The sequence below is a fragment of the Nocardia sp. CC227C genome (assembly GCF_030767025.1).
GTDB lineage: Bacteria > Actinomycetota > Actinomycetes > Mycobacteriales > Mycobacteriaceae > Nocardia.
On sequence record NZ_JASITE010000006.1, the window covers coordinates 342967 to 400637 of the forward strand.

The following is a 57671-nucleotide window of genomic DNA, read 5'->3' on the forward strand; positions in this document are numbered from 1 at the left end:
CGGAGAAGGCCGCCGTGTACGCGGAGGGGGTGCGCTGGTGGGGCATGTACGGCATGTCGACGCGCATCGTGCCCACCACCTACGACGACTTCCTCGACTACTGGAACCACACGGTCGAACACGTGCTGGAGCCCACCCCGGCGGCCCGCGCGCTCATCGACTACTTCGACAGCGCCGCCGATATGCCGCAGCCGTGGCTTCCCGGTTCCCTGTGGCGGATTCTCGCACCGAGCGCCAGCGAGGCGTGGCGGCACGTACTGGTCGGCACCCTGCCCCCGCATATCCGCGAGCTGTACGGCTACCGCTGGACCCGCGCCAACCAGCTGGCCTTCGACACCTTCCGGCACGCGGTGGCGCGCACCTGGCCGCTGCTGCCGGAGACACTGCGCATCATGCCGCGGGCGCGGGCGGCCTACCGTCGCGAGGGCCGCGCCGGTCTGCGCGTCGCACTGGAACGCGCGGCCGATCGGCCGCAGCCGCTGCGCGCGGCCGGGTAGTACGCGCACGCTCAGGAACGGTCCCGGGGCCGTCGTGGCCCCGGACCGGTCGGCTCACCGCGCCGTCGGTCAGGTCCAGAGCGTGGCGATGAGCACGTTCAGGACGGCCAGCCCACCGGAGGCGTGGGTCATCCACGGCACCGCCTTGCCGCGTTTGGCATCGGCGCGCCCGATCTCGGCGAAGGCCGCCACCGCGAGCGAGACCACCAGCTTGATGCCGATCTTGGTCATATCGGGATCCTTGCCGAGCGAATCGATCGATTCGGCCAGGCCGACCAGGATCACCCCGGTGACCAGCTGGAGGCGGGCTCCCCACACCATCAGCTCGGAAACACGCGGCTGTCCGGCCGCGTAGCCGCCGACCACCGCGGCCATGCCCAGCAGATGTGCCACGACCACGAGGTTGTAGACGAAATCCATGAATACACACGGTAGTTGATCGCCCGGTGTCAACTACAGTCGGTAGTACGCACGGGCGCGCCGACGGGAGTCCGGCGCTCGGAGTATCGCGTGGCCCACAACAACGTCGATCTCGCGTTTCGCGGCGGGCCACGCCGGGTAGTCCACTGCAAGTGGCTCACACCGGTCGTGTGCGGCGGGGGTGGGTCGGACCCAGGGGCACCAGCGCGGTCGGAGGAGTAGAGGGTGGCGGTTGTACTCGTGCTACGCGCACGCGGACTGGGTGATCTCCTCACCGCGGTCCCGGCGCTGCGCGCGCTGCGCCGGGCCAGGCCCGGCGACCACATCGCACTCGCGGCCCCGCACCGGTTGAAACCGATCGTGGATCTGATCGCCTCGGTGGACGAGATGGTGCCGATCACCGGTCCGACCGGCATTCGCTGGGACGGCCCCCCGCCCGCCCTGGCGGTCAATCTGCACGGCAACGGACCCGAGGGTCTGGTCGAACTGGTCCGCACCAAGCCCGAACGCATCCTCACCTACCGCAATCCCGCCTTCCCGGATCTGCCGGGACCGGAGTGGGAACCCGATATGCACGATGTGGACCGCTGGTGCCATCTGCTCGAGACCGACGGCATCACCGCCGACCGTCGCAATCTGGGCCTGGTGCCCCCGGTCGCCACCACCAGCCACCGCGACAGCGTGGTGGTGCACATCGGCGCGGGCGCGCCCGCCCGCCGCTGGCCGCCGGACCGTTTCGCCGCCGTGGTGCGGCATCTGCTGGTCCAGGGGCGCGAGGTGGTGCTCACCGGTGACGAGTTCGAGCGCGACATCGCCCTCGGCGTCGCCACCCGGGCGGGGCTGTCGACCTCGCGGGTGCTCGCCGGGGAACAGAACCTGATCGAATTGGCCGCCACGGTCGCCGAGGCGTCCCTGGTGGTGTGCGGGGATACCGGCGTCGCGCATCTGGCCACGGCCTTCGGCACCCGGACCGTCCTGCTGTTCGGCCCCAATCCGCCCTCGCGCAGCGGCCCGCCGCCGCACCTGCTCGGCCGGCACGTGGTGCTGTGGGCCGGACAGCTCGGCGACCCCTACGCCGCCAGCCCCGATCCCGGCCTGCTGAAGATCGGCACCACCGAGGTGATCAACGCCGTCGACAAGCAGTTGCACAAGCGCCCGTGGCCCACGACCGGGATGGAACGGCGCGGCCCGCAGGCCTACCGCCGGGTCGGCTGATCGGCGCGCCCGTCTAGCCGTCCCCCGCCATATCCGCACTGGCCGTGGACAGCGCCGCGGCATAGGCGGCGAGGGCACTGGGCCAGAACTGCTCGAGGTAATCGCGGGCATCGGCGAGCCCACGCGGGTCCAGTGAGTACAGGCGGCGGTTGCCCGCCGCCCGCACCATCACCAGGCGGGCCTCGCGCAGCACCTTGAGGTGCTGGGAGACCGCGGAACTGCTCACCCCGGAGATCGCCGAGAGTTCGCCGACCGAGCGCGGCCCCTGCGGCAGGGCCTCGAAGATGGCGCGACGGGTGGGGTCGGACAGTGCGACCAGCACCCGAACTCCATTAGCGGGCACTTACATAGTGTGCTACCCACCCGGCGTGTCGGTCAAGATCGCCCGATTCGCCATTTTCCAACGTCATTTCAAAATTACCGGCGTGTCGTTATCTAGTTGTGACATACCAACTGGGCTTTTGCGGCGCTGTGACGGTAACGACACGGTTTCGGTTCCGAGGTTTGCCTCCCGTACGTTCGAGCCATGCCCGTAACCGTTCCGTTATCAAAGGGCCGCGCACTGCGCCGGTACCGGGCCGCTGCAACTCGTGCCGTGGCCGTCACCGCGATTGCCGGGGCCTCGCTGTCCGTACTCGCCGCCGCCGACCAACGAGTCGACGGCGCCCCCGTCGGGAAGCTCACCGCCGCGCCGCAGCAGGAGTCGCCCGCCCACGAGATCCGTCCGGTCGCCAATGTCGGCGGTATCGAGATCCCGGATTTCATCCCCGTCCCCCCGCAGGTCGACGATCTGCTCAACGGGATGGCCCAGGACCACCGTCCGCGCACCGTGCGACCGGTCGCCGGCCCGCTCAGCTCCGGTTACGGCATGCGCTGGGGTGCCATGCACTCCGGTCTGGACTTCGCGGACGGCTTGGGCGCGCCGATCGCCGCCGTCACCGACGGCACCGTCATCGAGGCCGGTCCGGCCTCGGGCTTCGGCCTGTGGGTGCGGATCCAGCAGGACGACGGCACCGTCGGCGTCTACGGCCACATGCAGGACATCCTGGTGTCGGTCGGCCAGCACGTGCGCGCCGGTGACGTGATCGCCACCGTCGGCAGCCGCGGCTACTCGACCGGCCCGCACCTGCACTACGAGGTGCACACCGACGCCGGTCCGATCGACCCGCACCCGTGGCTGGCCGCCCGCGGCGTGAGCGTCGGCTGACCGCCCGCACCGAACCGCCGCGGATCGACAGCCGATGAGGGGCTGCCGAAACGATCCGGCGGACAGCTGAATCGACGACACCCCCGGTACCGCCGGGGGTGTCCTCATACCCGGGTACGAGAGGCGAACGGCTCCGCGGGGGGACCCGGCGCGCGGCAACCCGACCCTAGCGTCGGCCCCATGCTCAGCGCCCCACCCGCCGCTCCACCGCTCCTCGGCACCCACCGCCCACACGGGCCGCTGCTGGCGTGCACGGCCGTCATGGCCGTTCTCGTGGTCGCCACGCTGTGCGCCATGGTCGTCGACGACCGACAACTGCTCGGCGAATCGATCTGGTGCAAGCCCTTCAAGTTCGGACTCGCCTTCGTCCTCTACACCGCGACGCTGGCGTGGCTGCTGTCGTTCCCGCATCGGGGCAGTCGCGTCACGTGGTGGATGGGCACGGCCTTCGCCGTCACCGGCATCGTCGATGTCGGATTCATCGTGGTGCAGGCCGCGCGGGGCACCTTCAGCCACTTCAATACGCAGACCGATGCCGTCAACTCCATCGGGCAGACCGCGTTCATGTTCGGGGTGCTCGGCCTGTTCGGCGCGAATCTGGTTATCGCGGTGATGCTTTCGTGGCAGCGGGTCACCGACCGGCCCACCTCGCGGGCCATCTCCGCCGGACTGGGCATCGCGGTGCTCGGCATGGCGATGGCGTACCTGGTGGGCGGCAGCGGCCGACAGCGGGTCACCGACGCCTACGGCCGTCCGGTGGAACTGGGGGCCGGCCATACCGTCATGCCCGGCGATCCCCCGGTGCGCGACGGTGTCGGCGCCGGAGTGCCGGTGCTGCGCTGGAGCACCGAGGGCGGGGATCTGCGCATCCCGCACTTCCTCGGTATGCACGGCATCCAACTGCTCATCCTGGCCGCCGTCCTGCTCGCCCGGTACGCGCCGCGGGTGCCGTGGCTGCGCACCGAACGCACCCGCGCCGACATCGTGGGCGTGCTGGCGCTGTCCTACACCGGCTGCATGGCGGTGCTGCTGTGGCAGGCCCTGCGCGGACAGCCGGTGACCCGCCCCGATACCGCCACGCTGGCCGCGTTCGCCGTCCTGACGGGCTCGACCGTGGCCGCCCTCGCGCTGGTGCGCGCCCGGGCACGTCGCCCGCGGCCGGTGCTGCCCGAGATCGAGGCCGCGCCGACCGTGCCCATTCCGGTGGACCGGCTCAGCGCAGCCGTTCGGCGTCGCGGGCCAAGGCCACCAGTTGCGCGGTGAGCGCGGTCAGTTCGACGTGATCCGCGCCCTCGGCGACGGCGGTGGCCACATCCTCGGCGGCGCAGCGGGCGGCGAACCAGCGGTCGGACAGATCCGATACCTCCTGCGCCGACAGCACCACCGAGTCCTCGGGAATGCCGGTGCCCTTCACGCTGTTCCGATGTTCGTAGGCGCGCTGGCGGCAGGACTGGCGGCAGTATCGTCGGCGTCGCCCGACCTCGGATTCGCCGATCTCCCGACCACACCACAAACACGACGACCCTTGGCGGCGCGACATGAGTCGAGAGAGTAGCGCTCACCACCGCCCGGATGGGCGAGGGGCACGCCGATAACCCGGCCGAGGCCGCAGCGAGTAGAATAGTCGGGTTCTCCCCACGGGAACCGAATCGTCCACCGAAGCGTTGATGCTCCAGTAAGGCGTCGACACCGAGTTAACGTTGCCGACAGGCGAGAAGGGACCGCACCCATGGCAGATCGCGTACTCCGAGGCAGTCGGCTCGGAGCGGTGAGCTACGAGACCGACCGCGACCACGACCTGGCGCCGCGTCGGATGGCGCGGTACCGGACCGACAACGGTGAGGAATTCGACGTCCCCTTCGCGGACGACGCCGACATCCCGCCGACCTGGCTGTGCCGCAACGGCCAGGAGGGCGTGCTCCTCGAGGGCACCACGCAGGAGCCCAAGAAGGTCAAGCCGCCGCGCACCCACTGGGACATGCTGCTCGAGCGCCGCAGCAAGGAGGAGCTCGAGGAGCTGCTCCAGGAGCGGATGGACCTGCTCAAGAACCGTCGCCGCGGCTGACGCGTTCCGAACCGAAGGCCCCCTCGCGTACGCGAGGGGGCCTTCGTCGTACTCGTCGTCACCAGCGCGGAAGCGGCGGCCCGCATGCGAGCCGTCCGCCCGCGGTCGAACGAGCGCCGATGTGCGAGCGGTGCCCGCCCCCGTGCTCAGTGGCTGGGCTCAGTGGCTGGCGACCTTGCGGTACTGGATCAGGGCCAGCGGTACCGCGATGGCGAGGATGCCGAGCGAGCACAGCACCGCGTATTCGATGCAGTGGTCGGCGGGCCAGCCGTCGGCGGGTACGAAGGTCGGGGGCGCGCCGTTGTCGAAGAGTTTGCGCCCCGCCGCCGAGACGGCGGTGATGGGATTCCATTCCGCGATGGTGCGCAGCGGGCCGGGCAGCGTCTCGCCGGAGATGAAGGCGGAGGAGATGAAGGTGAGCGGGAAGAGCCAGATGAGTCCGGCGCTCTGGGCCACCTCCACGCTCGGGGACAGCAGTCCGGTGAGGGCTCCGACCCAGGACATGGCGAAGGCGAACAGCAGGATCACCGCGAAAGCCAGTACGGCATCGGCGATTCCGCCGTTGATGCGCCAGCCCACCGCGTAGCCGCAGCCGACCATGACGCTCAGCGCGAGGATGTTCACCACCGTATCCGACAGGGTGCGGCCCATGAGCACCGCCAGACGCGACATGGGCAGCGTCCGCATCCGGTCGATGATGCCCTTCTGCAGATCGTTCGCCAGCCCGACCGTGGTGAAGGCCGCGTTGAACGCCACCGTCTGCGTGAAGATTCCGGCCAGCAGGAATTCGCGATACTGGCTGCCGCCCAGGGACGCGCCGAAGATGTAGGCGAACAGGAAGACGAACATCAGCGGCTGGATGGTGGCGGTCACCAGCAGGGTCGGCACGCGCAGAATGGTGAGCAGGTTCCGGTGGGCCACGATCGCGCTGTCCCGGAAGACCCGTGGCAGCCAGCCGACGATGGGATGCTCCGGCTCGGTGCGCCCCTCCTTCCCCTTGGCCGCGTCCGCGCTGGGCGCGGGTTCGGTTGCCACATCGACACTCATATCCAGTCCTCCTCGGCCACGACGACTTCGAATCCCCACCCGGTCCCCCTGATATCCCCGCTGCTATCCCCCGCCGTCGGTCACGACAGCACTTCCTCCTGCACGCCCGTCGGGTGCGGCGCGGGCTTCTTCGCGGATGTGCCCGTGAGCGACAGGAATACGTCGTCGAGGCTGGGCCGGTGCACGGACGCGTCGACCACGTGCACGCCCGCGTCGTCGAGCCGCCGCAGCGCTTCGACCATGGTGCGGGTGCCGTCGCCGACCACCACCACGACCTGATCGGCCCCCTCCTCGTAGGTCGGTTCGCCGATGCCCACCTCGGCCAGCACCTTGCGCGCCGGGGCCGGATCCTGCCCGGCGGCCAGGGTGACGGTCAGCTTGTCACCGCCGATGGAGGTCTTGAGTTCGTCCGCGGAGCCGCGGGCGATGACCCGACCGCGGTCGATGACGGTGATCCGGTCGGCGAGCAGGTCGGCTTCCTCCAGGTACTGGGTGGTGAGCAGCACGGTGGTGCCGTCGTCCACCAGTTCGCCGATGACCCGCCACATATCGAGGCGGGCGCGCGGATCGAGTCCGGTGGTGGGTTCGTCGAGCACCACCACCGGCGGGCGGGAGACCAGCGCGCCGGCGAGGTCGAGCCGCCGCGCCATACCGCCGGAGTAGGTGCCCGCCCGCCGCCCGGCCGCGAACTCCAGGCCGAGCGCGCTCAGCAGTTCGCTGGCGCGCCCGGATGCCTGCCGGTGGTTCATGCCGTACAGCCGCGCCACCATGCGCAGATTCTCGAAGCCGGACAGGTTGGCGTCCACGGCCGCGTACTGCCCGGACAGCCCGAGCCGGGTGCGGACCCGGGCGGGCTCGGCGAGCGCGTCCACGCCCGCCACCTTCACCGTGCCCGCGCTGGGGCGCAGCAGGGTGGTGACGATGCGGACCGTGGTGGTCTTGCCCGCGCCGTTGGGTCCGAGCAGTCCCATGACGGTCCCGGACGGGATCTCCAGGTCGATCCCGTCCAGCACCCGCACCTTGCCGTAGTGCTTGACCAGTCCGGAGATCTCCACCGCGAGACTCATCGGGTCTCCTCCCCTTCGGTTGCGTTGCCGCCCAGTCGTTCTCGCAGCACCGGGCCGATCACGCTGAGTGATTCCGGTGTGGTCATCCCGGAGTGGCGGCACCGCACCAGGTGGTCGTGCACCGTGCCGGTGACGTACGGCTGCCAGGCGTCGGCGCAGCGGTCCGGGTGGGCGCGGTTGATCTCGTCGTCGGCGGCGGTGAAGAACAGCATGTCGCCGTCGAAGACGCGCGGCCGGAAGCCGTGCGCCAGCGTGACGCCGTTGGTGCAGCCGACGTAGAGCCGTTCCAGATGCTCGACGGTGAGCGCCGCGAACGGGCCGGGCCGGTTGCGCAGCAGTTCGGCGGCGTCCTGCAGGTTCATCCGCGGATCGATATCGGTGTCGCCGCCGAGCAGGTCGCTACCGAACTCGCCGATGATGTCGGCGATCGACGGGATGCCGCGTTCGAGCAGTTCGTCGGACAGCTGGAAGCTGTCCATGAGCCCGAGCAGCGCCACCTCGTCACCCGCCTCCTGCAACTGCACGGCCATCTCGTGGGCGATGAGACCGCCCAGCGACCAGCCGAGCAGATGGTAGGGGCCTTCGGCCTGCACCGTCTTCATCTGGGCCACATAGTGTTTCGCGGCCGCCGCCACCGAGCTGTGGCTGTCCGCGCCGTTCACGTGCGGCGCCTGCAGACCGTAGAGCGGCCGGTCGGCGGGCAGGTGCGCGAGCAGGCCCGCGAAACACCAGGACAGCCCGATGGCCGGGTGCACGCACCACAGCGGCGGTCGGGTCGCGGCGGCTCCGGCCCGGATGGGCAGCACCGGTTCCAGCGCGGCAGACAGCACCGAGTCCAGGTCGCCGTGCGCCTCCTGCAGCTTGTGCGCGATGGCGGCCGGACTGGATTCGCCGAACATGGCCTGCACCGGCAGCGCGATGCCGTCGGCGCGCAGGTGCGCCACCACCTTGGTGGCGAGCAGCGAGTTGCCGCCCAGTTCGAAGAAGCCGTCGTCCACGCCCACCTTGTCGAGGCCGAGCACATCGGCGAATGCCGCGCACAGCGCCGCTTCGGTGGGGTTGCTCGGGGCCCGGTAGCCCTCGCGGGCGGTGAACACCGGCTCCGGCAGCGCCTTGCGGTCGAGCTTGCCCACCGGCGACAGCGGCACCCGGTCCAGCAGCATGATCGACTGCGGGACCATGTAGTTCGGCACCAGGTCGGCCAGGAAGGTGGTCAGCTCCAGCACCGTCGGTGCGGTGCCGGTGCACGGTTTCACGTACGCGACCAGTGCGGTGACGCCCGCCGGGGTGCGATGGCCGATGGTGTGCGCGAACTCCACCGCCGGATGTTTGGCCAGCGCGGCGTCGATCTCGCCGAGTTCGATGCGGAAGCCGCGGATCTTGACCTGATGGTCGGTGCGGCCCACGTACTCGAGATCGCGCACCCGCCCCTCGCGGGCACACCAGCGCACCAGGTCGCCGGTGCGGTACATGCGCTCACCGGGCTTGCCGAACGGATTGGCCACGAACCGCTGTGCGGTCAGCCCCGGCCGGTGCAGGTAGCCGCGCGCCAATGCCGGTCCGGCCAACTGCAATTCGCCGGTGACGCCCGCGGGCGTGGGATGCAGCCGCCCGTCGAGCACGGTGGCGTGCACACCCCGGATGGGCTCGCCGATGGTGATGGGCACGCCCTCCCCCATCGGCTCCGACATGACGGTGACGATGGTGGTCTCGGTCGGCCCGTACACGTTGTAGAGCTTGCTGGTGCCGTTGGCCCACCGGGTGACCAGATCGGGCGGCAGCGCCTCGCCGCCGACCAGGATGTGCCGCATATCGGTGATCCCGGCCGGATCGACGGTGCCGAGCGCGGAGGTGGTGATGAAGGCGTGCGTGATGCGCTCGGACCGGAACACCTCGCCCAGTTCCGCGCCGCCCACCACACCGGGCGGCGTGATGACCAGTGTGGCCGCACCGCCCAGCGCGAAGAGGATGTCGAGCATGGCGGCGTCGAAACTCGGGGTGGCGAAGTGCAGGATGCGGCAGCCCGGCCGCACCTCGAACCGGGCGGCGGTCTCGGCGGCGAAGTTGGAGATGCCGCCGTGGGTGACCACCACGCCCTTGGGCGTGCCGGTGGAGCCGGACGTGTAGATCACGTACGCCGGATTGTCCATGCGCAGCGGCAGGATCCGGTCCCGGTCCGTGACGGGGGCGTCGGAGGTGGCCAGCACCCGCCGCCGGAACGACGGCGCGTCCAGCACGGTCCAGTTGGCCCCGTCGGGCATGCGCTGCCGGTGCGCGGCCAGGGTGATGCCGAAGGCCGCGCCGGAGTCGGCGAGCATATGGCTGATGCGGTGTTCGGGATAGTTCGGGTCGACGGGGACGAAGGCCGCGCCCGCCTTGGCGATGGCCAGCATGACCGCCACCGATTCGGCGGAGCGTGGAATGCCCATGGCGACCAGGGTTTCCGGTCCCACGCCCTGGCCGATGAGCACCCGGGCCAGCCGGTTGGTCCAGCGGTCGAGCGCGTCGTAGGAGATCTGGGTGCCCGCGGCGCGCACGGCCACCGCCTGCCGGTCGACAGCGGCGGCGGCCTCGAACACCTCCGGGAAGGTGACGGGCCGTCCGGGGGCGTTGCCCCGCACCGGCGCGAGCGCCGACCATTCGTCGGCGTCGAGCACTTCCAGATCACCCACCGCGGTGCCGGGATGGGCGGCGGCCGCGGTGACCAGCCGCACGAAGCGCTCGCCCAGCCGCCGCGCGGTCGCCTCGTCGAACAGGTCGGCGGCGTAGTTCACGTTCACCGTGATGCCGTCGGGTTCGCGTTCCGGATTCCATGCCTCGGTGAGGGTGAACTGCAGATCGAACTTGGCGATGCCGGGGTCGGCGTCGTCGGCCTCGATGCGCAGGCCGGGCAGTTCGAGCGCGCGCAGCGGCTGGTTCTGCACCGACAGCATGACCTGGAACATGGGGTGGTGCGCCTGGGAGCGCACCGGATTGAGCACCTCGACCAGCCGCTCGAACGGGACGTCGGCGTGGGCGAAGGCCTCCAGGTCGGTGTCGCGCACCTGGTGCAGCAGCTCGGCGAAGGTGGCCCCGCCGCGAACCCGGCTGCGCAGCACCAGGGTTCCGACGAACATGCCGACCATGCGGTCGAGCGCGGGGTGGCCGCGCCCGGCGATCGGCGTGCCGACGGTGATGTCGTCACCGCTGGTGAGCCGGTGCAGCAGGGTGACCAGCGCGGCGTGCAGCACCATGAACATGGTGACGCCGTGCTCGGCCGCCACCGCCTGCAGCTCCCGGTGGGTGAAGGCGTCGATATGGCAGTTCACGGTGCCGCCGCGGTAGCTCGGCACCGGCGGGCGCGGCCGGTCGGCGGGCACCTGGAGCAGTTCCGGAATGCCGTTCAGGGCGGTGCGCCAGTAGTCGAGCTGGCGGCTGATCACCGATTCCGGATCTTCCTCGCGGCCGAGGACGTCCTGCTGCCACAGCGTGTAGTCGGCGTACTGCACCGGCAGTTCCGGCCAGTCCGGCGTCTGCCCGGCGATGTGCGCCCGGTAGGCGGCGGCCACGTCGGCCGCGAGGGGGCCCAGCGACCAGCCGTCCATGGCGATGTGGTGCACCACCAGGACGAGCATGTGGTCGTCGGCGGCCAGGCGCAGCAGTTCCGCGCGCAGCGGGGCCTGGGTGCCGAGGTCGAATCCGGCCGCGGCGATGCGCTGGATCTCCGCGTGCACCCGCTCCGGGTCCGCGCCGCGTATGGGCAGCGGGATGGCGCAGGCGTCCGCGTCGAGCACCATCTGACTGGGTTCGCCGTCCAGCTCCGGGAAGACGGTGCGCAGCGTCTCGTGACGGCGCTGCACCGCGTGCACGGCGGCGCGCAGGGCCGCCACGTCCAGGTCGCCGTGCAGGCGCAGGGCGACCGGAATGTTGTACGCGCCCAGGGTTTCCGCGTCCCCGGAGGCATTGAAGCGTTCCAGGAACCACAGCCGCCGCTGCGCCGCGGACAGCGGAACCCGCTCGGGCCGTGGCTGTTTGCGCGGTTCCGGCCGCAGTTCGGCGGTACCGGCTCCGGCGTCGAGCCGGGCGGCGAGCCCGGCCACGGTCGGCGCCGCGAAGACGGTGCGCACCTCGAGCCGGATCCCGGTGGCGGCGGCCAGCCGTGCCACCAACTGGGTGGCCAGCAGCGAGTTGCCGCCGACCTCGAAGAACGAGTCGTCGGCGCCGATGTGCTCGGCTCCCACCAATTCGGCCATCACCGCGGCCACCAGTCGCTCGGTCTCGGTCTCCGCGGCGCGGGAGACCGCCGCCACCACCGCCTGCGGTGCGGGCAGGGCGTCGCGGTCGAGCTTGCCGACCGGGGTGAGCGGAATGCGGTCGAGCGGGGTGAGGCTGCTCGGCACCATATGGGCGGGCAGATGTTCGGCGGCGTGGGCGCGCAGGGCGTCCGGGTCGAATCCGCCATCGTCGGCGGGCAGCACGAAGGACACGATCCGCGGGGTGCCCGCGATCTCGCGAACCTCGGTGTGCGCGAACCGGATTCCCGGATGCGCGGTGAGCACGGCGTCGATCTCGCCGAGCTCGATGCGGAAGCCGCGCACCTTCACCTGGTGATCGCTGCGGCCCAGATAGGCGAGTTCGCCGGTGCCGGTCCAGCGCACCACGTCCCCGGTGCGGTACATGCGCCCGCCGTCGGGACCGTACGGGTCGGCCACGAACCGGGTCGCGGTGAGCCCGAAGCGGTCGAAGTAGCCGCGCGCCACGCCCATACCGCCGAGGTACAGCTCACCCGGCACGCCGACGGGCACCGGCCGCAGCCGTTCGTCGAGGACCAGCGCCCGCGCCCCGCGCACCAGGGTGCCGATGGTGACCGGATCACCCGGCACCATGGGTCCGGCGATACTGATGACGACGGTGGTCTCGGTGGGTCCGTACCCGTTGAACATCATCCGACCGGGCGCCCAGCGCGCCACCAGTTCCGGCCCGCACGCCTCACCGCCGACCATGACGGCCCGCAGGTGCGGCAGCTCCCACCGATCACGGTCGATGGTGGCGAGCGCGGCCGGGGTCATGAAGGTGTGGCTGACGCGTTCGCGGTCCATGAGCGCGGCCAGTTCGTCGCCGCCGTACACATCGGGCGGGCAGATGACCATGGTCGCGCCGGAGCCGACGGCCAGCAGCAGGTCGAAGACGGCCGCGTCGAAGCTGGGCGAGGCGAAATGCATGGTGCGCGAGTCGCGTTCGACGCGCATGCGCTCGCGGATCTCGTCGGCGAAGTTGGACAGTCCGCCGTGGGTGACGGCCACGCCCTTGGGTCGGCCGGTGGATCCGGAGGTGTAGATGACATAGGCCAGATCCCCGGTCCACAGCGTGGTGATCCGGTCCACGTCGGTGATGGGGCCGCCGTCCACGGCCTCGAATTCCTCGATCAGGCCGGGATCGTCGAGCAGCAGCCAGTCCATGGCGTGGCCGCTGGCGGCGGCCTCCAGCCGGGCGGCGTGATCGGACATGCTCACCCCCACCCGGCAGCCGGAGTCGGTGAGCATGTGCCGGATCCGGTCGGCCGGATAGTTGGGGTCCACCGGCATGAACGCCGCACCGGCCTTGGCCACCGCGAGCACGGTGAGCACCGATTCCAGCGAGCGGGTCAGGCCGAGCGCCACCCGGTCGCCGGGTCCGATACCGCGCCGGATGAAGGCGCGTCCCAGGCGGTTCGAGTAGGCATCGGCCTCGGCGTAGGTGAGCTCGGTGCCGTCGGCGCTGAGGAACACCCGGTCCGGGTTGAGGTGCGCGGTGGCGGCGAAGTAGGCCGCCAGACTGCACTGCGGTTCCGGCGCGGGACCCCACGCCGGGGCGAGCAGTTCGCATTCGGCGTCGGTGCGGGCGTCGATATCGCGGATGCGCACCCGCGGGTCGAGGCTCACCGCGTCCAGGACGCGCACCAGCCGCTCGGCCAGGGTCTCGACCGTATGCCGATCGAAAAGCTCCGTGGCGTAGACGAATTCGTAGGCCCGCTGCTCGGCGTCGGCGCCGGGCAGCACCCGCAGCTCCAGATCGAACTTGGCGCGGGCGATATCGAGTTCCTCGGCCTCGAGCGCCAGCCCCGGCAGTTGCAGCACCGGGCGCGGCGTGTCCTGCACCGTGAGCGCCACCTGCAGCAGCGGTCGCAGGCCGCCCGCGGTCGCGCCGAGCGCCTCCACCACCCGTTCGAAGGGCACCTCGGCATGGGCCATGGCGGCGAGTTCGGTATCGCGGTCGGCCTGCAGCAGTTCGCCGAAGCACCGGTCCGGGTCGACGTCCGAGCGCAGCACCAGGGTGTTGACGAACATGCCGACGAGATCGTCGAGCCGGGTGTCGGTGCGTCCGGCCACCGGGGTGCCGATGGCGACGTCCCGCCCGCCGGTGACGATGCGCAACAGCACCGCCAGCGCCGAGCGCATCATCATGAAGGTGGACACGCCGTGTGCGCGGGCGATATCGGCGAGGCGCTGCTGCAGCTCACCGGCCACCTCGAAGCGCACCGCCCCCGCGTGCTGGGTCGGCTCGCTCGGCCGCGGCCGGTCGTAGGGCAGCGGCAGCTCCTCCGGCAGCTCGGCCAGCGCCTGCCGCCAGTAGGCGAGCTGGGTGGCGGCGGCGCTGTCCGGATCGGATTCCGCGCCCAGGCAGTCGCGCTGCCACAGGCTGAAGTCCGCGTACTGCACCGGCAGCGGGGCCCAGACCGGGGCCGCGCCGCCACGCCGTGCGGTGTAGGCATTGGCCAGATCGCGGGTGAGCGGTCCCAGCGACCAGCCGTCGGCGGCGATGTGGTGCAGCACGATACCGAGCACGTGCCGCTGGGATCCGGTGCGCAGCAGGCTGATCCGCAGCGGGATCTCCCGGGACAGGTCGAAGCCGCGCTGGGCGAACCGGCCCAGTTCGGCCTCGACATCGGCCAGCTCGAGTTCGACGGCCGCCAGTTCGGGCAGGCAGCCTTCGGGGTCCAGGATCACCTGGTGCGCGCCGTCGCCGTCCTCCGGGAAGACGGTTCGCAGCACCTCGTGCCGCGCCAGCAGGTCGGCCAGGGCCGCCCGCAGCGCCGCCACATCCAGTTCGCCGCTGATTCGCAGCGCGAAAGCGATGTTGTAGGCGCTGGATTCGGGAGAATATCTATTGAGGAACCACAGTCGCTGCTGGGGCAGCGACAGCGGGATGCGTTCCGGACGCGGGGCATGCACAGCCAGCGCCGCCCGCCGCGTCCGGGGCGCTTCCGCCAAGCGCGCCGCCACCCCCGCCACCGTTGGCACCTCGAAGATGGCGCGCACCGGCAGTTCCACCCCGAATTCGGCGTGCAGGGCGGCGGTGAGCCGGGTGGCGAGCAGCGAGTTGCCACCCATATCGAAGAAGTTGTCGTCGGCGCCCTCCACCGGTATGCCGAGCACCGCGCCGAAAGTCTGCGCGACCCGCCGCTCCGTCTCGGTCTCCGGCGCACGCGACGGCGTCACGGCGGCGAAATCCGGTGCGGGCAGGGCCTTGCGGTCGAGTTTGCCGGACGGGGAGACCGGCATGGCATCGAGCACCACCACGGCCGCGGGCACCATGTACCCGGGCAGCCGGCCGCGCGCGGTCTCCAGCACCGCGGCGGTGTCGACCGCGTTCTCGGCGGTGAGGTAGCTGACCAGGCGCGGATTGCCGCGCTCGTCGGAATGCACCACGGTGAGCGCGAAGGTCACGCCCGGATGCGCACGCAGCACGTGGTCGATCTCGCGCAGTTCGATGCGGAAGCCGCGGATCTTGATCTGATCGTCGGCGCGGCCCAGGAAACGCAGCTGCCCGGTGCCGTCGGTGACCACCAGATCGCCGGTGCGGTACATGCGTTCGCCGCGGCGGCCGTGCGGATTGGCCGGGAAACGCTGAGCGGTCAGGCCGTGCCGGCCCAGGTAGCCGCGCGCCAGACCGGGTCCGGACAGGTACAGCTCCCCCGCCACGCCGGGCGGCACCGGATGCAGCCGCCCGTCGAGCACGAACAGCCGCATACCGCGCACGGGCAGGCCGATGGGCACCGGACGGCCCGCCGCCATGGGTCCGGTGGCGGTGGCGGCGACGGTGGCCTCGGACGGGCCGTACATATTGTGCATGCGGCGGCCCGCGCCCCCGCGCGCCCGCGGGTCGGTCCAGATCCGGACCAGTTCCTCCGGGCAGGCCTCACCGCCGACGATGACGGCCTCGAGGTCGTCCAGATCCTCCGACGGCACGGTGCCGAGAGCGGCGGGCGTGATGAAGGCGTGCGTCACCCGCTCCTCGCGCAGCAGGCGCGCCAGTTCCGCGCCGCCGTACATGCCCGCGGGCGCGACCACGATGGTGGCCCCGGCCGCGAAGCCGAGCAGCAGCTCCAGCACCGAGGCGTCGAAGCTCGGCGAGGAGAAGTGCAGGGTGCGCGCGCTGTCGGTGACCCGGAACAGATGCATCTGCTCGTGGGCCAGCGAGGCCAGGCCCGCGTGCGTCACCACCACGGCCTTCGGTGTGCCCGTGGATCCGGAGGTGTAGATGAGGTAGGCCGGATGCGCGATGCGCAGCGGGTGGTGCCGGTCGGCGTCGGTGAGCGGGGTATCGGGGAATTGGGCGCATTCGGCGGCCAGCTGCTCGGAGCCGATGAGCAGCCAGTCCACATACGACTTGCGGTGGCGGCCCCGGCTGCCCGGCCAGTCCGGCATGGCGTCGCGGTTCTCCGGGTCGGTGAGGCCGAGCATGGCCCCGGAGTCGGCCAGCATGTGCGCGATGCGGTCGGCCGGGTAGTCCGGGTCGATGGGCACGTACGCCGCACCGGTCTTGGCGACCGACCAGACCGCGAGCACGCAGTCCAGGGTGCGCGGCAGCGCGATGGCCACCACCACCTCCGGACCCGCGCCGTGTTCGATGAGCACGCGCGCCAACCGGTTCGAGCGCTCGTCGAGTTCCCGGTAGGTGGTGTCGACGCCGAGGTAGCGCACCGCCACCGCGTCGGGCACCCGCTCGGCGGTGTCGGTGAGCAGCCGGGCCAGGGTCACCGCCGGTTCGGCCGGAGAACCCATGATGGGCACCAGTTTCGCGGTCTCGCGGACATCCAGCAGCGGCAGGTCGCCCACGGCGACACTCGGATCGGCCACCCCGGCGGTGAGCACCGCGGTGAAGCGCCGGGCGATGGCCTCCACCGTGGCGTGGTCGAAGACGTCGGTGGCATAACCGAATTCGGCGGTGATCGGGCCGTCGGGCGCGCCGTCGCCGCCCGAGCCGGGCTCGTGCACGGTGAGCTGGAGGTCGAACTTCGCCACGTCCACGGCCATCGGCAGCACCCGCGACGACAGCCCGTCCAGGTCGATGCGCAGGTCCGGGGTGTTGTCGTAGGACAGCATGACCTGGAACAGCGGATGCCGGGCGGCGGAGCGCTCCGGATTCACCACTTCCACCAGGCGTTCGAACGGCACGTCGGCATTGGCGAAGGCATCGAGGTCGGTATCGCGGACCTCGGTGAGCATGCGGTCGAATCCGGCGGCCGGGTCCACCCGGGTGCGCAGCACCAGGGTGTTGACGAACATGCCGACGACATCCTCGAGCGCCGGATCGGTGCGGCCCGCGATGGGGGTGCCGATGGCGATATCGCCGGTATTGCACAGCCGCGCCAGCACCGCGGCCAGCGCCGCGTGCAGCACCATGAACACGCTGACGCCGCGTTCGGCCGCCAATTCGGCCATGGCGCGCCGGGTTTCGGCGGCGATGGTGAATTCGACGCGGCCGCCCGCGGTGGACCGCTGCCGCGGGCGCGGCCGGTCCAGGGGCAGATCCAGCTGGTCCGGCAGATCGGCCAGGGCCGACCGCCAGTAGGCCAGCTGCCGCGCCAGCGCCGAGGCGGGATCGGATTCGTCGCCGAGCAGTTCCCGCTGCCACAGCGCGAAATCCGCGTACTGCACCGGCAGCGGCGTCCAGTCCGGGGCGTGTCCGGCGGTGCGGGCGGCGACGGCGGTCATGATGTCGCGGGCCAGCGGTGCGATGGACCAGCCGTCCCCGCTGATGTGGTGCAGCACCACCAGGAAGACGTGCTTGTCCGAGCCGGTGGCGTACAGCGCCACCCGGATCGGGGCCTGGCTGCGCAGATCGAAACCGTAACCGGCGTACTCGGTGGCCAGGGCGACCACGTCGGCGTCGGTGGCGTCGACGGGGTCCAGGGTGAGCGGTATCTCCGAGGCCGGGTGCACCAGCTGGCAGGGACCCTCCGGCGTGTCCGGGAAGGTGGTGCGCAGCGTCTCGTGCCGCTCCAGCACGTCGAGCAGACCGGCGCGCAGCGCCGAGATATCCAGCGCCCCGGTCAGTTCCACGGCCAGCGGCATATTGTAGGCGGCCGCGTGCTCGTCGAAGCGGTTGAGAATCCACAGTCGCTGCTGGGCCTGCGACAGCGGGATGTGCCGCGGCCGCGGTCCGGCCACCAGCCGCGGCGAGGAATCGTCGGGGCCGTGGTCGTCGAAGTGCGCGGCCAGCGCCGCGACCGTGGGGTGCTCGAAGAGTTCGCGGATGGTGAGCGTGCCGCCCAGCGCGGCATTGATCCGGCCGATGGCGCGGGCGGCCGACAGCGAATTGCCGCCGAGGTCGAAGAAGCTCTCCCGCACACCGATCTCGTCGACGCCGAGCACCTCGGCGAAGATGGCGGTGAGCCGCTGCTCCACATCGGTGCGGGGCACGGCCGGGGCGGGCACGGGTCGCCGCGAGCCCGCACCCGGATCGGGCAGGGCCTTGCGGTCCACTTTGCCGTTGGCGCTCAGCGGTAGTTCGTCCAGCGGCACCAGCACCGACGGCACCATGTAGCTGGGCAGGGTGCGCTCGAGGGCGGCGGTCAGCTCGGCGGTGTCCAGATCGGTGACGCCGGGCGCGGCCACCACGTAGCCGACCAGGTCGTCACCGCCGCGGCCGCGGCGGGCCACGCAGACCGCGCGGGCGACCCGGGCGTCCGCCAGCAGCGCGGCCTCGATCTCGCCGAGCTCGATGCGCAGACCGCGGATCTTGACCTGGAAATCGCTGCGGCCCAGGTATTCCAGCACACCCACCCGGCCGACCCGCCAGCGCACCAGATCGCCGGTGCGGTACATGCGCGTGCCGGGGGTGAAGGGGTTGGCCACGAACCGGTCGGCGGTCAGCCCCGCCCGGCCCAGGTAGCCGCGGGCCAGCTGCACACCCGCCAGGTACAGCTCACCCACCACCCCGGGGGCGACCGGCTGCAACCGCGCGTCGAGCACATAGGTGCTGGTGTTCCAGATGGGCGAGCCGATGGGCACGTCCGTGGAGCCGGGTGCGCAGTGCCAGGCGGTGACGTCCACGGCGGCCTCGGTGGGGCCGTACAGGTTGTGCAGCTGCGGGGCGTCCGGCCCGGAACCGAGGGCGGCGTGGAATTCGGCGACGGTGGCGGCGGGCAGCCCCTCACCGCTGCAGAACACCCGCCGCAGCCCGGTGCAGCCGCGCACATCGGTGTCGGTGAGGAAGACCGACAGCATGGACGGCACGAAATGCGCGGTGGTGACGCCCTTCTCGGCGATGAGACGTGCCAGGTAGACGGGATCGCGGTGCCCGTCCGGGGCGGCGATGACCAGCCGTGAGCCGATCTGCAAGGGCCAGAAGAACTCCCACACCGAGACGTCGAAGGTGGCGGGGGTCTTCTGCAGCACCACATCGCCGCCGTCGAGCGGATAGGCGTGCTGCATCCAGCGCAGCCGGTTCACGATGGCGGCGTGACTCACGCCCACGCCCTTGGGTTTTCCGGTGGAGCCGGAGGTGAAGATGACATAGGCCAGGTGCTCGGCCCGCAGCGGGGCGCGCCGGTCGGCGTCGGTGATCGGGCGCGGGCTGTGCGCGGTCAGGTCGGCGGTGTCGATGTCGAAACGCTCGGCGGCGGGCAGATCCAGGGCGTCGCGGGTCGCCGTGAGCACGCACAGCGGATTCGCCTGCTCCAGCACCTGCCCGATGCGCTCGGCCGGGTGGTCCGGATCGATGGGCAGGTAGGCCGCGCCCGCCTTGACGATGGCGTACATGCCGGCCAGCAGGTCGATGCTGCGCCGAATGGCCAGGGCCACCACGGTGTCCGGACCCGCGCCGCGGGCGATGAGTTCGCGGGCGAGGCGGTTGCTGCGCTCGTCGAACTCCGCGTAGGTGAGCGTCTCGTCCTCGAATTCCAGGGCGACGCGGTGCGGGCCGGCGGCGGCCCGGTCGGCGAAGAGTCCGGCGAGGGTGCCCTCCTGCCGGGCCACCCGGGTGGAATTCCATTCGCGCAGTACGCGGTCGCGTTCGTCGTCGGTGAGCACCGGCAGGGTGGCGACGCCGGTATCGGGGGCGGCGGAGAGGAATCGGTCCAGGTAGTCGAGGAAGCGGCCGTGGTGGGTGGTGAGTTCGGCGGGGCCGTAGAGCCGCGGATTGGCCTCGAAGTCGATGTGGGTGCGTCCGCCCTCCCCGTTGTAGAGGTTGATGGACAGGTCCTCGACCGGGCCGGTGGAGATGATGTTGAGCGAGCCGACCAGGCTGCCGAAGCGCAATTCGCTGTGGAACAGCATGATGTTGACCATCGGCCCGAAGAAGCCGCGGGCGTCACGCGAGTAGCCGCAGTCGCGCCGGATGTCGTCGCTGCGGTAGCGCTGGTGCCGCAGCGCGCCGGTGATCTGGAGCTCGACCGCGCGCACGGTATCGGCGACGGTGCTCTCGTCGGTGAAGCGGATGCGCAGCGGCACCACATTGGACACCACACCGGCCGAGCGGCGCAGCGCCACGGTGGTGCGGGCGGAGACGGGCAGGCTGAGCACCACGTCCTGGGTGCCGGTGACACCGCGCACATAGCCGGCCAGCGCGGCCACGAACAGGGTGGAGGAGTTGGTGCCCAGGGTCGCGGCGGTGGCGGCCACGGTGTCCTCGAGCGCCGGGGCCAGCACCGCGGTCGCGAGCCGGCGGCCGGCGTCGGCGACGGTGGCGACCGCGCCCGCGGCGGACAGGGTGATGGGATCGCCCACGCCGTCGAGCTGTTCGCGCCAGTACTCCCCGTCCTTGAGGAAGCGGGTCGTCTCGCGATAGCGGGATTCGTCGGCGTAGATGCCGGCCAGCGGGGTCGCGCGGGAGACCGCCGGTTCGGTCCGGTCCTCCAGCGCGCTGTAGATCTCCGCGGTGCGGGTGACGGCGTTCATCGCGCCGTAGCCGTCGATGACGATGTGATGGGCACGCGAGTACCAGAAGTACTCCGCATCCGCGATCCGCAGCACCACATTGATGGTGAGCGGATCGTGTTCGATGTCGATGGCCGAGCTGGCGTGCTCGTTCATCCAGGTCAGCGCGGCCGCCCGCGGGTCGGGTTCGGCGCGCAGGTCGATGCGCGCCCAGCCGGGCCGCCAGCCGGGGTCGACGACCTGGTGCGGTACGCCGTCGATCTCCGCGAGTCGCACATGGCCCACCTGGGTTTCGGAGCCGAAGCGCTCGATGGCGTAGAGCAGGCGGCCGACATCGAGATCGCCGTGGATCTCCACGTATTGCGCGATGGTGAGCGGAATGTCGGGCCGGATGCGCTGGGCATACCAGAGGGCCGATTGCGCGGGCGACAGCGCGAAAGGTTGTGCCGAGAATTCACCAGAAGAGCATTGGTCGACGCGATCCGTGGCCAATGAACTCATCAATCACTCCGTTCTGCCGCTGTTGACGCAACTCCCCGAGCACCGCACCCGACACTGCGACTGCCACGCGCACGCGTGTAGTCGTAGGACGTGACCCACGCCCTATGATTCGGAGCATCCCGCCGACCGGACTGGTGGCGATCTCGAGTTGTCCGGCAACGAACCTCGTTGGCGGAGTGGATTATTGAATGGCTACTTCACCGCAAATGCAGTGAAAAGCACGCTCTAGCAGTATGAATACCGTTTCCAGCGAGAGAGATCAGCAGCCGTACTGTGAGCTAGCTAACAGCAGGTGACACTGCGATGGCGGGCTCGGCGGGCGTCCCTCATACGCACCGCCGCCGCGAACGTTCACGGTCGGCTCCGGCTCGGACCGATCGCATCCCGCGCCGGGCACGGGCCACCGCGGGGGTGGAGCCGGATGGTCATCCGGCTGCGTCCTGGTCGGCCGGCGGCGCGGGGGTGGACGTTCGCCGGCGGATCGCTGCCGCCACGAGTGCGGCCGCGGCCAGAATACACAAGACGTACTCCGGCGCGGGGCCGATCCGCGTGGCGAGTGTCGTCCCGGTGCGCAGCGGCATTTCGGCCACCAGCGCCGCCGGCACGAACTGGGCGGTCTGCTGCTGAATTCGGCCGTCCGCGCCGATCATCGCGCTCACCCCGGTGGTGGCCGAGACCACCAGTGCGCGACCGTGCTCCACCGCGCGCACCCGTGACATGGCGAGCTGCTGGTAGGTCATCTCGCTCTTGCCGAAAGTGGCGTTGTTGGTGGGCACAGTGAGGATTTCCGCGCCCGCGCGCAGCGACTGCTCGAAGGCGCGGTCGAAGGCGACCTCATAGCAGGTGGCGACGCCGATCCGCACCGCGCCGTCGGCCGCGGTCGGCACCGACACCACGCCGTCACCGGTACCCGGGACGAAATAACCGGCGCGGTCGGCGTATTCGGAGAAGTGCCGGAAGAACTCGCGGTAGGGCAGGTATTCGCCGAAGGGCTGGATGATCTTCTTGTCGTGGCGGTCGACCGGACCGTTCGCGCCGTCCCACACCATGACCGAATTCGTGGTGGTGCGATCGGAATTGACCAGCACCGCGCCGACCAGGATCGGAGCCCCGACGGCCGCGGACGCCCGGGTGATCAGGGCGGCGGCGTCGCCGTTGCGCAGCGGATCGATATCCGACGAATTCTCCGGCCAGATCACCACATCCGGGCGGGGGACGCGACCGGCGGCCACCTCGCGGGCCAATTCCTCGGTGCGCCTGACGTGATTGTCCAGAACCGCGCGACGCTGGGCATTGAAGTCCAGGCCGAGGCGGGGCACGCTGCCCTGGATCGCGGCGACCGTGATCGGCCGGTTGCCGTCCTCCGGGCCGGGCAGCGCGGTCCGGAGGATCACTCCGGTGAGTGGAATGATAGCCACAAGCATTGTCGCGGGAATAATCAAGTTCCAGGATATGGGACGCCGTGCTCCCCATCTGGAACGACGCGGAGGGTCGGCCGACGGGTCCGCACCCGCCCGCGGCCGCCGCACCGCGAGCGCCAGCGCGGCCAGTCCGGTGCCGGTGAGCGCCACCAGGAAACTGACCAGCGGCGCGCCGCCGAGCATGGCGAACGGCAGGTACCAGCCGTCCCCCTGCCCGAAAGCCAGCCGCCCCCAAGGAAATCCGCCGAACGGGAAACTCGACCGCAGCCACTCGGTGAGCGACCACCCGGCCGCCACCCACAGCGGCCACCCCGGCAGCCGCCCGACCCACCGCGCGAACACGCCGAACAGCCCCACGTACACCGCGCACACCGCCGACAGCGCCAGCCACGGCACCGGTCCCACATAGATCCCGGTCCACGGCAGCAGCGGCAGGAAGAACCCCAGCCCCGCCAGCATCCCGTACCCGAATCCCGCCCGCGCCCGGCCGCTGTCGCGCACCACCAGCGTCAGCACGGCGATGCCGACGGGTGCGAGGAACCACAGCGTCCGCGGCGGAAAACTCACGAACAGCAGCAGGCCCGCGATGACGGCGGCCGACGACCGCGCCGCCACCGGATACCGCCGCACCGGATTCCCGACACGGCCGACCACCCCACCGGAGCCCACCGCGTCCGTCACCATCCCGCCATCACCCACGGCCGCACCCTACCCACCGGACTCACCACCGGTGCCACGCACTCCGTCGCCGACGGCCCCGCATTCGCTTCCTCCGCAGCGTATTCGGCAGGTTCGGAAGACCGCGAGTGCTCGATCCACGGCAGCGACGGCATGTCCTCCATCCACTCGACACACCTCGGAGGCCAGGGCCGCCGCCGAGCCCGGCAATCCGGCAGGCCACAGCGCGGCGACACCGGGCGGGTGGCGGTGCTACGCGGCATGGATGGTGACCCCGCGGTGCACGGTGCGCAGGCAGCGTGGGAGGGAGGCGGTGGGGTCGAGGGGCGGGAGGCCGGGGACTCGGGAGCGGGGGTCGGTGGACCAGCGCTGCACGGAGTCGGTGGCGGCGGCGACCACCAGGTCGTCGGCCGCCCAGACCGCGTAGGAGGCGGGGGCGCCGGGGACCAGGGTGCCGCTGACGCCGTCGCGGACGCCGCCCGCGCGCCACGCGCCGCGGGTGGCGGCGGTGAAGGCGGCGCGCGGGGAGATGCCGTGGCCGGGGGTGCGGTGGTTGGCGGCGGCCCGCACGGCCTCCCACGGGTTGAGCGGCGTCACGGGTGCGTCCGATCCGATGGCGAGGGAGATGCCCGCGGCGGCCATGGCGGCGAACGGGTTGAGGGTGGCCGCACGGTCCGCGCCGAGGCGGGTGGCGTACATGCCGTCGGGGCCGCCCCAGGCGGCGTCGAATCCGGGTTGCACACTGGCGATCACGCCGCAGGCGGCGAGCTTGGCGATCTGCTCGGCGTCCACCATCTCGGCGTGTTCCACACGGTGGCCGCGGGTGGCGACGGCCGGGTCGCCGAGTTCGGCTGCGGCGCGGGCGAATCCGTCCACCACGATATCCATGGCGGCATCGCCGATGACGTGGAATCCCGCCTGGATGCCCGCTTCGGTGCAGGCGCTCAGGTGGGCGGCGACGGCGTCGGCGTCGAGGAAGGCGGCGCCGCGCGAGTCGCGGTCGGCGTAGGGGGCGCGCAGCCGGGCGGTGTGCGAGCCGAGCGAGCCGTCGACGAACAGATCTCCGCCGAGGGCGTGTACACCGAGGTCCTTCACCAGGGTGCGGGCCTCGTCGGCGGTGCGCACGGCCGCACCCCAGTACACGCGCACCTCGACACCGTGCTCGAACTCCAGCAGTTCGGCCACGTCCGCATGCCCGCTGATCTCGGGGCCGGCGCATTCGTGCACGGCGACGATGCCGTGGGCGGCGGCGTGGTCGAGGGCGGCCCGCCGGGCGCGGTCCCGCTGGGCGCGGTCCAGTCCGTCCAGCACGGCGGCCCGCACCCGGTGGTGGGCGTTCTCCCGCAACGGTTCTCCGCGCGTGAAGCCGGCGGCGGCGGTCACTCCGGGCACGGCGTCGAGCAGGGCGGTGGACACCACGGCCGAATGCGCGTCCACCCGGGTCAGGTAGACGAGGCGGCCGGGGGCGGCGGCATCGAGTTCGGCCGACGTCGGCGCTCGCCGCTCCGGCCAGCGCGTCTCGTCCCAGCCGTCGCCGAGGATCGCGCCGTCCGGCCGGGTGCGCGCGAATTCCCGCACCAGTTCCAGGCATTCGGCCAGCGATGCGGCCCGCGACAGGTCCAGTCCGGTGAGGTGCAGGCCCAGCGCGGTGGTGTGCACATGCGGATCCACGAAGGCCGGTGCCACGAACGCGCCGTCGAGTTCGACCACCTCCGCGTCCGGGTGCAGCGCCCGCCCCGGCTTGTCCTGGCCCACCCACACCACGGTCCCGTCGCTGACCGCCATGGCGGTCGCGTCGGGATTACTCGAACTGTAGATGCGGCCGCCGACAAGCAACTGGGTACTCACGAGTCACCAGTCTGCCGCACGCCGCACCCGTGCCCCCGACCAGCCTCCGGCCTCGACCGCCCCGTCTTCCGGCGCGGAACCGGACACGGACGCACACCCCGCCCGATGCCGCGCCGATCACGCACGCATCGCCTGCCGCGCCGGGCTCTGCCTCGCCCCGGCCACGCGGGGTGCCCCGCACCACAGTTCCATTCGGGAGAAATTTCGCGCATTCGGACGTTGTCCGGATAGATCGTCCGAAAGGATCGCCCCCATGCCCGCACTGTTGTTTCTCGTCTATCTGGTCGCCGAAGTCGCCACGCTGGTGGCATTCGGCCACCTCATCGGCGTTTTTCCCACGATCCTGCTGCTGATCGGCGGGTCGGCGGCCGGTCTGATCCTGGTGCGTTCGCAGGGTCGGCGTGTCTTCGAACGGTTCCGCCGGGCCGCGCGCGGCGAGGTCGACCCGGGTTCCGCGGTCGCCGACGGCGCGCTGGTCGCGGTGGGCGCGGTCCTCATGTTCGTCCCGGGCCTGCTCACCTCGCTGCTCGGCCTGCTGGCGCTGGCTCCGCCGACCCGCTTCCTGCTCCGCCCCGCGGTGGCCGCGTTCGCCGCGCGGCGTCTCGGCCGGGTGGCCAACACCGTCGGCCCGTTCGGCTACCGGAACGTGGTCATCGACCCGGACGGCGACATTGTCGACGCCACCGTGGTGACCGAGTGGTACGACGACGGCCAGGGCACCGCCCGCCGCATGATCGACCCGCGCTGACCCGCACCTGCCCGACTCGGCCCGGCGGCGATCCACTCGGATCGCCGCCGGGCCGTTCATCTGTCCGTCGGGAGCCGTGCCGTCACGCGCTGCCGGGGCGGACCAGACCGGTCTCGTAGGCCAGTACCACCGCCTGCACCCGGTCGCGCAGCCCGAGTTTGGTCAGCACCCGGCCCACATGGGTCTTCACCGTGGCCTCGGAGAGATAGAGCGCCGTGGCGATCTCGGCATTGGAGCGTCCGGCGGCGATGTGTCCGAGCACCTCGCGTTCCCGGGCGGTGAGGACGTCCAGCACGCCCGGATCGCGTCCGGCGGCCGGATCGTCGGCGATCAGCCGGTCCAGCAGGCGCTTGGTGACCTTCGGGGAGACCACCGCGTCACCCGCGGCGACGCTGCGGATCGCGGAGATGAGGTCCTCGGGCGGAGTGTCCTTGAGCAGGAAGCCGCTGGCTCCGGCGCGCAGCGCGCCGAGCGCGTGCTCGTCGAGGTCGAAGGTGGTCATGACCAGCACCCGGCTGCCGCAACCGGAGTCGATGATGTGCCCGGTGGCGGTGACCCCGTCGGTGACCGGCATGCGCACATCCATGAGCACCACGTCGGGTCGCAGTTCGGCGGCGCGGGAGATGGCGGCGGCCCCGTTGTCGGCCTCCCCCACCACCTCGATGTCGGGGTGCGCGCCGAGCACCATCTTCAATCCCGCGCGCATGAGTTCCTGGTCGTCGACTACGAGAACGGTGATCGGCACGTAGATCAATCTATCGGCCCGGGCCACCGATTATTCGTCCGGTGCGCGTTCCAGCGGGATGGTGGCGCGCACCCGCCACCCGCCCTCGGGACGGCGGCCCACGCTCAGGGTGCCGCCGAGCACCGCCATCCGCTCGCGCATGCCGACCAGCCCCAGACCGCTGCCGACGGTGGCCAGGCCGTTCCCGGGGGCGACGATGGCGACCCCGGCGGCGGTGGTGCCGACCGCGCCCGTGGCATCGCCGGGCGCGCCGCCGGAGTCGACGATCTCGATCAGGATGTCGCTGTCGCGGCGCACCACCCGCACCTTGGCGCGGGGGTCGGGTCCGGCATGGCGCAGGGTGTTGGTGAGCGACTCCTGCACGATGCGGTGCACGCCGAGGCTGATCTCGGGGCTGACATGGTCGAGTTCGCCGCTGAGTTCGAGTTCCACCGCCAGCCCCGCGCTGCGCATCATGGCGACCACCTTGGCGATTCCGGCGGTGCCGTGCTGCGGAAGTTGTTCGGGCGCATGCTCGGTGCGCAGCAGTTCCACGGTGCGGCGCAGTTCGCGCAGGGCTTCGCGTCCGGTCCCGGCGATGGTGGTCAGCGCCTGTTCTGCGGTGTCGGGGTCGTGGCGCAGGGCGTAGCGCGCGCCGTCGGCCTGGACGATGATGACGCTGACCGCGTGCGCCACCACATCGTGGAGTTCCCGGGCGATGCGGGTGCGTTCGGCGGCGACGGCATCGTGCGCACGGCGTTCGCGGTCGTAGTCGGCGACGGCCAGCCGCGCTTCCACCTCGGCGTCGTAAGCGTGTCGCGCGCCGATGAATTCGGCGAGTGTCCAGCACAGGGCGTAGTACACGGCGGTGAAGGCGGCGTCGGTGCCGTCGGGCGTGCCGACCAGGAAGTGGGCCAGCGCGCTGTCGACGATGAGCGCGCCCACGTACAGCAGGCCCTGGCGGCGGCCGACATAGGCGACCAGCGTGTAGAGCATGATGCCGAGTCCGAGCAGCGCCGGATGCAGCGCGCCCCGGGCGTCCTGGGTGCCCCAGTGGCTGAGGGAGGTGAAGTAGGACAGTCCGATCAGTACGATCGCCGATCCCACCGGGTGGGTGCGCCGGAAGATGATCGGCAGCGGCAGCAGCACGCTGAGGGCGAGGTAGACGGCCTTGTGATCGCTCTCGCCGACGCCGAGGACGTCGATGAGGAACAGTCCGAGCGCCAGCATCGAGTCGGCTACCTGGGGCCTGCCCCGCAACCACAGACTGAACCGACGCATGGGTCCACCCTAAGTCGTGCCGAGCACCGGCCGTTCCCACGCGCCGAGCACCAGCTCGAGAACCGACCGGTTCGGGCTTTCTGGTGATTTGCCCGAAGTGTGCGCGTTCTGATTGGGTCGGCGAATGAACGTTGCGGACTGGGCGATCCTGCTGACGGCGGCGACCGCGGCCGGATGGGTGGATGCGGTGGTCGGCGGCGGCGGACTGATCATCCTGCCGACGATGTTCGTGGTGGCGCCGGGCATCGCACCGCAAACCGCGCTGGGCACCAATAAACTCGCGGCCTTCTCCGGCACCAGCGCCGCGGTGCTCACCTTCGCCCGCAAGGTGCCCATGCGGTGGCGCAGCCTGCTGCCCGCCGCGCTCCTCGCCGGGCTGGCGGCGGCCTGCGGTTCGGCGGCGGTGGCGCTCATCGACCGGGACCTGTTCATCCCGATCGTCATGGTGGTGCTGGTGGGTGTCGCGGTTTTCGTCACGCTACGGCCGTCGATCGGCGTCACCATGGCCACCCATCGCCCGACCCGCCGCAAGACCATCCTGGTGATCGCCCTGGCCGCCGGTCTCATCGGCCTCTACGACGGCCTGCTCGGCCCCGGCACCGGCACCTTCCTCATCATCACCTTCGCCACCCTGCTCGGCACCGAGTTCGTGCGCGCCGCCGCCATGGCGAAGGTCATCAACTGCGGCTCCAACCTCGGCTCCCTGCTCTACCTGGGCGCCACCGGCCACGTCCTGTGGGCCCTCGGCCTGGCCATGGCCGTCGGCAACGTCCTCGGTGCGGTGATCGGCTCCCGCATGGCGCTGGCCCGCGGCGCGGGTTTCGTCCGCGCCGTCCTGCTGATCGTGGTGGTGGCCATGGTGATCCGCCTGGGCTGGCAGCAGTTCGCCTGAGCCCCAGCGACTCCTGAGCCCCAGCGACTCGAAGCCCCACCGGCTCAGACCAGAGCGTCCTCGGGCAGCGGGAGATCGTCGGCGCTCTCCCGGGTCGCTTCGGGTGCGTGCCACGGGGATTCCGGGTGGGGCGGATCGGGCTCGGGGGTGTTGAGGCGCGTGGTGCCGTCTTCGGCCCGGTAGACGGTGAACCGCTCGGTGGGCAGCGGGCGGGCCGATTCCAGGGCGCGCCGGAGCGGCTCGGGGCTCAGGCGGCGCACCGCGTGCCGGGGGCCGGTCGGTTCCGAGCGCACGGGGACGAGTGACCGGGGCGTCGCGGACTCCGGGGTTTCCGTCACCGGGGATTCCGTCACCGGGGATTCCGCTGCGTATTCCCGATATTCGGTGACGGACCCGCGGGCATCGGGATCGTCCTCCCGCGATTCGCTGCCGTGCTCGTCCGACTCGATACCGCCGTCGCCGGACTCGGCGACGCGGTTCGCGGAACCGACGGCGCGATCGTCGGATCGGGCGGTATGGTCCGACGGCTCCGCCCCGCGCGCCGACGGACCGGTCTCCTCCGCGGCGGCCGCGGATGACTCGGCGGGCGTCGGCGCGGTGCGCTCGGCGCGGTCGGCGAGCCAGGGGGCCAGCACCTTCGAGGTGGTCTCCTGGATCTTGCGGTGCAGCTGGTCGCCGTCCTCGAGGCCCGGTTGCTGGAAGAGGACCGTGAGCGCGCCGGAGACCGCGCCGACCACCGCGCCCACCAGGGCGGCGGCTCCGACATCGTCCAGTTCCTCCGGGAAGGCCGTCCGCAACTGTCCGGCGATCTCCTGTTGCGAGGCCAGCTGGGCGTAGGCCGCGCGGCCGCTCACGGCGGGCACGGTGCGCGAGATCCGGGCGCGCAGCACGGAGATGCGGGATGCCAGCGTGTCGCCGAGGTGGTCGCCGGGATTGTCGCCCGCCGCGCGCAGGGCGCGCAGCAGCACCTCCACCGGGCGTTCGCCGGGGCGGCGGGTGGCGATGGCACGGACGGCGGCCTGGACCCGTTCGTCGGGTTCCGGGAAGAGCAGTTCTTCCTTGCTCGCGAAGTAGTTGAAGAACGTTCTGGTGCCGACCTCGGCGGTGGCGGCGATATCGGCGACCGTGGTCGCCTCATAGCCTCGGGTCTCGAACAATTCGACGGCAGCCTCGAGCAGGGCTCGGCGGGTCCGTTCACGTTTGCGGTCACGAAGTGCGGATGGCGGCACGCGGGCAGACGCTACGGCATCCGAGCAGCAAAACGTGGCATGTCCACGGGTTTGTCGCGCGCGTTTCATGGTGTGCGACTTCGCAGTCCGTGCATTCTTGCAGCGTGTGCTGCTTCGCACGCTGTGTATTACGGTTCGCTCGCACGTGTGGTTGGCGCGTGTCGGACGTCCGGCTTAGCGTGGACCGGGTGAGCATCGCAACCAAGGCCGTGGACGACGAGTTCCGCGCACTGCCCCTGGCCGCGCTCGCCGATGCCGCCCTGTCGGCGGCGCTTTCGGCAGGCGCGAGCTACGCCGATCTGCGGGTGCACCGGCTGGTGTCCCAGTCCATTCGGCTGCGGGACGGCCGGGTCGAATCGGTCGGTGACAGCACCGATCTCGGCTTCGCGGTCCGGGTGATCGTGGACGGCACCTGGGGCTTCGCCTCGCACGCCGTGCTGAGTCCGGAGTCGGCGGCGGAGGTGGCGCGCCGCGCCGTCACGGTTGCCACGACACTGCGGGCGCTGAACCGCGAGCGTGTCGAGCTCGCCGCCGAGCCGGTGTACGACGGCGTGGAATGGGTGTCGGCCTACGACATCGACCCCTTCACCGTGCCCACCCCCGAGAAGACCGCACTGCTGCTGGACTATTCGCGCCGCCTGCACACCGCCGCCGGCGTGGATCACGTGACGGCGTCGCTGTACCAGGTCAAGGAGCAGACCCACTACGCCGACACCTTCGGCTCCCGCATCACCCAGCAGCGGGTGCGGCTGCAACCGCAGCTCGAGGCCATCGCCGTGGACACCGCGGCGGGGGTCTTCGACACCATGCGCACCCTCGCCGCCCCGGCGGGTCGCGGCTGGGAGTACGTGACCGGCGCGGACGGCGTCTGGGATTGGGACGGCGAACTCGCGCGCATCCCGGAGTGGCTGGCCGAGAAGGTGCAGGCCCCGACCGTCGTCCCCGGTCCCACCGATCTGGTGATCGATCCCAGCAATCTGTGGCTGACCATCCATGAGTCCATCGGCCACGCCACCGAGTACGACCGCGCCATCGGCTACGAATCCGCCTACGCGGGCACCTCCTTCGCCACCCCGGACACCCTCGGCACCCTGCGGTACGGCACCCCGATCATGCATGTCACCGGTGACCGCACCGAGGCGCACGGACTGGCCTCGGTCGGCTACGACGACGAGGGGGTGGCCGGGCAGCGCTGGGATCTGGTGCGCGACGGCATCCTGGTGGGCTATCAGCTCGATCGCGTCTTCGCCCCGCGCCTGGGTCTGGAGCGGTCCAACGGCTGCTCGTACGCCGACTCCCCGCACCATGTCCCGATCCAGCGCATGGCGAACGTGTCGCTGCAACCGGATCCGGAACGCGACACCAGCACCGCCGAGCTGATCTCGCGGGTGGCGGACGGCCTCTACATCGTCGGCGACAAGAGCTGGTCGATCGATATGCAGCGCTACAACTTCCAGTTCACCGGCCAGCGCTTCTTCCGCATCCGCGACGGCGAGCTGGCCGGGCAGGTGCGCGATGTCGCCTATCAGGCCACCACCACCGACTTCTGGGGCGCCATGGAAGCGGTCGGCGGCCCGTCCACCTGGACGCTGGGCGGTGCGTTCAACTGCGGGAAGGCGCAGCCCGGTCAGGTGGCGGCGGTCAGTCACGGCTGCCCGTCGGTACTGGTCCGCGCCGTCAATGTCCTCAATACGCGCACGGAGGCCGGGCAGTGAACAGCATGATCGCAGCACCCGAGGTGGTGGAGACCGCGCTGCGGCACTCCCGCGCGGACGAGGCCGTCGTCCTCGTCACCGACGCCCACGACGCGTCGCTGCGCTGGGCCGGGAACTCCATGACCACCAATGGTTCCTCGGTCTCGCGCGAATGGGCGGTCGTCTCGATCTTCCGGGAGGGCCCGCGGGTCGCACGGGTCGGCAGTGTCGGTTCCACCAGCGTCGATCCGGCCGAGATCGAATCCGTGGTGCGCGCCAGCGAGGCCGCGGCCCGCACCGCCGAACCGGCCCGCGACGCCGTGCCGCTGTTGACGCCGGAGACGGTCGGCCCCGCCGGACCGGACGCCGAGCTGCCCTGGGACGGCTCCCCCGCGAGTACCGACATCACCGTCTTCGAGGGCTTGGCCCGTGATCTCGCGGTCGGCTTCGACGGTGCGGACCGCCTCTACGGATTCGCCCACCACCAGATGCATTCCAGCTGGCTGGGCACCTCCACCGGAATCCGCCGCCGCTGGGTGCAGCCCACCGGATCGGTGGAGGTCAATGGCAAACGCGGTTCCGGCGCGGAGCTGGCCAGCGCCTGGGCCGGCGCGGGCACCGTCGATTTCACCGATGTCGACACCCCCGCCCTGCTGGCCGAACTCACCCGCCGCCTGGACTGGTCGAAGCGGCGGGTGGACCTGCCCGCCGGACGCTACGAGACCCTGCTGCCGCCGTCCGCGGTGGCCGATCTCATGATCTACATGGTGTGGAGTATGGAGGGCCGCGGCGCACAGGAGGGCCACACCGCCTTCTCCCGTCCGGGCGGCACCCGCATCGGTGAGCAGCTCACCGACATCCCGCTCACGCTGTACTCCGATCCGAGCGCCGCGGGTCTGGAGTACCGGCCGTTCGCGGCCACCCCGTCGTCCTCGGAGTCGCTGTCGGTCTTCGACAACGGCCTCACCGCGCGCCGGGTGGACTGGCTGCGCGACGGCGCGATCGCCTCCCTGGTGTATCCACGCGCCACCGCCGCCGAATTCGACGCCGCCGCCACGCTGCCCGGCGAGAATCTGCTCATGACCGGCGGCACCGACGCCTCGCTCGCGGATATGGTGGCCCGCACCGAACGCGGCCTGCTGCTCACCTGCCTGTGGTACATCCGCGAGGTGGACCCGGCCACCCTGTTGCTCACCGGACTCACCCGCGACGGCGTCTATCTGGTCGAGGACGGCGAGGTGACGGCCGCGGTCAACAACTTCCGCTTCAACGAGAGTCCGCTGGATCTGCTGCGCCGGGTCGGAGAGGCGGGCCGCACCGAGATCACCCTCCCCCGCGAATGGAAGGATTGGTTCACCCGCACCGCCATGCCCGCGCTGCGCATTCCGGACTTCCACATGTCGTCGGTGAGCCGGGCGACCTGATCCGCGTGATCGCGCCGGGGGCGAACAGGGTGCCGGAGCGGCCGGGACGCGGGCATGCTGGAAGCAACACGGTCATCACGCAATTCGGAACCGCGTGGCGGTCAGGATGCCGAGCGCCGCGGCGAGGCGGTGGGCTGGCAGCTCTCGGCGAGGTCGTCCAGCGGAATGCCGAGGGCGCGGCTGAGCGCCACGATGGTGCCGAAGGCCGGGGTGGGCACCCGACCCGATTCGATCTTGCGCAGGGTTTCCGGGGAGATGCCCGCCGTCGCGGCGACCTCGGCGAGATCACGTCCGGCGCGGGCGGTGCGCAGGGCGTGGCCCAGGCGGCGTCCGGCCTCGATCTGGGCGGGGGTCAGCGGTAGTCGGACCATGCGGGCCACTCTACTCGATTTGGTATTTGAATACCGACTCGGACTAGGCTGGTATTAAAATACCAATCGGAGGTTGCCATGGTGGAACTGAAATCGCCCGCGGAGATCGCCCGCATGCGGGTCACCGGCCGTTTCGTGGCCGAGGTACTCGGCGAACTGCGGGAGCGGGCCCAGGTCGGCGTCAATCTGCTGGACCTGGAAAGACATGTGCGGGAACGGATCCGCGAGCGCGGCGCGCAGTCCTGCTACTGGGACTACGCACCCTCCTTCGGCCGCGGCCCGTTCCGCAATACCGTCTGCCTGTCGGTGAACGACGCCGTCCTGCACGGACTGCCCTTCGACTACGCCCTGCGCGACGGCGATGTGCTCAGCATGGATCTGGCGGTCGGCATCGACGGCTGGGTGGCCGACGCCGCCACCACCGTCATCGTGGGCACCCCCGCCGCCGAGGATCGGCGGCTGGTCCGCGCCACCGAGGACGCCCTGGCCGCCGCCATCGACGTCGCCCGGCCGGGCAATCGGGTCGGCGACATCTCCGCCGCCATCGCGGCCGTGGCGCACGGCTACGGCTACCGCGTGAACACCGAATTCGGCGGGCACGGCCTGGGCCGCACCATGCACGAGGATCCGCATATCGCCAATGCGGGCCGGCCGGGGCGCGGCTATCGACTGCGCCCCGGCCTCACCATCGCCATCGAGCCCTGGTTCGCCCGCACCACCGATCACGTGGTCACCGATCCGGACGGCTGGACCATCCGCTCGGCCGACGGCTCGCGCACCGCGCATTCCGAGCACACCGTGTGGCGATCACGGCCGACGGTCCGGAAGTGCTGACCGCGGCCTGACCATCGGGCCGGGCGGTCAGTCCGTCGCGTCGAGCCACTCCTCCAACTCGCCGACCACCCGCAGCTCCGTCGCGACCACCGCCCGGTCGGCCTCGGAGAGCTCCAAGACCGCCAGTTGGGACCGCCATTCCTCAGCCTGTTCGGCATCGCCGGTGGCGACCGCGAGCTCCAGCAGTTGCGCCAGCGCCCGCCCCCGGTCGAGGGCGGGCGCGGTCGCACCGAACCGTTTGAGGCCGGTCACGATGGCGCGGGCGGCGGCCTTGTCGTCCAGCTTGGAGTCGCGCAGGATGCGAGCGTTGTCGAGGACCCGCGCCAATCCCTCGAGGCCGGGCGCGCCGCCGTACTCCGGGTCCGGCTCATCGGGGCGGATGTAGATGATGGCGTTGCCGATCGGGTCGACCACCGTGAACCGCGTCTGACCGGGCCGGAAGCGGGTGATGCGCGGATTCCCGCGCGCGGGCACCCTGCCGTAGCGGGCGCGCAGCGCGGCGGTGAACTCCGCGTGCAGCTTCTCCACATCCTCCACGAGGACCAGGCAGCCGACATGGGCGGCCTGCGCGTCGACACCGCCGTGCGGGGTCGGCCCGAAATGCACGTGCCACCCGTCGCGCTCGACGGTCCCGTAGGTGTACGGGCGCGTCTGCTCACTGGTGACCTCGTAGCCGAGCGTGCGATAGAAGTCCAAAGTTTCCGGCAGATTCCCGCCCCACAGCACCGGCACCGAGAGGTTGACCATCCCATCACCTCGATCTTGGTAATCAAATTTGACTACCCCAGGCTAGGGACGCGTCGAGCCGGAAGTCAAGTTTGATTACCAAGGGTGACTACCATGGACGGGCCCGCCACCGCCGCCGAAGGAGTTCCGCCATGTCGACCGTGCGCCTGCTCGTTCTCGGTGTGGTGCGCCTGCGTCCGGAGCCGAGCTACGGCTACGCCGTGCGTCGCGAACTGCTGTCCTGGCGGGCCGAGACCTGGACCAATGTGAAGCCCGGCTCGATCCACCACGCGCTCGGACAGCTGGCACAGCAGGGGTGCCTGCGATCGCTCGGCACCGAGGGCAGCAGCCGGGGCCCGGGACGCACCCTCTACGAGATCACCCCGGCCGGTGAACACGAGTTCCTGCGACTGCTGGAAACCGCCCTGGTCAGCGTGGATATGGAAGAACTGGGGGCGGGTATCGCCTTCATGGATGCCCTCCCCCGGGCGCGGGTGATCGAGCTGCTGCGTGAGCAGCGCGCCCGCAGCGAGCAGATCCGGGTCGAACTGCTCGACATGATCCCGGAGTTCCCGAGCCGCCATCAGGCCCCGTACTCGACCGACCTGCTGGAGCTGTGGAGCGGCGTCTTCGGCAATCTCACCGGCTGGACCGCCGGACTGCTGGCCCGACTGGAGGCGGGCGAATACCGCATGGCGGACGATCCGGACACGGCGAGCGGAGTGGGCGCGGGTTAGGCTGCGGGCGTGGACAATCCGTTCGGCCCGGTGGGCGAATCCAAATACGTGCTGCTGACCACCTACAAGAAGGACGGCACGCCGGTCGGCACCGCGGTCTGGGCGGTGCTCGACGCGGGTCGCCTCTACGTGTGGACCGTGACCGACAGCTGGAAGGTCAAGCGGCTGCGCCGCGACCCCAGGATCACCCTGCAACCCTGCGACGCCCTCGGCAAACCGCGCGGCGCGGTGGTCACCGGCACCGGCGTCGTCCTGGACGCCGCGGGCACCGACCGTGCCCGCGCACTCATCAAGCGCAAGTACGGCATCGCGGGCTGGCTCGGCGTGCAGGGCAGCCTGCTGCGCCGTGGCCGCGGCGGCACCATCGGACTGGAGATCACCGCCGACAGCTGAGCGAACCGGGGCGGACCATCCGACCGCGGGCGGCTACGACGCGCGCGGGGTGACGGCCAGCCCCGGCACCGCCGGAGCCGGGCTCCGACGGTGCCGAGTAGCGGCCGCCTCCCGTCTCGGTGTCAGCGCTGGCTCGCGATGATGGCACCGATCAGGCCGCCTACCCCACAGCCGACGACCGCGCCGACCACGAAGAAGAACACACCGATCACCGCGCCGACCACACAGCCGATGAGCGCACCGGCCACGATCGATCCGGCATCTGCGACATGCTGCAACGCAACGGTTTCGGCCGTGGCGGGCGCGAGGTCCGCGGCGCTGGCCGGGTGGACGGTCAGCATGGTGCCGCTGGCATCCAGTTGCGGCACAACGCTGATCGAGCGGTCCGCCACCTGGTAGGTGAGCGGAATGGCCGCGATGGTGGCGCCGCCGGGCGCGATGACGGCCACCGCGTCGTGGCCGAGTTCGAAGCGGCCGGAGGCCAGGGTGGTGGTGACGGCGCTGCGGTCGGGGGCGAGCGTGGTGGTGTACTCGACCCCTCGATCGACACCACTGATGCCCGGTGCGGCCGGAGCGCCCTGTGCCGTCGCCGTGGCAATGCCCAGCGCGGCGGCGGAAATGAATGCGGTAGCAGCGAATTTGGCAATACTCATGATCATTACTCGCAATCGAGAGCCGATTCACCCCGGGTTCGAGTTCGGCGAATTCGATCAATGCGGCGAATCGGGGGATCAGTTATGCCCGATGCCTCTCCGAGATGACATGTCTCCCCGAGATGACATGCCTCTCCGAGATGACATCGAACGATTCTTATGATCCTCTCAGAGTCGGAGCTGCGGAAGACCCCTGAACCAGGGTTGTCCGCCGATGTCCGCGGTACACGCCGCCGCACCCGCGCCGGTGCGCCTCCGTCGCCGGAGGCGCACCGCTCGCCGAATTATTCGAGTTCACCCTCGGTTTCGAGGTAGATCTGCTTCAACCGCGCGAGCGTCTCCGGTTCCGGCCGCTCCCACAGGTTCCGTTCCGCCGCCTCCAGCAAGCGTTCCGCGATGCCGTGCAGCGCCCAGGGATTCGACTGTTCCATGAACTTGCGATTCACCTCGTCGAAAACGTAGCTGTCGGCGAGTTTCTCGTACATCCAGTCGGCGACCACATTGGTGGTGGCGTCGTAGCCGAAGAGATAGTCGACGGTGGCGGCCATTTCGAACGCGCCCTTGTAGCCGTGCCGCCGCATGGCGTCGAGCCAGCGCGGATTCACCACGCGCGCACGGAACACGCGGGTGGTCTCCTCCGAGAGGGTGCGGGTGCGCACGGAATCCGGGCGGGTGCTGTCGCCGATATAGGCTTCCGGATTCTTGCCGGTGAGCGCGCGCACCGCGGCCACCATACCGCCGTGGTACTGGAAGTAGTCGTCGGAGTCGGCGATATCGTGCTCGCGGGTGTCGGTGTTCTTGGCCGCCACCGCGATCCGCCGATACGCCGAACGCATGTCGTCGGCGGCGGGCGCGCCGTCGAGATCGCGGCCGTAGGCGTAGCCGCCCCAGGTGGCGTACACCTGCGCGAGATCGTCGTCGGTGCGCCAGCTCTTGGAGTCGATGAGCTGGAGCAGACCCGCGCCGTAGGTGCCGGGCTTGGAACCGAAGATACGGGTGGTGGCGCGGCGCTCGTCACCGTGCTCGGCCAGATCCGACCGGGTGTGGGCGCGCACGTAATTCGACTCGGCGGGTTCGTCGAGCCCGGCCACCAGGCGCACCGCGTCGTCGAGCAGGGCGAGCACATGCGGGAATGCGTCGCGGAAGAAGCCGGAGATGCGCACGGTCACGTCGATGCGCGGACGGCCCAGCTCCTCGAGGGCGATGGGCTCGAGGGTGGTGACGCGGCGGCTGGCCTCGTCCCATACCGGCCGCACCCCGAGCAGGGCGAGGACCTCGGCGATGTCGTCGCCCGCGGTGCGCATGGCGGAGGTGCCCCATACCGACAGGCCGACCGACTTCGGGTACTCCCCGTGGTCGGCGAGATAGCGCTCGAGCAGCGAATCCGCCATGGCCTGACCGGTTTCCCAGGCCAGTCGTGAGGGCACCGCCTTGGGGTCGACGGAGTAGAAGTTGCGGCCGGTGGGCAGCACGTTGATCAGGCCGCGCAGCGGCGAGCCGCTCGGCCCGGCCGGAATGAAGCCACCGGCGAGCGCGTGCAGCACCCGTTGGACCTCCACCTCGGTCTGCCGCAGCCGCGGCACCACCTCGGTGGCGGCGAACCGCAGCACCGCCCGCACGGCGTCCGGACCGACGGCGGGCGCGGTCGAACCGGCGGATGTGGCCGCACCGCCGGGTGCGACAGCGTTTCCGGGCACGACCGTCGTCCCGCCCGCGGCCGAACGGCCTGCCTCAGCTGCCACCGAATCCCCGCGCTTCTCCGTGTCCCCCGCCAGGGCCGCGCCCGGTGCCGCCGCGTCCCCGGAGGCGGCGGCGTCCGCGAGTGCCGGTGTGGTCCCGGCGTTCTCACCCGTGCCGCCCACCGGGATCTGCGCGTCGACGATCGCGTCGATGGCGTCGACCGACCAGTCCGCGGCCTGCAAGGCGGCCACGAGAGCGCGGGCGCGCGCCTCGAAGCTGTCCACCCGGTTGCGGGATTCGTCGCCGGATTCGCTGAGCCCCAGCGCTTCTCGCAGACCGGGCACGGACACCTCGCCGCCCCACAGCTGGCGGGCGCGCAGCATGGCCAGCACCAAATCGACCTCGGTCTCCCCCGCCGGGGCCTGGCCGAGCACGTGCAGGCCGTCGCGGATCTGCACATCCTTGATCTCGCACAGCCAGCCGTCGACGTGCAGCAGCATATCGTCGAAGACGTCCTCGTCCGGGCGCTCCTCGAGGCCCAGGTCGTGGTCCATCTTGGCGGCGCGCATCAGGGTCCAGATCTGCTGCCGGATGGCGGGCAGCTTGGCCGGGTCCAGCGCGGAGATATTGGCGTGCTCGTCGAGCAGCTGCTCCAGCCGCGAGATATCGCCGTAGGTCTCGGCGCGCGCCATGGGCGGGATGAGGTGATCGACCAGGGTGGCGTGGGCGCGGCGCTTGGCCTGCGTGCCCTCGCCCGGATCGTTCACCAGGAACGGGTAGATGAGCGGCAGATCGCCCAGCGCGGCGTCGGTGCCGCAGGAGGCGGACATGCCGAGGGTCTTGCCGGGCAGCCACTCCAGATTGCCGTGCTTGCCCAGGTGCACCATGGCGTCGGCGGCGAAGCCCTCGGGCGCGGCGAGCCAGCGGTAGGCGGCCAGATAGTGGTGACTGGGCGGCAGATCCGGATCGTGGTAGATGGCCACCGGATTCTCGCCGAAGCCGCGCGGCGGCTGCACGATCAGCACCACATTGCCGAAGCGCAGTGCGGCGATGACGATCTCGCCCGCGGGATCGGCGGAGCGGTCCACGTACAGCTCGCCCGGCGGCGGCCCCCACGCCTCGATCACGTTCTCACGCAGATCGTCCGGGAGCGTCTCGAACCAGGCGGTGTAGGTGTCCGCGCCGATGCGGATCGGGTTGCCCTCGAGCTGTTCGGCGGTGAGCCAGTCCGGATCCTGGCCACCGGCGGCGATCAGGGCGTGGATGAGCGCGTCGCCGTCGCCCTGTTCCAGGCCCGGGATCTCCCCCGGTTCGCCGAGATCGTAGCCGGCGGCCCGCATCTCGGTGAGCAGCCGGATGGCGCTGGCCGGGGTGTCCAGGCCGACCGCATTGCCGATGCGGGCGTGCTTGGTCGGATACGCCGACAGCATGAGCACCACGCGCTTGTCGGCATTGGGGATATGGCGCAGCCGGGCATGGCGCACCGCGATCCCGGCCACCCGCGCCGCCCGCTCCGGATCGGGCACGTAGGCGGACAGCCCGTCGGCGTCGAACTCCTTGAAGGAGAACGGCACCGTGATGATGCGGCCGTCGAATTCCGGCACCGCCACCTGGGTCGCCACATCCAGCGGCGACAGGCCGTCGTCGTTGTCCTCCCACTGGGCCCGGCTGCTGGTCAGGCACAGCCCCTGCAGGATGGGCACATCCAGGTCGGCGAGCGCGCCCACGTCCCACGCCTCGTCCTCGCCCCCGGCGGAGGCGGTGGCGGGTTTGGTGCCGCCCGCGGCCAGCACGGTCACCACGAGCGCGTCGGCCTCGCGCAGCCGGGCCAGCAGCTCCGGCTCGGCGGCGCGCAGCGAGGCGCAGTACAGCGGCAGCGGCCGCGCCCCGGCCGCCTCGATGGCGGTGCACAGCGCGTCGACATAGGCGGTGTTCCCGGCCAGCTGCTGGGCGCGGTAGTAGACGACCGCGACGGTGGGCGCGTCCGCGGCGACCGGGCGCGCGGTGCGCTCGAGCTCACCCCAGCGCGGCATGTCCACCGGCGGTTCGAAGCCGTGCCCGGTGAGCAGCACGGTGTCGGACAGGAAATTGTGCAGCTGCCGCAGATTCAGCGGCCCGCCCGCGGCGAGGTAGTTGTGCGCGTCCGCGGCCACGCCGCCGGGCACGGTGGACTGCTCCATGAGTTCGGCGTCGGGCGCGATCTCGCCGCCCAGCGCGACCAGCGGAATGCCGCTGGCGCGCAGCACATCGAGGCCCTCCTCCCAGGCGCGGACGCCGCCGAGGATGCGCACGATCACCAGATCGGCGCCCGCGAGCAGGGCGGGCAGATCCTCCGGCAGCAGCCGCGCCGGATTGGCGAGCCGGTAGTCGGCTCCGCTGGCGCGGGCACTGAGCAGATCGGTATCGGAGGTGGACAGCAGCAGAATCACGGTTCGGCCTTCCTTGGGGTGACGCGCCCGGCACGGTTCGGCGCTCATGGGGAAGGTCTGACTGTCACAGTGGCGCGACCGCACCGGAATTGCACCGGTTTCTTCCGTCCGACGAGCCTCGCGACTCTATCGCGCGGGGATCACAGTGCTGCAACCTCTCCGCCCGGCCCTGTTCCGCGACCGGCGCCGCGGCGTACGCTGCGCGTATGCCGAACACACCGGGTTGGGTCAGGCGGAATCGCTTCGCCGCCTGGTCAGGGTACTTTTGCGCATTGGTTGCCTTCGCAACGCTGGCAATGGCTTTGACCGCCGCCGGCACCGGACATTCGCAGTGGGCGATCGTCGCCGGCGGAATCTGCGCGGCCACACTTCTGTTCGCGCTGATGCTGATGACCACGACCGTGCACCGCGACCATCTCGACCACCACGATGTGCCGAGCCTGCTCAACGACAGCTACGCGACCAGTCCGGGGTGGGCCCGGCAGCGCGACACGGCGCACGAACCGCATCGACTGGGCTGATCGCCGTCCGATGTCCCCGTCGCCGCCCCGGCGGCGGGGACATCGGCGCAGCCGTAGGCTGGATGGGTCATGACTCGAACAGATCCCGACTCCTGCCCGGGCGTGCTGCGACTGCACGAAGCCGCCGACGGACCACTGGCCCGCATTCGCGTCCCCGGCGGCCGGCTGGCCCCGGCCCAGGTGCAGGTGCTGGCCGAGGCGGCGCAGGAGCTCGCCGACGGCAGGATGGATCTCACCGCCCGCGCCAATGTGCAGTTGCGCGGGGTGCGCGACGCCGCCGAGTTGGAGCGGCGGTTGCGGGCGGCCGGGCTGCTGCCCAGCGGCACGCACGAACGGGTCCGCAATATCGTCGCCTCGCCGCTGTCGGGCCGGGTCGGCGGCTGGACCGATGTGCACGCCCTGGTTCCGGCACTCGATGCCGGATTGCGCGCCGCGCCGCGGCTCGCCGGGCTGCCGGGCCGGGTGCTGTTCACCCTCGACGACGGCCGCGGCGATGTGAGCGGCCTCGGCGCGGATATCGGGGTGCACGCGGTCGACGAGAACGGCTACGCCGTGGTGCTGGCGGGCCGCGACTCCGGTCTGCGCGTGCGCGCCGACCGTGCCGTCGATACCGTGCTGCACGCCGCGCACGAATTCCTGGACCTGCGCGCGGACCAGTGGCGACTGCACGAGATCCCGGACGGCCCGGCGTTGCTGGCGCGGCGGCTGCTCGCCGCGCATGCGCATCTCACCACCGCCGAGACCGTGGATCTGCCGCCGCGCCGGGACCTTCCGATCGGCTGGCTGACCCAGGCCGACGACCGGGTGGCGCTGGGCGCGGGTGTGCGCCTGGGCTCGCTGCCCGCGCGCACCGCCGAATTCATCGCCGCCGTCGACCGCCCGGTCGTCCTCACCCCCTGGCGCGGCCTGGTCATCACCGACCTCGACGAATGGGCCGCCGAGCAGGTGGTGCGCGTACTCGCCCCCATGGGCCTCATCTTCGACGCCGCCTCCCCCTGGCTCCAGGTCACCGCCTGCGCGGGTCGCCCCGGCTGCGCCAAATCACTGACCGACGTCCGCGCCGACGCCGCCGCCGCGGTCGAGGCGGGCCGGGTGCGGCCTTCCGGCCCACCGCCACCCGCCGTCACCGGTCTGGCGGGCGACGAGGTGGTCGCCACCGGCCGTCAGCACTGGTCCGGCTGCGACCGCCGCTGCGGCCGCCCCCGCGGCCCCGCCACCGAGGTCACCGCCACCCCCACCGGGTACCGCGTGATACCGCCGGGGTCCGCCACCACGTGACCGACCGCGCACGCGTCGGGTGACCCCCGGCCCACCTGCCGGGCGCGCGCCGCCCCGATTCACCTACGCCGACCCGATTCGCGTACGCCGACCCGGTCACGTACGCCAACCGACTCACATACGCCGACACGTACGCCAATCCGACGCGCGTACACCGACCCGACACCTACGCCGACCCGACTCACATACACCGACACGACACATGCGCCGACCCGGTCACGTAGGCGGCCCACAGGTACCGACCCGATCGCGCGACGCGGGCACGGGCGGTCGGTGCCGTCGTGGCACACCCGCGGTTTCGGGTCCGACCACATGTCGCCGGTGCCGCATCCGAGGCGGCCGGTACCCGACCGCTCCCAGCCCGTACCCGGCGCGCGGCGGTCGTGGGCGCTCCTCTTAGTCTGGACGCCATGTCCGACGTGCGTGCCAGCTATCTCACCGACGGGGCCGAGATCTATCGGCGCTCGTTCGCCACGATTCGCGCCGAAGCGGAGCTGGCGCGGTTCCCGGCGGAGGTGTCGCAGGTGGTGGTGCGGATGATCCACGCCTGTGGGCAGGTGGATCTGGCGGAGGACGTGCAGTTCAGCACCGATGTGGTGGTGCGGGCGCGGGCGGCGCTGCGGGGCGGTGCGCCGATTCTGTGCGACGCCAAGATGGTGGCGTCGGGGGTGACGCGCAAGCGGCTGCCCGCCGACAACGAGGTGCTGTGCCTGCTCGATGATCCGCGGGTGCCGGAATTGGCGGCGGCGCTGGGCAATACGCGCTCGGCGGCGGCGCTGGAGCTGTGGCGGGACCGGCTCGACGGCGCGGTGGTGGCCATCGGGAATGCGCCGACCGCGCTGTTCCATCTGCTGGACATGCTGGACGCGGGTGCGCCGCGCCCGGCCGCGGTGCTCGGTATCCCGGTCGGATTCATCGGCGCGGCCGAATCCAAGCAGGCCCTCGCGGACTACGGCGGGGTGGAGTATCTGACGGTGCGCGGCCGACGCGGTGGCAGCGCCATCACCGCCGCCGCCCTCAATGCGATTGCGAGCGAACAGGAATGAGCGGCAAGCTCTGGGGTGTGGGGCTGGGGCCGGGCGATCCGGAACTGGTGACGGTCAAGGCGGCGCGGGTGATCGGCGCGGCCGACGTGATCGCCTTCCACAGTGCCCGCCACGGCCGCAGCATCTCCCGCGGCATCGCCGCGCCCTATATGCGCCCGGGTCAGCTCGAGGAGCACCTCGTCTATCCGGTGACCACCGAGACCACCGACCATCCCGGTGGCTATCAGGGCGCGATCGACGAGTTCTACGAATCCGCCGCCGATCTGCTGGCGGGCCACCTGGCCGCCGGACGGTCGGTGGCCCTGCTCGCCGCCGGCGACCCGCTGTTCTACAGCTCCTTCATGCATATGCACCGCCGTCTCGCGGACCGCTTCGACACCGAGATCATTCCCGGCGTCACCTCGGTGAGCGCGGCCGCGGCCGCGCTGGGCACCCCGCTGGTGGAGGGCGACCAGGTGCTGACGGTGCTGCCCGGCACCATGCCGGTGGACGAGCTCACCCGCCGCCTGCGTGACACCGACGCCGCCGCCATCATGAAGCTCGGCCGCACCTACCCCGGTGTGCGCCGAGCCCTCTCGGATGCGGGGCGGCTCGACGACGCCTACTACGTGGAACGCGCCAGCAGCACCCGCCAGCGCGTGCTGCGCGCCGCCGACGTCGACGACGCCAGCGTGCCGTATTTCGCCATCACCGTCGTCCCCGGACCGGAACCCGCGACCCCGATCCCGGTGACCGCCGCGACCGGCCCCGCACCCGGCACGGCGGCCGACGACCGCGCCGCGCGCGGCGAGGTGGTCGTCGTCGGCCTCGGTCCCGGTGCGGCCGAATGGACCACGCCGGAGGTCACGCGGGCGCTCGCCGAGGCCACCGATATCGTCGGCTACAGCACCTATGTGCGCCGGGTGCCCGCCCGTCCCGGGCAGCGCCGCCACGCCAGTGACAATCGGGTGGAGTCCGAGCGCGCCGCCATGGCCCTCGATCTCGCCAAGCACGGGGCGCGAGTGGCGGTGGTGTCCTCGGGTGATCCGGGTGTGTTCGCCATGGCGGCGGCCGTGATCGAGGAGTCGGCCGATCCGCAGTGGCGCGACGTCCCGGTGCGGGTGCTGCCCGGGATGACGGCGGCCAGTGCGGTGGCGAGCCGGGTCGGCGCACCGCTGGGTCACGACTTCGCCATGATCTCGCTGTCGGACCGGCTCAAGCCGTGGGAGGTGGTGGCGCGCCGGATCGCCGCCGTGGCCACGGCCGATATGGCCTTCGCCGTCTACAATCCGGCCTCCGCGCAGCGTACCTGGCAGGTGGCGGCCATGCGGGAGTTGGTGCTCGAGCACCGCAAACCCGATACCCCGGTGGTGCTCGGCCGCGATGTGGGCGGCCCGACCGAATCGGTGCGGGTGGTGACCCTCGCGGAGCTGGACCCGGCCGAGGTGGATATGCGCACCCTGCTCATCGTGGGCGCGTCCACCACCACGGCGTTCGACACGGCGGGTGGGCCGCGCGTCTTCACCTCCCGCCGCTACACCGATTAATATTCCATAGTGGAAGATGGCGGCGTGGGCGCTTCCCACACCGCATCGAGTTCGGCGTGGGAAGGGAGTGCAGGTGGCAGACAAATCGCAACGCCCGCTCAATTCGACGGCCGCGTCGCTATTGGGATTCCTGCACCAGGGCCCCATGTCCGGCTGGGATCTGGTCGCCCTGGCCCAGGACAAGATCGGCGACTTCTGGACCATCACCCAGAGCCAGGTGTACCGCGAACTCGCCACCATGCATCAGCACGGCCTGGTGGACAAGGGCGAGGCCGGAGCACGCGACCGCACCCCCTACCGGATCACCGAGGCGGGCCGCGAGGCGTTCGCCCAGTGGATCGCCCGCGATCCGGGCGCGGAGACCATCCGGGTGCCGCTGCTGCTCACCCTGTCCTTCGGTGAGTTCGTGGAATCCGAACGGCTGCAACGCATCATCGACGCCAACCGGGAGATCCACGAACAGCGCCTCGCCGGGTATCTCACCGGTCACGACGAGCAGCGGCAGTCCCCGTTCGAGCGCGCCACGCTGGATTTCGGCATCCGCTACGAACGCGCGGTCCTGGAATGGTTCGACCGGCTGCCCGAACTGCTCGGCGAGAACAGCCGGCTCACCTGAGCCGGTGCGCCGCGCGCAGCCAATCCCAGGCGGCGGCAGCGGTTTCCACCGAACGGGCGCCCTCCGGCAGCGGCGGGCGGTCCACCACGACCACGGGCAGTCCCAGGGTCCGGGCGGCGTCGAGTTTGGCCTCGGTCTGCGCGCCGCCGCTGTCCTTGGTGACCAGGGCGTCGATCCGCCGGTCGTTCAGCAGCGCGGTTTCGTCGGCGACGGCGAACGGGCCGCGGGCCAGCAGCAGTTCGTGCCGCGGGGGCAGTGCGCCCTCCGGCGGGTCGATGGCCCGGATGAGGAACCACTGCCCGGTCAGCTCCGCGAAGGCGGGCACGCCCTGGCGGCCGATGGTGAGGAAGATCCGATCCCCCAGTCCGGCGACGGCGCGCGCGGCGGCGGGCAGATCCGGCACGCGGATCCAGCGGTCCCCCTGCCGTGGCGTCCAGCCCGGTCGGCGCACGTGCAGGATCGGCAGCCGCAGACTCGCGGCGGCCGCGGCGGCATGGGCGGTGATACCCCCGGCGAACGGATGGGTGGCGTCGACGATGGCCTCGATACGGTTGTCCGACAGCCAGGTTCGCAGCCCGTCCACACCGCCGAAGCCGCCGATGCGCACCTCCCCCGCCGGCAGCAGTGGGTCGCGAACGCGACCGGCGAGCGAGGAGACGATCTCGAATCCCCGCTCGCCGGAAGCGGTTTCGGCGAGCATCCGCGCTTCGCGGGTGCCGCCGAGAATCAGTGCCCTCAGGGCTGCCCGCTGAAGTAGGCCGAGCCCGAGTCGATCAGCGGCTGACCACCGGCCACCAGCAGACCGATGAGCGCGCCGATGATGGCGCCCGGAATCGCGGAGACCACCAGCCCGAGCAGGCCGATGGCGCCGCCGATCACCGCGCCCACCGCCGCGCCGAGCGCGGCGCGCTGCAATTCGGCGAAGAACCACTGCTGCGCCGAGATGGCCCGCGCGTGCGCGTTCGGCCCGACCTCGGGGGCCAGCGACAGCTCCTGGCCGCCGTCGGCGACGGCGGCGACGATCTGCACATCCTCGCCGCCGGCCTCACCGGTCAGCGGCACCTGCGCCACCACCGCACCGGATTCGTTGGTCAGGCTCACGGCCTGCCCGTCGGCGTCGAGGCTGAACCTCCCACCGGTCACCGTGGTGACGATGGCATCGCCCGCCTCGGCCAGCGCGATGGTGTAGTCGACACCCTGATCCTGCCCGCGCACCTGCGCGGCGACCGATTCCGGAGCGGTTGGCGCTTGCACCGGTGCAGCGTATCCGGTCCCGGCGGCGATTCCGGTGGCGGCGGCGGCGAACAGGGCGGTGGCGGCGAACTTCGTGTACTTCATCAAGTCTCCCGATATGGCTGATACCGAACCCGATAACGATCGGGTCACGGCTCGCCACCCTACCGTTCGACTATCCATGTTTCAGTCCGAGGGGGAACCGCCCGCCCGCCGCGACACCTCGTCGGCCAGCAGGTCCAGCAGGCCCGGAAAGCGTTGCGCGAGATCGGCCCGGCGCAGGCGCGCCATATTGCTGTTGCCACGATCGACCTGCCGGATCAGTCCCGCCTGCCGCAGTATCCGAAAGTGGTGTGTGCGAGTGGCTTTCGAGACCGGCAGTACGAGGTGTGGCGCTCATCCGCCGATCTGGACCGGCACCTGGCCCGGCCGCATATGCGGGACTTCTGGGAACACCGCATGGACTACCTGGAACGCGATCTCGAGATCCACTACCTCACCATGCGCAGCCCCTACCCCCGCCCCACGGCCGCATAGGTTCCCGGCCCCCACCCGTACGGGGGCCGATGGTGCGCGCCGGTCAGTGGCCTTGCCGCGCGGTCGGATCGGGATGGCGGCGGTGGCCGCGACGCCACTCGACGTAGAGCCACAGCGCGCCGCACAGCAGCAGAGCCGCACAGCTGAAGGCAGCGATCGTCGCCCACCCGGCGAAGCCGTAGCCCGCCGCCGTGAGCGCCAGCGCCAAGGCCACCACACCCAGCCCGCACAGCACGATGCCGGGCACGTTGTAGCCGTCCTCGATACCCTCACCGGCGTGGTGGCGAACCTTTCGCGACCGCCGCCCGAGTTCGGTTCGGGCGAAGACGGGCAGCGCCTCGGCTCCTGTCCATCGATGTCGAATCCGAGTCATGACACACCTCCATCGAGGCGGACGGAAACTTCCGCCCGATAGCTGGGATCTACCCAGCGTACGGCGGGCGAACCTCAGTTACCAGGTTTGCGCACCGACCATTGGGCCACCGGCAGCTGCGGCCGCCAGGAGGTGAATCCGCCCAGGGGTTCCCCGCGGTGGATCTGGATGCGGCGCAGCGTGCCGCCGTGCGTGGCGGACAGGGTGAGCAGCAGCGCTTCCGATTCGGCGGTGACGGCGTTGGCGACCAGGCGGCCGCCGGGACGCAGCGCGTCCCAGCAGGCGTCGACCATGCCGTCCTGGGTGAGGCCGCCGCCGAGGAAGACGGCATCGGGGGCGGGCAGGTCGGCGAAGGACCGCGGGGCCGCACCGCGCACCTCGACGCCGGGCACGCCGAGGGCGAGGGCGTTCGCGCCGATCTGCTCCCGACGCGCCTCCCACCGTTCGAAGGTGACGGCGCGGCAACCGGGATGCGTGCGGCACCACTCGATGGCGATGGTGCCCGAACCGCCGCCGATATCCCAGAGCAGTTCGCCCGGCGCGGGGGCCAGCGCGGCGATGGTGAGCGCGCGCACCTCCGATTTGGTCAGCTGGCCGTCGCCGCCGTACACCGTGTCCGGCAGGCCGGGCAGGCGGCTCAGGCGCACCGCCGCCGGATCGGCCACGCAGTCCACGGCCACGATATTGAGGGCGTCGCCGGGCGGCTGCGCCCAGGTGGCGGCCGTACCCGCCACGATCCGCTCCCCCGGTCCGCCCAGCTGCTCCAGCACCGTCACCGTCGACTCGCCGAACCCGTTGCGCGCCAGCAGTTCCGCCAGCCGCGCCGGGGTGTGCTCGTCGGTGCTCAGCAGCAGCACGCGACGACCGTCGGCGAGTTCGGGCAGCACCGTCTCCAGCCGCCGTCCGACCGCGCTCACCACCGGTGTCTCGGCCAGCGCCCAGCCGAGCCGGGCGCAGGCCAGCGAGGCCGAGGACGGCTGCGGGAGCACCCGCAGGGCGTGCGCGCCGACCAGCCGGGCCAGGGTCACGCCGATGCCGTAGAACATCGGATCGCCGCTGGCGAGGACGCAGACCCGTTCCCCCGCATACCGTTTCAGCAGTCCGGTGAGAGCGGGCAGCAGCGGCGAGGGCCAGCTCACCCGGGCGGCGCCGCCCTCGTCGGGCAGCAGTGCCAGCTGCCGCGCCGAACCCAGCACCACCTCCGCGTCGGTGAGCGCCCGGCGCGCCACACCGCCGAGGCCGTCCCAGCCGTCGGCGCCGATGCCGATCACCGTGATCGGCTGGGCGACCGGCCAATCCAGCGCCGCGGCGATCATCGCGGCATCCGCCGCCAGACCGCCCGCGGCACCAGCCGCATGGCGAGGAACATCAGCCGCAGCGCGCCGGGCACCACCGCGACCCGCGAGCGCCGCCGCAGCCCGGTCACCACACCGTCGGCGACCTGGTCGGGGGTGCTGGACAACGGGGCCGGATCCATGCCCGCGGTCATCCGCCCGATCACGAAGCCCGACCGCACCAGCAGCAGATGCACACCGCTGCCGTGCAGGGCGTCGGCGAGGCCGCTGGCGAAGCCGTCCAGGCCCGCCTTGGCCGAGCCGTACACGTAGTTGGCCCGCCGCACCCGCACCCCGGCGATGGAGCTGAAGGCCACGATCTGCCCGCCGCCCTGGGCCCGCAGCAGATTCGCCAGCACGGTCAGCACGCTCACCTGGGCCACGTAGTCGGTGTGCACCACCGCCACCGCGTGCGCCGGATCCCGTTCGGCGCGCGCCTGATCGCCCAGTACGCCGAAGGCCACCACCGCCACCCCGATCCGGCCGTAGTCGGCCGCCACCTTCTCCAGCAGCGGCTGGTGGCCCGATGTGTCGTCGGCATCGAATTCCAGCGTGTGCACGGCGCCGGCGCCCGCGGCGGTGATCGTCCGCCGCTCCTCGTCGAGATCGCCGCTGCGGCGCGCGGCGAGCACCACGACCCGCCCGGGAGCCAACCGCCGCGCCACGGCGACCCCGATCTCACTGCGCCCACCCAGCACCAGCACCACGCCATCGTCGATCTCGGACATGACGCTCAGTCTGCCAAAGGGGCCGCCGCGGCCCGGCCGCCGCCCGGAGTTGATAGCGTCGGCTCATGCCGACCCCGCGCCCCGAGCTCTCCGCCGCCGCCCTCGAGTTCGTCGCCGAGCGCCATCTGGCCACGTTGACCACGCTGCGCGCCGACGGCACCCCGCATGTGGTGCCGGTGGGGTTCACCTGGGATCCGGAGGCCGGTGTCGCCCGCGTCATCACCAGCGACGGCAAGGTGAAGGTGCGCAATGTGCGGCGATCGGGGTACGCGGCACTGAGTCAGGTGGACGGCCCCCGGTGGCTCACACTGGAGGGTCCGGCCGAGGTGCTCGACGACGCGGTGAGCGTGGCCGACGCGGAACAGCGGTACACGCGGCGCTACCGGGTGCCGCGGGAGAACCCGGCCCGGGTGGTCATCGCGGTCAAGGTGGCGCGGGTGCTGTCGAGCGGCACGCTGAAGGACGGCGACGCGGCGGCGCGCTGAGCCGCGCACGGGGTTCCGGTCACACCGAATTCGCATACCTGCCGGTCCATTTCGCGAATTTGTGCGTCCCGGCCACGCGGCAGCGAAGATAACCCGGTGCGGACGAAATTCTCCTACGAGCTCACCACGCTGACCCACGAGCTCGCCCATATGGCGCGACTCGCGAACGAGGCCACCGAGCGGGCCACGGCCGCGCTGACCGAGACCGATCTGGGGGCCGCCTACGAGGTCTTCGCCCTCGAGGAGCAACTCCAGGTCAAACACGCCAGATGTGAGGACAGATCCGTCATCCTGCTCGCCCTGGAGGCGCCGGTGGCGCGCGATCTGCGCCATGTGGTGACCGCCATCCAGATCGCCGACGACCTCAACGGCATCGGCGGTTCGCTCAGCCGGGTGGCCGACAGCGTGGTGCGCCGCCACCCGCTGCCCGTGGCGCCGCCGCACGTGGTCACCCTGCTGACCGGAATGGCCACCGCCACCGCGCGTCTGGCCGCCGCCGCGGCGGCGGCCATCGTCGCCCGGCCACCGTCCCCGGATCTGGCGCCGATACCGCCCGACGACACCCTCGACCGGCTGCACCGCCAGCTGCTGCGGGTGGTCGGCGACACCAGCTGGGGGCACGGCGCGGCCATGGCGGTGGACGTGGCCCTGCTGGCGCAGCACTACGACCGCTGTGCCGCGCACTGTGTCCGCATCGGACGCCTGATCCGCTTCCTGCACACCGGAATTCCGCTCTCGGCGCAGGTGGAACCCTGACGCCGAACGTATCCGAGCCGCTACAGGCGGGTCAGGCCGTGCGGGCGGGTATTGACCGATTCGCAGCCGTCCGCGGTCACCACGACGATGTCCTCGATGCGGGCGCCCCACTCACCGGCGAAGTAGATCCCCGGTTCGACGCTGAACGCCATCCCCGCCGCGAGCGGAATGTCGTTGCCCGCCAAGATATACGGCTCCTCGTGCACCGACAGGCCGATCCCGTGACCGGTGCGGTGCACGAAGTTGCTCCCCAAACCAGCGGCGGCCAGGCGATCGCGGGCGGCGGCGTCGACGGCATGTGCGGTCACGCCCGGCCGCACGGCGGCCACCGCGGCGGCCTGGGCGCGCTCCAGTTCGGTGAACTGGGCGGCGATCTCCTCGGACGGTTCACCGAGCACGTAGGTGCGGGTGCAGTCGGAGAAGTACCCGGGTTCGACCGGGCCGCCGATATCCACCACCACCACGTCACCGTCGGAGATCACGCGGTCGGACACCTCGTGGTGCGGATCCGCGCCGTGCGGGCCGCTGCCGACGATCACGAAGGCGGCGCGGGTATGCCCCTCCTCGACGATGGCCGCGGTGATGTCGGCGGCCACCTCGCGTTCGGTGCGCCCGACGCGCAGGAACTCGCCCATGCGCGCGTGCACCCGGTCGATGGCGGCGCCCGCGCGGCGCAGTGCGTCGATCTCGGTGGCGTCCTTGATCATTCGCAGCTGCCGCAGGATCGGGGTGGCCGAGACGGGCAGCTGCCCCAGGGTGTCGGCGACGGGCAGCAGGTGCAGGGCGGGCATATGGTCGTCCACGGCGGTGCGCGCCCCGGCGTTCAGCACCGATTTCACCAGCGCGTACGGATCGACCCCGTCGGTCCAGTCGACCACCCGCAGGCCCAGTTCGCCCGCCGCCGAACCACCCAGCGCGGCCAGCTCCAGCTTGGGGATGATCACCGACGACGTCTCCCCCGACGCCGGTATCACCAGACAGGTGAGGCGCTCGAACGACTGCGCCCGGGAACCGATCAGATATTGCAGGTCGGGGCCGGGGGTGATGAGCAGCGCGTCGAGATGTGCGGCGCGGGTCAACTCCGCCGCCCTCTCCAGTCGCGCTCCGTAGACGTCCGCTGTGAACCGTGACTCGTCGTGAGAGCTCATAGGGTTCGACGTTACCCGTGTCGCGGCGCGACCTCGACACCGTCTGTCGGCGGCGGGCGGTAGCGTCTGGAGACCATGAGCAACCCCACCGGTCCGCTGCTGCTGCTCGACGGAGCCAGTCTCTGGTTCCGCGCGTTCTACGCCATTCCCGAGAAGATCACCGCACCCGACGGGCAGCCGGTGAACGCCCTGCGCGGATTCACCGATATGGTCGCCGCACTGATCAAACAGCATCGGCCGAGCCGGCTGGCGGTCTGCCTGGATCTGGACTGGCGGCCGAGCTTCCGGGTGGAGCTGGTGCCCTCCTACAAGGCGCACCGGCTCGCCGACGCAGCCGACCCGGAGGTCGAGGAGGTGCCCGATACGCTCACCCCGCAGGTGGACATGATCCTGCGGGTGCTGGAGGCCGCCGGGATCGCCACCGCGGGCGCGGACGGACTGGAGGCCGACGACGTGATCGGCACCCTCGCCACCCGCGAGCGCGACAGCGAGGTGATCGTGGTGAGCGGCGACCGCGATCTCATGCAGCTGGTGCGCGACGATCCCGCACCGCCGGTGCGGCTGTTCTACGTGGGCCAGGGGCTGGCCAAGGCCCAGCTCTGGGGGCCGGCCGAGGTGGCGGCGAAATACGGTGTGCCGCAGCGGAACGCGGGCCCGGCCTACGCGGATATGGCGACCCTGCGCGGTGACGCCTCCGACGGGCTGCCCGGTGTGGCGGGCATCGGCGACAAGTCGGCCGCCACCCTCATCTCCCGTTTCGGCTCGCTCGAGGCGCTGCGCGCGGCGGTGACCGATCCCGCCGCCGACCTGGCCAAGGGGGTGCGCGCCAAACTGGCCGCTGCCGACGACTATCTGAAGGCCGCGGCCCCGGTGGTGCGGGTGGTGCGCGATGCCGAGGTGGAGTTCTCCCGGCCGGACGCGCTGCCCTCGGAGCCGGTCGATCCGGCCGCCCTGGACGGCCTCGCCGCCGCCTACAACGCCGAGAGCCCGATCAAGCGCCTGGTGACGGCCCTGCGCGCCAACGCCTGAGCACCGGAACGCCGAGAGCCGGTTTCGCGCGACGGGTGTCGCGCGAAACCGGCTCTCGGACCGGCGTATTCGCGGATCGACTCAGCTGGGGCGGCCGACCTCGTAGGTGCCGTCCTCCTTGGTGATCTTGACGGTCACCTTCTTGTCCTCGCCGCCCACCTTCAGGGTGCAGTCGAAGGTGCTGTCGATCTCCACCTGCTGACCCGACGGGCAGCTGACGTCCTTGACGTCCTCGATGCCGTAGGAGTCCTTCAGCACCTGCTGCACACCGTTCTGCACGGCATTGTTGTCCAGCTGGTCCTTGGCGGTCAGGAAGAACACGCCGCCGATGACCGCGGCCACCACCACGACCGCGCCGACCACCGCGGCGACGATGACACCGGTCTTCTTCTGCTGCTGCGGCTGGCCGCCCGGCCAGGGCTGTCCGGGCTGGCCCGGCTGCTGCTGTTCCCAGCCCGGCTGCCCGGGCTGGCCCTGCTGCGGCCACTGCGGCTGGCTCTGGCCCCACTGCTGCCCGCCGGGCTGCTGCTGTTCCCAGCCCGGCTGCCCGGGCTGGCCCTGCTGCGGCCACTGCGGCTGGCTCTGCCCCCACTGCTGCCCGCCGGGCTGCTGCGGCGGCTGGCCCCACTGTCCCTGGGGCTGCTGCTGATCGCCCCACTGCTGGGTGGGCGGCGCGGGCTGCTGCTGGCCGCCCCACTGCTGTCCGGGTACGCCACCGGTCCACTGCTGAGTCGGGTCGTGACTACCCTGTCCTCCGCCCGGGGCGTCGTTCGGTCCGTACGGGCCGCTCATCTGCTTGCCTCCACTCGCGATCGTCGTACCCAACGAATCAAAGCACAACCGTTGTCGTCACGCGGCGTCCACCGCCACGACACCCCGCCGGATGGCGCGCACCGCCTTGGCCGCCGTGGCCGCCACCTCTACATCGTCGGCCGTATTGTGGATCTGGTCCAGCAGGTCGATCACCTGGCGGCACCAGCGCACGAAATCGCCCGCCGAGAGCGGATTCCCGCGATCGCCGCCGGCCAGCAGCGCATCCACCAGGTCGTCGCCGCGGGCCCAGGTGTGGATGCCCGACAGGAAGCCGAGGTCGGGTTCCCGGGTCGGCGACAGCTTGTGCCGGGCCTCGTCGGACCGCAGCCGCGACCACACCCCGATGGTGGCCTCCACCGCGCGGCGGCTGGGCTCGGTCGGCCCGGACACCCCGAGATAGCCGCCCTCCTGGCGGGATTCGTATACCAGGATGGACACCACGGCCGCCAGTTCGGCCGGGCCCAGCCCGCGCCACAGCCCCTGGCGCAGGCATTCGGCCACCACCAGGTCCGCCTCGGAATAGATGCGCGCCAGCCGCCGCCCGTCCGCGGTGACCTCGCCGTCGTCCACGTAGCCGCGCTCCTCGAGCAGGCCGACGATGCGGTCGAAGGTGCGGGCCAGGGAATTGGTGGTGGCGGCGACCTGCTGGCGCATGGACTCGGTCTCACGCTGCACCCGGTTGTAGCGTTCACCGATGCGCGCGAGCTGTTCCCGATCCGGACGGGTGTGCGCCGGATGTGCGCGCAGCGCCCGCCGCAGCGACTGCAACTGCTGGTCGTCGGCGGCTCGGGACTTCCTGCCGCCCTTGTGCCGCGGCACATTGATCCCGGTGCCGCGCAGCGCCGACGCCAGATCGCGGCGCACCCGCGCGGTGCGGTGGTCGACGTGGCGGGGCAGCCGCAGGCGGCCCAGCGGTTCGGCGGGGGTCGGGAAGTCGGCCGCCGAGATCCGGCCCGCCCACTTGTCGGCGGTCAGCACCAGCGGGCGCGGGTCGCCGGGTGAGGCATCGGGTTCCAGGATCACCGCGAGACCGGAGCGCCGCCCGGTCGGAATGGCCACCACATCGCCGCGCCGCAGTGAGCTCAGCGCGGCCACGGCCGCGGAACGGCGGTCGGTGCGACCCTGCCGTTCGATGCTGCGTTCGCGTTCCCGAATGCGTTCGCGCAGTTGGAAGTACTCCAGGAAGTCGTCGTCGCCGAGTTGGGAGCGCAGTTTGCGCAGGGTGCCCTCATTGCGTTCGATGCCGCGCACCAGCCCCACCACCGACCGGTCGGCCTGGAACTGGGCGAAGGACCGTTCCAACAGCGCCCGCGAATGCTCCGCGCCCATGCGGTCGATGAGATTGATCGACATGTTGTAGCCGGGCCGGAAGGAGCTGCGCAGCGGATAGGTGCGGGTGGAGGCCAGACCGGCCACCGCGCTGGTGTCCACGTCGGGTGTCCACATCACCACCGCGTGGCCCTCCACGTCGATGCCGCGCCGCCCGGCACGTCCGGTGAGCTGGGTGTATTCCCCCGGTGTCAGCTCCGCGTGGCTCTCACCGTTGAACTTCACCAGCCGTTCCAGCACCACCGTGCGCGCGGGCATATTGATGCCCAGTGCCAGTGTCTCCGTGGCGAAGACGGCCCGCACCAAGCCCTTCACGAACAGTTCCTCGACGGTGTGCCGGAAGGCGGGCAGCATTCCGGCGTGGTGCGCGGCCAAGCCGCGGTGCAGCGCCTCGCGCCACTCCCAGTAGCCGAGCACCTCCAGATCCGACTTCGGCAGATCCCCGGTGTGCTTCTCGATGACGGCCGCCACCTCGTCGGCGTCCCCGTCCCGGGACAGGTCCAGCCGCGAACGCAGGCACTGCGCCAGCGCGCCGTCACAGCCCGCGCGGCTGAAGATGAAGGTGATGGCGGGCAGCAACCCTTCCTCGTCGAGCCGGGCCAGCAGCTCCGGGCGCGGCAGCGGCCGGAACATGCGGCGGCCACCGCCGCGCCCCCGACCGCCGGGCACCGCCCAGCCCTCCATCCGGTCCACCGCTTCCCGATGCCGGATGTAGCGCACCAGATCCTCGTCCACGAGGACCTTCTGATCGCTGGACTCGGTATCGAACAGGTCGAACATGCGCCGCCCGACCATGACGTGCTGCCACAGCGGCACCGGCCGGGTCTCGTCCACGATCACCGCGGTGTCGCCGCGCACGGTCTCCATCCACGCGCCGAACTCCTCGGCGTTGGAGACCGTCGCCGACAGCGAGACGAGGCGCACCTCGGGCGGCAGGTGCAGGATGACCTCCTCCCACACCGCGCCGCGGAACCGGTCGGCCAGGTAGTGCACCTCGTCCATCACCACGTACGACAGCCCGTGCAGCGCGTCCGATCCGGCGTAGAGCATATTGCGCAGCACCTCGGTGGTCATGACCACCACGGGTGCGTCCGGGTTGACGGACTGGTCACCGGTGAGCAGGCCGACCGCGTCGCGGCCGTGCCGCTCGGTGAGGTCGGCGAACTTCTGGTTCGACAGCGCCTTGATGGGTGTGGTGTAGAAGCATTTGCCCCCGGAGGCCAGCGCCAGGTGCACCGCGAATTCGCCCACCACGGTTTTGCCCGCGCCGGTGGGCGCGCAGACGAGGACACTGTGCCCGCCCTCCAGGGCCTTGCACGCGTCCTCCTGGAACGGATCCAGGCTGAATTTCAGTTCGGCGGCGAACGCCGCGAGTTCGCCAGTGAGCGACCGATATGCCACTCGTCAGAGGGTATCGGAGTAGTCCGACGTCGACCGTATGGTTTTCTCCGGCGCGGCGACCGGATCGGGTGCGCCGACCGGTTCCGGGCGGCCGATCTCGCCTGATCCGCCGCCCAGCGGGGACGCCTGGTCATCGGCGAGGCCACCCCAGTTCTCGGCCCGTCGAGCCTTGCGCTTGTCGTTGATCCGCGCGATCTGCACCGCCAGTTCGAACAGCACGGTCAGCGCGAAGGCCAGCGCCAGCATGGAGAACGGGTCCTGCGGGGTCACGATGGCCGCGAACACGAACAAGCCGAAGATCATGCCGCGCCGCCACTGCACCAGCTTCTCGTAGGTGAGCACGCCGATGAAGTTGAGCCCGACGATGATGAGCGGCGTCTCGAAGCTGACGCCGAAGATGACCAGCAGCTGGATGATGAAGCTGAAGTACTCGGTACCGCTCAACGCCGTGATCTGCACGTTGTCGCCGATGCCCATGAGGAATTCCAGCGCGTGCGCGACCACCCAGTAGGCGAGCACCGCGCCCGCGGTGAACAGCGTCGCGCCCGACGCCACGAACGAGACCGCGTACTTGCGCTCCTTGGCGTACAGGCCGGGGGTGATGAACGCCCACAGC

Annotated in this window: 44 protein-coding genes and 1 pseudogene (2 of these 45 only partly in view); 21 read left to right on the plus strand and 24 right to left on the minus strand. The window is 71.2% G+C overall.

Annotated elements, in window-relative coordinates:
- Window positions 1-497, plus strand: the 3' portion of a protein-coding gene (locus QMO76_RS15115; RefSeq protein WP_306361916.1) for an oxygenase MpaB family protein. The gene continues 397 nt to the left of window position 1, outside the view; 497 of the gene's 894 nt are visible here — the last part of the coding sequence; its start codon lies beyond the left edge, outside the window; the stop codon is at window positions 495-497.
- A gap of 69 nt (window positions 498-566) precedes the next feature.
- Here the strand turns inward: QMO76_RS15115 and QMO76_RS15120 are convergent, their stop codons facing one another.
- Window positions 567-917: a hypothetical protein gene (locus QMO76_RS15120; protein ID WP_306361917.1), complete on the minus strand. Its 351-nt coding sequence runs from the start codon at window positions 915-917 to the stop codon at window positions 567-569.
- Between the two features lie 225 nt (window positions 918-1142).
- Here QMO76_RS15120 and QMO76_RS15125 point away from each other — a divergent pair, with 225 nt between their 5' ends.
- The gene (locus QMO76_RS15125) at window positions 1143-2132 is read left to right on the plus strand and encodes a glycosyltransferase family 9 protein (RefSeq protein ID WP_306361918.1); all 990 of its coding nucleotides are present in this window, start codon (window positions 1143-1145) and stop codon (window positions 2130-2132) included.
- Between the two features lie 13 nt (window positions 2133-2145).
- On the opposite strand, the gene QMO76_RS15130 is transcribed toward QMO76_RS15125, so the two are convergent.
- Window positions 2146-2475 carry a helix-turn-helix transcriptional regulator gene (locus QMO76_RS15130; RefSeq protein ID WP_306361919.1) on the minus strand — a complete coding sequence of 110 codons (330 nt, stop codon included), beginning with the start codon at window positions 2473-2475 and terminating at the stop codon, window positions 2146-2148.
- Between the two features lie 183 nt (window positions 2476-2658).
- Between QMO76_RS15130 and QMO76_RS15135 the strand changes: the two genes are divergently transcribed.
- Window positions 2659-3339 carry a M23 family metallopeptidase gene (locus QMO76_RS15135; RefSeq protein WP_306361920.1) on the plus strand — a complete coding sequence of 227 codons (681 nt, stop codon included), beginning with the start codon at window positions 2659-2661 and terminating at the stop codon, window positions 3337-3339.
- A gap of 180 nt (window positions 3340-3519) precedes the next feature.
- Window positions 3520-4602, plus strand: a complete 1083-nt coding sequence (locus QMO76_RS15140) for a hypothetical protein (protein ID WP_306361921.1) — start codon at window positions 3520-3522, stop codon at window positions 4600-4602.
- Here QMO76_RS15140 and QMO76_RS15145 read toward each other — a convergent pair.
- A complete protein-coding gene (locus QMO76_RS15145; protein ID WP_306361922.1) occupies window positions 4553-4879 on the minus strand; it encodes a hypothetical protein in 327 nt (108 codons plus the stop codon). The genes QMO76_RS15140 and QMO76_RS15145 overlap by 50 nt on opposite strands.
- A 189-nt stretch (window positions 4880-5068) precedes the next feature.
- Here QMO76_RS15145 and QMO76_RS15150 point away from each other — a divergent pair, with 189 nt between their 5' ends.
- Window positions 5069-5404 carry an RNA polymerase-binding protein RbpA gene (locus QMO76_RS15150; protein ID WP_306361923.1) on the plus strand — a complete coding sequence of 112 codons (336 nt, stop codon included), beginning with the start codon at window positions 5069-5071 and terminating at the stop codon, window positions 5402-5404.
- A gap of 159 nt (window positions 5405-5563) precedes the next feature.
- Here the strand turns inward: QMO76_RS15150 and QMO76_RS15155 are convergent, their stop codons facing one another.
- The 5 genes from QMO76_RS15155 to QMO76_RS15175 all read right to left on the minus strand — a co-directional run bounded on the left by QMO76_RS15155 (window position 5564) and on the right by QMO76_RS15175 (window position 25087).
- Window positions 5564-6451, minus strand: coding sequence for an ABC transporter permease (locus QMO76_RS15155; protein WP_306361924.1), 888 nt, complete (start codon window positions 6449-6451; stop codon window positions 5564-5566).
- An 80-nt stretch (window positions 6452-6531) separates the two neighbouring features.
- A complete protein-coding gene (locus QMO76_RS15160; RefSeq protein WP_306361925.1) occupies window positions 6532-7518 on the minus strand; it encodes an ATP-binding cassette domain-containing protein in 987 nt (328 codons plus the stop codon).
- Window positions 7515-21140, minus strand: coding sequence for a non-ribosomal peptide synthetase (locus tag QMO76_RS15165; RefSeq protein ID WP_306361926.1), 13626 nt, complete (start codon window positions 21138-21140; stop codon window positions 7515-7517). The genes QMO76_RS15160 and QMO76_RS15165 overlap by 4 nt, the downstream gene beginning before the upstream one ends.
- Before the next feature lie 425 nt (window positions 21141-21565).
- Window positions 21566-23245: an apolipoprotein N-acyltransferase gene (lnt, locus tag QMO76_RS15170; protein WP_306361988.1), complete on the minus strand. Its 1680-nt coding sequence runs from the start codon at window positions 23243-23245 to the stop codon at window positions 21566-21568.
- Window positions 23246-23491: 246 nt separating this feature from the next.
- Window positions 23492-25087, minus strand: a complete 1596-nt coding sequence (locus QMO76_RS15175; RefSeq protein WP_306361927.1) for an amidohydrolase — start codon at window positions 25085-25087, stop codon at window positions 23492-23494.
- Between the two features lie 253 nt (window positions 25088-25340).
- Here QMO76_RS15175 and QMO76_RS15180 point away from each other — a divergent pair, with 253 nt between their 5' ends.
- Window positions 25341-25835 carry an FxsA family protein gene (locus QMO76_RS15180; RefSeq protein ID WP_306361928.1) on the plus strand — a complete coding sequence of 165 codons (495 nt, stop codon included), beginning with the start codon at window positions 25341-25343 and terminating at the stop codon, window positions 25833-25835.
- 82 nt (window positions 25836-25917) lie between these two features.
- On the opposite strand, the gene QMO76_RS15185 is transcribed toward QMO76_RS15180, so the two are convergent.
- Both QMO76_RS15185 and QMO76_RS15190 read right to left on the minus strand, forming a co-directional pair.
- Window positions 25918-26580: a response regulator transcription factor gene (locus tag QMO76_RS15185; RefSeq protein ID WP_306361929.1), complete on the minus strand. Its 663-nt coding sequence runs from the start codon at window positions 26578-26580 to the stop codon at window positions 25918-25920.
- Window positions 26581-26610: 30 nt separating this feature from the next.
- Window positions 26611-27840 carry a sensor histidine kinase gene (locus tag QMO76_RS15190; RefSeq protein WP_306361930.1) on the minus strand — a complete coding sequence of 410 codons (1230 nt, stop codon included), beginning with the start codon at window positions 27838-27840 and terminating at the stop codon, window positions 26611-26613.
- 124 nt (window positions 27841-27964) lie between these two features.
- Between QMO76_RS15190 and QMO76_RS15195 the strand changes: the two genes are divergently transcribed.
- On the plus strand, window positions 27965-28732 hold the full coding sequence (locus tag QMO76_RS15195; RefSeq protein ID WP_306361931.1) for a TSUP family transporter: 768 nt from the start codon (window positions 27965-27967) through the stop codon (window positions 28730-28732).
- A gap of 44 nt (window positions 28733-28776) precedes the next feature.
- Here QMO76_RS15195 and QMO76_RS15200 read toward each other — a convergent pair whose 3' ends face one another.
- Complete coding sequence (locus tag QMO76_RS15200; protein WP_306361932.1) at window positions 28777-29961, minus strand: TetR/AcrR family transcriptional regulator; 1185 nt, start codon at window positions 29959-29961, stop codon at window positions 28777-28779.
- Between the two features lie 188 nt (window positions 29962-30149).
- On the opposite strand from QMO76_RS15200, the gene QMO76_RS15205 reads away from it, so the two are divergent.
- Complete coding sequence (locus QMO76_RS15205) at window positions 30150-31676, plus strand: TldD/PmbA family protein (protein ID WP_306361933.1); 1527 nt, start codon at window positions 30150-30152, stop codon at window positions 31674-31676.
- A 5-nt stretch (window positions 31677-31681) separates the two neighbouring features.
- Window positions 31682-33079 carry a metallopeptidase TldD-related protein gene (locus QMO76_RS15210; RefSeq protein ID WP_306361989.1) on the plus strand — a complete coding sequence of 466 codons (1398 nt, stop codon included), beginning with the start codon at window positions 31682-31684 and terminating at the stop codon, window positions 33077-33079.
- 101 nt (window positions 33080-33180) lie between these two features.
- Here QMO76_RS15210 and QMO76_RS15215 read toward each other — a convergent pair whose 3' ends face one another.
- A complete protein-coding gene (locus QMO76_RS15215) occupies window positions 33181-33450 on the minus strand; it encodes a helix-turn-helix transcriptional regulator (RefSeq protein ID WP_306361934.1) in 270 nt (89 codons plus the stop codon).
- A gap of 78 nt (window positions 33451-33528) precedes the next feature.
- On the opposite strand from QMO76_RS15215, the pseudogene map reads away from it, so the two are divergent.
- Window positions 33529-34295 (plus strand): annotated as a pseudogene (map, locus tag QMO76_RS15220) (type I methionyl aminopeptidase).
- Window positions 34296-34311: 16 nt separating this feature from the next.
- Here map and QMO76_RS15225 read toward each other — a convergent pair.
- Window positions 34312-35031, minus strand: coding sequence for a glyoxalase (locus QMO76_RS15225; protein ID WP_306361935.1), 720 nt, complete (start codon window positions 35029-35031; stop codon window positions 34312-34314).
- Between the two features lie 131 nt (window positions 35032-35162).
- Between QMO76_RS15225 and QMO76_RS15230 the strand changes: the two genes are divergently transcribed.
- Window positions 35163-35747, plus strand: a complete 585-nt coding sequence (locus QMO76_RS15230) for a PadR family transcriptional regulator (RefSeq protein WP_306361936.1) — start codon at window positions 35163-35165, stop codon at window positions 35745-35747.
- Between the two features lie 9 nt (window positions 35748-35756).
- Window positions 35757-36140 carry a PPOX class F420-dependent oxidoreductase gene (locus QMO76_RS15235; protein ID WP_306361937.1) on the plus strand — a complete coding sequence of 128 codons (384 nt, stop codon included), beginning with the start codon at window positions 35757-35759 and terminating at the stop codon, window positions 36138-36140.
- A gap of 122 nt (window positions 36141-36262) precedes the next feature.
- Here the strand turns inward: QMO76_RS15235 and QMO76_RS15240 are convergent, their stop codons facing one another.
- Both QMO76_RS15240 and cobN read right to left on the minus strand, forming a co-directional pair.
- On the minus strand, window positions 36263-36793 hold the full coding sequence (locus QMO76_RS15240) for a hypothetical protein (protein WP_306361938.1): 531 nt from the start codon (window positions 36791-36793) through the stop codon (window positions 36263-36265).
- A gap of 284 nt (window positions 36794-37077) precedes the next feature.
- Window positions 37078-40902: a cobaltochelatase subunit CobN gene (gene cobN, locus QMO76_RS15245; RefSeq protein ID WP_306361990.1), complete on the minus strand. Its 3825-nt coding sequence runs from the start codon at window positions 40900-40902 to the stop codon at window positions 37078-37080.
- Window positions 40903-41108: 206 nt separating this feature from the next.
- On the opposite strand from cobN, the gene QMO76_RS15250 reads away from it, so the two are divergent.
- The 5 genes from QMO76_RS15250 to QMO76_RS15270 all read left to right on the plus strand — a co-directional run bounded on the left by QMO76_RS15250 (window position 41109) and on the right by QMO76_RS15270 (window position 45889).
- Window positions 41109-41423: a hypothetical protein gene (locus tag QMO76_RS15250; RefSeq protein WP_306361939.1), complete on the plus strand. Its 315-nt coding sequence runs from the start codon at window positions 41109-41111 to the stop codon at window positions 41421-41423.
- A gap of 69 nt (window positions 41424-41492) precedes the next feature.
- Window positions 41493-42701 (plus strand): precorrin-3B synthase, encoded by a 1209-nt coding sequence (gene cobG / locus QMO76_RS15255; protein WP_306361940.1) that lies wholly within the window; start codon window positions 41493-41495, stop codon window positions 42699-42701.
- Between the two features lie 410 nt (window positions 42702-43111).
- Window positions 43112-43747 carry a precorrin-8X methylmutase gene (locus QMO76_RS15260; protein WP_306361941.1) on the plus strand — a complete coding sequence of 212 codons (636 nt, stop codon included), beginning with the start codon at window positions 43112-43114 and terminating at the stop codon, window positions 43745-43747.
- Window positions 43744-45273 carry a precorrin-2 C(20)-methyltransferase gene (locus tag QMO76_RS15265; protein WP_306361942.1) on the plus strand — a complete coding sequence of 510 codons (1530 nt, stop codon included), beginning with the start codon at window positions 43744-43746 and terminating at the stop codon, window positions 45271-45273. Before QMO76_RS15260 ends, QMO76_RS15265 begins: the two co-directional genes overlap by 4 nt.
- Before the next feature lie 73 nt (window positions 45274-45346).
- Window positions 45347-45889, plus strand: coding sequence for a PadR family transcriptional regulator (locus QMO76_RS15270; protein ID WP_306361943.1), 543 nt, complete (start codon window positions 45347-45349; stop codon window positions 45887-45889).
- Here QMO76_RS15270 and QMO76_RS15275 read toward each other — a convergent pair.
- Together QMO76_RS15275 and QMO76_RS15280 are read right to left on the minus strand one after the other, a co-directional pair.
- Complete coding sequence (locus QMO76_RS15275; protein ID WP_306361991.1) at window positions 45882-46628, minus strand: cobalt-precorrin-6A reductase; 747 nt, start codon at window positions 46626-46628, stop codon at window positions 45882-45884. The genes QMO76_RS15270 and QMO76_RS15275 overlap by 8 nt on opposite strands.
- Window positions 46625-47227, minus strand: a complete 603-nt coding sequence (locus tag QMO76_RS15280) for a hypothetical protein (RefSeq protein WP_306361944.1) — start codon at window positions 47225-47227, stop codon at window positions 46625-46627. Before QMO76_RS15280 ends, QMO76_RS15275 begins: the two co-directional genes overlap by 4 nt.
- Before the next feature lie 243 nt (window positions 47228-47470).
- Between QMO76_RS15280 and QMO76_RS15285 the strand changes: the two genes are divergently transcribed.
- Window positions 47471-47659, plus strand: a complete 189-nt coding sequence (locus tag QMO76_RS15285) for a putative quinol monooxygenase (protein WP_306361945.1) — start codon at window positions 47471-47473, stop codon at window positions 47657-47659.
- Window positions 47660-47702: 43 nt separating this feature from the next.
- Here the strand turns inward: QMO76_RS15285 and QMO76_RS15290 are convergent, their stop codons facing one another.
- The 3 genes from QMO76_RS15290 to QMO76_RS15300 form a co-directional block, all read right to left on the minus strand.
- Entirely contained in the window at window positions 47703-48032 is a 330-nt protein-coding gene (locus QMO76_RS15290; protein WP_306361946.1) for a hypothetical protein, read from the minus strand.
- Between the two features lie 74 nt (window positions 48033-48106).
- Complete coding sequence (cbiE, locus tag QMO76_RS15295; protein ID WP_306361947.1) at window positions 48107-49348, minus strand: precorrin-6y C5,15-methyltransferase (decarboxylating) subunit CbiE; 1242 nt, start codon at window positions 49346-49348, stop codon at window positions 48107-48109.
- A complete protein-coding gene (locus QMO76_RS15300) occupies window positions 49345-50094 on the minus strand; it encodes an SDR family NAD(P)-dependent oxidoreductase (protein WP_306361948.1) in 750 nt (249 codons plus the stop codon). The genes cbiE and QMO76_RS15300 overlap by 4 nt, the downstream gene beginning before the upstream one ends.
- 65 nt (window positions 50095-50159) lie before the next feature.
- On the opposite strand from QMO76_RS15300, the gene QMO76_RS15305 reads away from it, so the two are divergent.
- On the plus strand, window positions 50160-50579 hold the full coding sequence (locus QMO76_RS15305) for a PPOX class F420-dependent oxidoreductase (RefSeq protein ID WP_306361949.1): 420 nt from the start codon (window positions 50160-50162) through the stop codon (window positions 50577-50579).
- 96 nt (window positions 50580-50675) lie between these two features.
- Window positions 50676-51335, plus strand: coding sequence for a PhoU domain-containing protein (locus QMO76_RS15310; RefSeq protein WP_306361950.1), 660 nt, complete (start codon window positions 50676-50678; stop codon window positions 51333-51335).
- A 20-nt stretch (window positions 51336-51355) separates the two neighbouring features.
- On the opposite strand, the gene QMO76_RS15315 is transcribed toward QMO76_RS15310, so the two are convergent.
- Window positions 51356-52483 (minus strand): Xaa-Pro peptidase family protein, encoded by a 1128-nt coding sequence (locus QMO76_RS15315; protein ID WP_306361951.1) that lies wholly within the window; start codon window positions 52481-52483, stop codon window positions 51356-51358.
- A 75-nt stretch (window positions 52484-52558) separates the two neighbouring features.
- On the opposite strand from QMO76_RS15315, the gene QMO76_RS15320 reads away from it, so the two are divergent.
- Window positions 52559-53512, plus strand: coding sequence for a 5'-3' exonuclease (locus QMO76_RS15320; protein ID WP_306361952.1), 954 nt, complete (start codon window positions 52559-52561; stop codon window positions 53510-53512).
- Window positions 53513-53593: 81 nt separating this feature from the next.
- On the opposite strand, the gene QMO76_RS15325 is transcribed toward QMO76_RS15320, so the two are convergent.
- The 3 genes in view from QMO76_RS15325 to tatC are tightly spaced (at most 57 nt apart) and all read right to left on the minus strand, a layout consistent with a single transcriptional unit that may run on beyond the window.
- Complete coding sequence (locus QMO76_RS15325; protein ID WP_306361953.1) at window positions 53594-54304, minus strand: DUF4333 domain-containing protein; 711 nt, start codon at window positions 54302-54304, stop codon at window positions 53594-53596.
- Window positions 54305-54361: 57 nt separating this feature from the next.
- Window positions 54362-57055, minus strand: coding sequence for an RNA helicase (locus QMO76_RS15330; protein WP_306361954.1), 2694 nt, complete (start codon window positions 57053-57055; stop codon window positions 54362-54364).
- 3 nt (window positions 57056-57058) lie between these two features.
- Window positions 57059-57671 carry the 3' portion of a twin-arginine translocase subunit TatC gene (gene tatC / locus QMO76_RS15335; protein ID WP_306361955.1) on the minus strand. It continues 356 nt past the right edge of the window, so only the last 613 of its 969 coding nucleotides appear in the window; its start codon lies beyond the right edge, outside the window; the stop codon is at window positions 57059-57061.

Bases quoted from the DNA above. Each gene is read 5' to 3' on its own strand.
- QMO76_RS15315 (WP_306361951.1), bottom strand. From the start codon at position 52,483: ATGAGCTCTCACGACGAGTCACGGTTCACAGCGGACGTCTACGGAGCG.
- QMO76_RS15140 (WP_306361921.1), top strand. From the start codon at position 3,520: ATGCTCAGCGCCCCACCCGCCGCTCCACCGCTCCTCGGCACCCACCGC.
- QMO76_RS15165 (WP_306361926.1), bottom strand. From the start codon at position 21,140: ATGAGTTCATTGGCCACGGATCGCGTCGACCAATGCTCTTCTGGTGAA.
- QMO76_RS15230 (WP_306361936.1), top strand. From the start codon at position 35,163: ATGTCGACCGTGCGCCTGCTCGTTCTCGGTGTGGTGCGCCTGCGTCCG.
- QMO76_RS15195 (WP_306361931.1), top strand. From the start codon at position 27,965: ATGAACGTTGCGGACTGGGCGATCCTGCTGACGGCGGCGACCGCGGCC.
- QMO76_RS15215 (WP_306361934.1), bottom strand. From the start codon at position 33,450: ATGGTCCGACTACCGCTGACCCCCGCCCAGATCGAGGCCGGACGCCGC.
- QMO76_RS15225 (WP_306361935.1), bottom strand. From the start codon at position 35,031: ATGGTCAACCTCTCGGTGCCGGTGCTGTGGGGCGGGAATCTGCCGGAA.
- QMO76_RS15260 (WP_306361941.1), top strand. From the start codon at position 43,112: ATGTCCGACGTGCGTGCCAGCTATCTCACCGACGGGGCCGAGATCTAT.
- QMO76_RS15180 (WP_306361928.1), top strand. From the start codon at position 25,341: ATGCCCGCACTGTTGTTTCTCGTCTATCTGGTCGCCGAAGTCGCCACG.
- QMO76_RS15145 (WP_306361922.1), bottom strand. From the start codon at position 4,879: ATGTCGCGCCGCCAAGGGTCGTCGTGTTTGTGGTGTGGTCGGGAGATC.
- cbiE (WP_306361947.1), bottom strand. From the start codon at position 49,348: ATGATCGCCGCGGCGCTGGATTGGCCGGTCGCCCAGCCGATCACGGTG.
- QMO76_RS15305 (WP_306361949.1), top strand. From the start codon at position 50,160: ATGCCGACCCCGCGCCCCGAGCTCTCCGCCGCCGCCCTCGAGTTCGTC.
- QMO76_RS15250 (WP_306361939.1), top strand. From the start codon at position 41,109: ATGCCGAACACACCGGGTTGGGTCAGGCGGAATCGCTTCGCCGCCTGG.
- QMO76_RS15265 (WP_306361942.1), top strand. From the start codon at position 43,744: ATGAGCGGCAAGCTCTGGGGTGTGGGGCTGGGGCCGGGCGATCCGGAA.
- QMO76_RS15190 (WP_306361930.1), bottom strand. From the start codon at position 27,840: ATGCGTCGGTTCAGTCTGTGGTTGCGGGGCAGGCCCCAGGTAGCCGAC.
- QMO76_RS15290 (WP_306361946.1), bottom strand. From the start codon at position 48,032: ATGACTCGGATTCGACATCGATGGACAGGAGCCGAGGCGCTGCCCGTC.
- QMO76_RS15160 (WP_306361925.1), bottom strand. From the start codon at position 7,518: ATGAGTCTCGCGGTGGAGATCTCCGGACTGGTCAAGCACTACGGCAAG.
- QMO76_RS15320 (WP_306361952.1), top strand. From the start codon at position 52,559: ATGAGCAACCCCACCGGTCCGCTGCTGCTGCTCGACGGAGCCAGTCTC.
- lnt (WP_306361988.1), bottom strand. From the start codon at position 23,245: ATGGTGACGGACGCGGTGGGCTCCGGTGGGGTGGTCGGCCGTGTCGGG.
- QMO76_RS15120 (WP_306361917.1), bottom strand. From the start codon at position 917: ATGGATTTCGTCTACAACCTCGTGGTCGTGGCACATCTGCTGGGCATG.
- QMO76_RS15155 (WP_306361924.1), bottom strand. From the start codon at position 6,451: ATGAGTGTCGATGTGGCAACCGAACCCGCGCCCAGCGCGGACGCGGCC.
- QMO76_RS15135 (WP_306361920.1), top strand. From the start codon at position 2,659: ATGCCCGTAACCGTTCCGTTATCAAAGGGCCGCGCACTGCGCCGGTAC.
- QMO76_RS15325 (WP_306361953.1), bottom strand. From the start codon at position 54,304: ATGAGCGGCCCGTACGGACCGAACGACGCCCCGGGCGGAGGACAGGGT.
- QMO76_RS15210 (WP_306361989.1), top strand. From the start codon at position 31,682: ATGATCGCAGCACCCGAGGTGGTGGAGACCGCGCTGCGGCACTCCCGC.
- QMO76_RS15300 (WP_306361948.1), bottom strand. From the start codon at position 50,094: ATGTCCGAGATCGACGATGGCGTGGTGCTGGTGCTGGGTGGGCGCAGT.
- QMO76_RS15280 (WP_306361944.1), bottom strand. From the start codon at position 47,227: ATGAAGTACACGAAGTTCGCCGCCACCGCCCTGTTCGCCGCCGCCGCC.
- QMO76_RS15150 (WP_306361923.1), top strand. From the start codon at position 5,069: ATGGCAGATCGCGTACTCCGAGGCAGTCGGCTCGGAGCGGTGAGCTAC.
- QMO76_RS15240 (WP_306361938.1), bottom strand. From the start codon at position 36,793: ATGAGTATTGCCAAATTCGCTGCTACCGCATTCATTTCCGCCGCCGCG.
- cobG (WP_306361940.1), top strand. From the start codon at position 41,493: ATGACTCGAACAGATCCCGACTCCTGCCCGGGCGTGCTGCGACTGCAC.